The 54,370-nt window shown below is 66.0% G+C and carries 58 protein-coding genes and 1 tRNA gene (2 of these 59 only partly in view); 35 read left to right on the top strand and 24 right to left on the bottom strand.

The annotated features are described in order from the left end of the window. The 4 genes from AC07O3_RS05030 to AC07O3_RS05015 all read right to left on the bottom strand — a co-directional run. Positions 1 to 1,425, bottom strand: partial view of an ABC transporter ATP-binding protein gene (locus AC07O3_RS05030; protein WP_495338750.1) — the 5' portion only. The gene continues 105 nt to the left of window position 1, outside the view; only the first 1,425 of its 1,530 coding nucleotides appear in the window; its start codon is at positions 1,423 to 1,425; the stop codon falls past the left edge of the window. Positions 1,426 to 1,429: 4 nt separating this feature from the next. Then, complete coding sequence (locus AC07O3_RS05025) at positions 1,430 to 2,536, bottom strand: BMP family ABC transporter substrate-binding protein (RefSeq protein ID WP_093057712.1); 1,107 nt, start codon at positions 2,534 to 2,536, stop codon at positions 1,430 to 1,432. Between the two features lie 68 nt (positions 2,537 to 2,604). Next, positions 2,605 to 2,991, bottom strand: a complete 387-nt coding sequence (locus AC07O3_RS05020) for a VOC family protein (protein WP_097197820.1) — start codon at positions 2,989 to 2,991, stop codon at positions 2,605 to 2,607. Between the two features lie 95 nt (positions 2,992 to 3,086). Beyond that, on the bottom strand, positions 3,087 to 4,088 hold the full coding sequence (locus AC07O3_RS05015; RefSeq protein ID WP_495338749.1) for an isopenicillin N synthase family dioxygenase: 1,002 nt from the start codon (positions 4,086 to 4,088) through the stop codon (positions 3,087 to 3,089). A gap of 206 nt (positions 4,089 to 4,294) precedes the next feature. Between AC07O3_RS05015 and rutR the strand changes: the two genes are divergently transcribed. Continuing rightward, positions 4,295 to 5,002 carry an HTH-type transcriptional regulator RutR gene (gene rutR / locus AC07O3_RS05010; RefSeq protein WP_495338748.1) on the top strand — a complete coding sequence of 236 codons (708 nt, stop codon included), beginning with the start codon at positions 4,295 to 4,297 and terminating at the stop codon, positions 5,000 to 5,002. 12 nt (positions 5,003 to 5,014) lie between these two features. Here the strand turns inward: rutR and rutF are convergent, their stop codons facing one another. Genes rutF through AC07O3_RS04975 form a run of 7 tightly spaced genes read right to left on the bottom strand, consistent with a single transcriptional unit; the run spans position 5,015 to position 9,540 of the window. Beyond that, positions 5,015 to 5,569: an NADH-dependent FMN reductase RutF gene (rutF, locus tag AC07O3_RS05005; RefSeq protein ID WP_495338747.1), complete on the bottom strand. Its 555-nt coding sequence runs from the start codon at positions 5,567 to 5,569 to the stop codon at positions 5,015 to 5,017. A gap of 12 nt (positions 5,570 to 5,581) precedes the next feature. Then, entirely contained in the window at positions 5,582 to 6,181 is a 600-nt protein-coding gene (locus AC07O3_RS05000) for a malonic semialdehyde reductase (protein WP_495338746.1), read from the bottom strand. Further along, complete coding sequence (gene rutD / locus AC07O3_RS04995; RefSeq protein WP_495338745.1) at positions 6,178 to 6,984, bottom strand: pyrimidine utilization protein D; 807 nt, start codon at positions 6,982 to 6,984, stop codon at positions 6,178 to 6,180. Before rutD ends, AC07O3_RS05000 begins: the two co-directional genes overlap by 4 nt. Before the next feature lie 5 nt (positions 6,985 to 6,989). Further along, the gene (gene rutC, locus AC07O3_RS04990; protein ID WP_495338744.1) at positions 6,990 to 7,382 is read right to left on the bottom strand and encodes a pyrimidine utilization protein C; all 393 of its coding nucleotides are present in this window, start codon (positions 7,380 to 7,382) and stop codon (positions 6,990 to 6,992) included. A 22-nt stretch (positions 7,383 to 7,404) separates the two neighbouring features. Then, positions 7,405 to 8,196, bottom strand: a complete 792-nt coding sequence (rutB, locus tag AC07O3_RS04985) for a pyrimidine utilization protein B (RefSeq protein ID WP_495338743.1) — start codon at positions 8,194 to 8,196, stop codon at positions 7,405 to 7,407. Positions 8,197 to 8,209: 13 nt separating this feature from the next. Continuing rightward, positions 8,210 to 9,322 (bottom strand): pyrimidine utilization protein A, encoded by a 1,113-nt coding sequence (gene rutA, locus AC07O3_RS04980; protein ID WP_489018920.1) that lies wholly within the window; start codon positions 9,320 to 9,322, stop codon positions 8,210 to 8,212. Further along, a complete protein-coding gene (locus tag AC07O3_RS04975) occupies positions 9,319 to 9,540 on the bottom strand; it encodes a hypothetical protein (RefSeq protein WP_495338742.1) in 222 nt (73 codons plus the stop codon). The genes rutA and AC07O3_RS04975 overlap by 4 nt, the downstream gene beginning before the upstream one ends. On the opposite strand from AC07O3_RS04975, the gene AC07O3_RS04970 reads away from it, so the two are divergent. The 3 genes from AC07O3_RS04970 to AC07O3_RS04960 are packed head-to-tail and all read left to right on the top strand — an operon-like array spanning position 9,540 to position 11,642. After that, the gene (locus AC07O3_RS04970; RefSeq protein ID WP_093057704.1) at positions 9,540 to 9,992 is read left to right on the top strand and encodes a YybH family protein; all 453 of its coding nucleotides are present in this window, start codon (positions 9,540 to 9,542) and stop codon (positions 9,990 to 9,992) included. The genes AC07O3_RS04975 and AC07O3_RS04970 overlap by 1 nt on opposite strands. A 53-nt stretch (positions 9,993 to 10,045) precedes the next feature. Next, on the top strand, positions 10,046 to 11,068 hold the full coding sequence (locus tag AC07O3_RS04965) for a YheT family hydrolase (protein WP_093178489.1): 1,023 nt from the start codon (positions 10,046 to 10,048) through the stop codon (positions 11,066 to 11,068). Positions 11,069 to 11,072: 4 nt separating this feature from the next. Continuing rightward, positions 11,073 to 11,642, top strand: coding sequence for a DUF2946 family protein (locus AC07O3_RS04960; RefSeq protein WP_495338741.1), 570 nt, complete (start codon positions 11,073 to 11,075; stop codon positions 11,640 to 11,642). A gap of 48 nt (positions 11,643 to 11,690) precedes the next feature. Here the strand turns inward: AC07O3_RS04960 and AC07O3_RS04955 are convergent, their stop codons facing one another. From AC07O3_RS04955 to AC07O3_RS04940, 4 genes are all read right to left on the bottom strand, one after another. Next, entirely contained in the window at positions 11,691 to 12,305 is a 615-nt protein-coding gene (locus tag AC07O3_RS04955) for a c-type cytochrome (protein ID WP_495338740.1), read from the bottom strand. Positions 12,306 to 12,421: 116 nt separating this feature from the next. Further along, positions 12,422 to 13,843, bottom strand: coding sequence for an efflux transporter outer membrane subunit (locus AC07O3_RS04950; RefSeq protein WP_093057700.1), 1,422 nt, complete (start codon positions 13,841 to 13,843; stop codon positions 12,422 to 12,424). Next, a complete protein-coding gene (locus AC07O3_RS04945; RefSeq protein WP_093079004.1) occupies positions 13,836 to 16,997 on the bottom strand; it encodes an efflux RND transporter permease subunit in 3,162 nt (1,053 codons plus the stop codon). The genes AC07O3_RS04950 and AC07O3_RS04945 overlap by 8 nt, the downstream gene beginning before the upstream one ends. A gap of 18 nt (positions 16,998 to 17,015) precedes the next feature. Continuing rightward, positions 17,016 to 18,299: an efflux RND transporter periplasmic adaptor subunit gene (locus AC07O3_RS04940; protein WP_495338739.1), complete on the bottom strand. Its 1,284-nt coding sequence runs from the start codon at positions 18,297 to 18,299 to the stop codon at positions 17,016 to 17,018. 177 nt (positions 18,300 to 18,476) lie between these two features. Here AC07O3_RS04940 and AC07O3_RS04935 point away from each other — a divergent pair, with 177 nt between their 5' ends. The 8 genes from AC07O3_RS04935 (at position 18,477) to AC07O3_RS04900 (ending at position 27,344) form a co-directional block, all read left to right on the top strand. Next, the gene (locus tag AC07O3_RS04935; RefSeq protein WP_307617305.1) at positions 18,477 to 19,148 is read left to right on the top strand and encodes a TetR family transcriptional regulator; all 672 of its coding nucleotides are present in this window, start codon (positions 18,477 to 18,479) and stop codon (positions 19,146 to 19,148) included. Between the two features lie 43 nt (positions 19,149 to 19,191). Continuing rightward, positions 19,192 to 19,266 (top strand) — tRNA-Arg (locus tag AC07O3_RS04930). A 67-nt stretch (positions 19,267 to 19,333) separates the two neighbouring features. Then, positions 19,334 to 20,191 (top strand): inositol monophosphatase family protein, encoded by an 858-nt coding sequence (locus tag AC07O3_RS04925; RefSeq protein WP_495338738.1) that lies wholly within the window; start codon positions 19,334 to 19,336, stop codon positions 20,189 to 20,191. 239 nt (positions 20,192 to 20,430) lie between these two features. Next, positions 20,431 to 23,205 (top strand): type VI secretion system Vgr family protein, encoded by a 2,775-nt coding sequence (locus AC07O3_RS04920; protein ID WP_495338737.1) that lies wholly within the window; start codon positions 20,431 to 20,433, stop codon positions 23,203 to 23,205. Positions 23,206 to 23,220: 15 nt separating this feature from the next. After that, positions 23,221 to 25,080, top strand: coding sequence for a LysM peptidoglycan-binding domain-containing protein (locus AC07O3_RS04915; RefSeq protein ID WP_495338736.1), 1,860 nt, complete (start codon positions 23,221 to 23,223; stop codon positions 25,078 to 25,080). 10 nt (positions 25,081 to 25,090) lie between these two features. Then, the gene (locus AC07O3_RS04910; protein WP_495338735.1) at positions 25,091 to 25,636 is read left to right on the top strand and encodes a hypothetical protein; all 546 of its coding nucleotides are present in this window, start codon (positions 25,091 to 25,093) and stop codon (positions 25,634 to 25,636) included. Between the two features lie 399 nt (positions 25,637 to 26,035). Further along, the gene (locus tag AC07O3_RS04905; RefSeq protein WP_495338734.1) at positions 26,036 to 26,539 is read left to right on the top strand and encodes a pentapeptide repeat-containing protein; all 504 of its coding nucleotides are present in this window, start codon (positions 26,036 to 26,038) and stop codon (positions 26,537 to 26,539) included. Positions 26,540 to 26,615: 76 nt separating this feature from the next. Continuing rightward, the gene (locus AC07O3_RS04900; RefSeq protein ID WP_495338733.1) at positions 26,616 to 27,344 is read left to right on the top strand and encodes a glutathione S-transferase; all 729 of its coding nucleotides are present in this window, start codon (positions 26,616 to 26,618) and stop codon (positions 27,342 to 27,344) included. A gap of 10 nt (positions 27,345 to 27,354) precedes the next feature. Here AC07O3_RS04900 and AC07O3_RS04895 read toward each other — a convergent pair whose 3' ends face one another. Continuing rightward, a complete protein-coding gene (locus AC07O3_RS04895; protein WP_495338732.1) occupies positions 27,355 to 27,906 on the bottom strand; it encodes a hypothetical protein in 552 nt (183 codons plus the stop codon). A gap of 43 nt (positions 27,907 to 27,949) precedes the next feature. On the opposite strand from AC07O3_RS04895, the gene AC07O3_RS04890 reads away from it, so the two are divergent. Together AC07O3_RS04890 and AC07O3_RS04885 are read left to right on the top strand one after the other, a co-directional pair. Further along, a complete protein-coding gene (locus AC07O3_RS04890) occupies positions 27,950 to 28,843 on the top strand; it encodes a LysR family transcriptional regulator (protein WP_495338731.1) in 894 nt (297 codons plus the stop codon). Further along, positions 28,840 to 29,376: an RNA 2'-phosphotransferase gene (locus AC07O3_RS04885; protein ID WP_495338730.1), complete on the top strand. Its 537-nt coding sequence runs from the start codon at positions 28,840 to 28,842 to the stop codon at positions 29,374 to 29,376. Before AC07O3_RS04890 ends, AC07O3_RS04885 begins: the two co-directional genes overlap by 4 nt. On the opposite strand, the gene rsmI is transcribed toward AC07O3_RS04885, so the two are convergent. Then, entirely contained in the window at positions 29,373 to 30,326 is a 954-nt protein-coding gene (gene rsmI / locus AC07O3_RS04880) for a 16S rRNA (cytidine(1402)-2'-O)-methyltransferase (protein ID WP_495338729.1), read from the bottom strand. The genes AC07O3_RS04885 and rsmI overlap by 4 nt on opposite strands. Positions 30,327 to 30,378: 52 nt before the next feature. On the opposite strand from rsmI, the gene AC07O3_RS04875 reads away from it, so the two are divergent. The 3 genes from AC07O3_RS04875 to AC07O3_RS04865 all read left to right on the top strand — a co-directional run bounded on the left by AC07O3_RS04875 (position 30,379) and on the right by AC07O3_RS04865 (position 32,300). Continuing rightward, on the top strand, positions 30,379 to 30,753 hold the full coding sequence (locus AC07O3_RS04875; RefSeq protein WP_093178462.1) for a YraN family protein: 375 nt from the start codon (positions 30,379 to 30,381) through the stop codon (positions 30,751 to 30,753). A gap of 87 nt (positions 30,754 to 30,840) precedes the next feature. Continuing rightward, positions 30,841 to 31,485: an SIS domain-containing protein gene (locus AC07O3_RS04870; RefSeq protein WP_093057690.1), complete on the top strand. Its 645-nt coding sequence runs from the start codon at positions 30,841 to 30,843 to the stop codon at positions 31,483 to 31,485. Further along, complete coding sequence (locus AC07O3_RS04865) at positions 31,482 to 32,300, top strand: BON domain-containing protein (RefSeq protein ID WP_495338728.1); 819 nt, start codon at positions 31,482 to 31,484, stop codon at positions 32,298 to 32,300. The genes AC07O3_RS04870 and AC07O3_RS04865 overlap by 4 nt, the downstream gene beginning before the upstream one ends. 51 nt (positions 32,301 to 32,351) lie before the next feature. On the opposite strand, the gene AC07O3_RS04860 is transcribed toward AC07O3_RS04865, so the two are convergent. After that, a complete protein-coding gene (locus tag AC07O3_RS04860) occupies positions 32,352 to 33,260 on the bottom strand; it encodes an NAD(P)-dependent oxidoreductase (RefSeq protein WP_495338727.1) in 909 nt (302 codons plus the stop codon). Between the two features lie 87 nt (positions 33,261 to 33,347). Between AC07O3_RS04860 and AC07O3_RS04855 the strand changes: the two genes are divergently transcribed. Continuing rightward, on the top strand, positions 33,348 to 33,830 hold the full coding sequence (locus tag AC07O3_RS04855) for a MerR family transcriptional regulator (protein WP_495338726.1): 483 nt from the start codon (positions 33,348 to 33,350) through the stop codon (positions 33,828 to 33,830). Continuing rightward, positions 33,827 to 35,377 (top strand): MFS transporter, encoded by a 1,551-nt coding sequence (locus AC07O3_RS04850; protein WP_495338725.1) that lies wholly within the window; start codon positions 33,827 to 33,829, stop codon positions 35,375 to 35,377. Before AC07O3_RS04855 ends, AC07O3_RS04850 begins: the two co-directional genes overlap by 4 nt. A gap of 11 nt (positions 35,378 to 35,388) precedes the next feature. On the opposite strand, the gene AC07O3_RS04845 is transcribed toward AC07O3_RS04850, so the two are convergent. Further along, positions 35,389 to 36,525 (bottom strand): PilT/PilU family type 4a pilus ATPase, encoded by a 1,137-nt coding sequence (locus tag AC07O3_RS04845; protein WP_093057686.1) that lies wholly within the window; start codon positions 36,523 to 36,525, stop codon positions 35,389 to 35,391. 34 nt (positions 36,526 to 36,559) lie between these two features. Then, a complete protein-coding gene (locus tag AC07O3_RS04840) occupies positions 36,560 to 37,603 on the bottom strand; it encodes a type IV pilus twitching motility protein PilT (RefSeq protein WP_007833310.1) in 1,044 nt (347 codons plus the stop codon). A gap of 51 nt (positions 37,604 to 37,654) precedes the next feature. Here AC07O3_RS04840 and AC07O3_RS04835 point away from each other — a divergent pair, with 51 nt between their 5' ends. After that, entirely contained in the window at positions 37,655 to 38,356 is a 702-nt protein-coding gene (locus tag AC07O3_RS04835; RefSeq protein WP_093178457.1) for a YggS family pyridoxal phosphate-dependent enzyme, read from the top strand. A gap of 15 nt (positions 38,357 to 38,371) precedes the next feature. On the opposite strand, the gene AC07O3_RS04830 is transcribed toward AC07O3_RS04835, so the two are convergent. Both AC07O3_RS04830 and AC07O3_RS04825 read right to left on the bottom strand, forming a co-directional pair. After that, positions 38,372 to 38,839, bottom strand: a complete 468-nt coding sequence (locus AC07O3_RS04830) for an Lrp/AsnC ligand binding domain-containing protein (protein WP_093057684.1) — start codon at positions 38,837 to 38,839, stop codon at positions 38,372 to 38,374. A 148-nt stretch (positions 38,840 to 38,987) separates the two neighbouring features. Beyond that, the gene (locus tag AC07O3_RS04825; RefSeq protein WP_307617623.1) at positions 38,988 to 39,446 is read right to left on the bottom strand and encodes a hypothetical protein; all 459 of its coding nucleotides are present in this window, start codon (positions 39,444 to 39,446) and stop codon (positions 38,988 to 38,990) included. Positions 39,447 to 39,687: 241 nt separating this feature from the next. On the opposite strand from AC07O3_RS04825, the gene AC07O3_RS04820 reads away from it, so the two are divergent. From AC07O3_RS04820 to AC07O3_RS04750, 15 genes are all read left to right on the top strand, one after another. Then, entirely contained in the window at positions 39,688 to 40,962 is a 1,275-nt protein-coding gene (locus tag AC07O3_RS04820) for a Glu/Leu/Phe/Val family dehydrogenase (RefSeq protein ID WP_426390595.1), read from the top strand. A gap of 34 nt (positions 40,963 to 40,996) precedes the next feature. Then, positions 40,997 to 41,518 carry an alpha-ketoglutarate-dependent dioxygenase AlkB family protein gene (locus AC07O3_RS04815; RefSeq protein ID WP_495338724.1) on the top strand — a complete coding sequence of 174 codons (522 nt, stop codon included), beginning with the start codon at positions 40,997 to 40,999 and terminating at the stop codon, positions 41,516 to 41,518. Between the two features lie 199 nt (positions 41,519 to 41,717). Then, complete coding sequence (locus AC07O3_RS04810) at positions 41,718 to 42,344, top strand: nucleoside/nucleotide kinase family protein (protein ID WP_495338723.1); 627 nt, start codon at positions 41,718 to 41,720, stop codon at positions 42,342 to 42,344. A 190-nt stretch (positions 42,345 to 42,534) separates the two neighbouring features. After that, positions 42,535 to 43,113 (top strand): DUF2242 domain-containing protein, encoded by a 579-nt coding sequence (locus AC07O3_RS04805; RefSeq protein ID WP_495338722.1) that lies wholly within the window; start codon positions 42,535 to 42,537, stop codon positions 43,111 to 43,113. A 42-nt stretch (positions 43,114 to 43,155) separates the two neighbouring features. Then, the gene (locus AC07O3_RS04800) at positions 43,156 to 43,629 is read left to right on the top strand and encodes a MarR family winged helix-turn-helix transcriptional regulator (RefSeq protein ID WP_495338721.1); all 474 of its coding nucleotides are present in this window, start codon (positions 43,156 to 43,158) and stop codon (positions 43,627 to 43,629) included. Continuing rightward, on the top strand, positions 43,626 to 44,651 hold the full coding sequence (locus tag AC07O3_RS04795; protein ID WP_495338720.1) for an FUSC family protein: 1,026 nt from the start codon (positions 43,626 to 43,628) through the stop codon (positions 44,649 to 44,651). The genes AC07O3_RS04800 and AC07O3_RS04795 overlap by 4 nt, the downstream gene beginning before the upstream one ends. A gap of 37 nt (positions 44,652 to 44,688) precedes the next feature. Continuing rightward, positions 44,689 to 45,207, top strand: coding sequence for an RDD family protein (locus AC07O3_RS04790; protein ID WP_093057677.1), 519 nt, complete (start codon positions 44,689 to 44,691; stop codon positions 45,205 to 45,207). Between the two features lie 15 nt (positions 45,208 to 45,222). Then, positions 45,223 to 45,942 carry an RDD family protein gene (locus tag AC07O3_RS04785; protein ID WP_093057676.1) on the top strand — a complete coding sequence of 240 codons (720 nt, stop codon included), beginning with the start codon at positions 45,223 to 45,225 and terminating at the stop codon, positions 45,940 to 45,942. After that, a complete protein-coding gene (locus AC07O3_RS04780) occupies positions 45,939 to 46,931 on the top strand; it encodes a stage II sporulation protein M (protein WP_354339373.1) in 993 nt (330 codons plus the stop codon). Before AC07O3_RS04785 ends, AC07O3_RS04780 begins: the two co-directional genes overlap by 4 nt. Next, entirely contained in the window at positions 46,921 to 47,652 is a 732-nt protein-coding gene (locus tag AC07O3_RS04775) for a hypothetical protein (protein ID WP_093057674.1), read from the top strand. Before AC07O3_RS04780 ends, AC07O3_RS04775 begins: the two co-directional genes overlap by 11 nt. Next, positions 47,639 to 48,427: a DUF4129 domain-containing protein gene (locus tag AC07O3_RS04770; protein ID WP_495338719.1), complete on the top strand. Its 789-nt coding sequence runs from the start codon at positions 47,639 to 47,641 to the stop codon at positions 48,425 to 48,427. Before AC07O3_RS04775 ends, AC07O3_RS04770 begins: the two co-directional genes overlap by 14 nt. Further along, positions 48,424 to 49,665: a DUF4350 domain-containing protein gene (locus AC07O3_RS04765; RefSeq protein ID WP_495338718.1), complete on the top strand. Its 1,242-nt coding sequence runs from the start codon at positions 48,424 to 48,426 to the stop codon at positions 49,663 to 49,665. The genes AC07O3_RS04770 and AC07O3_RS04765 overlap by 4 nt, the downstream gene beginning before the upstream one ends. A gap of 14 nt (positions 49,666 to 49,679) precedes the next feature. Next, positions 49,680 to 50,675, top strand: coding sequence for an AAA family ATPase (locus AC07O3_RS04760; RefSeq protein WP_093078969.1), 996 nt, complete (start codon positions 49,680 to 49,682; stop codon positions 50,673 to 50,675). A gap of 8 nt (positions 50,676 to 50,683) precedes the next feature. Further along, on the top strand, positions 50,684 to 52,048 hold the full coding sequence (locus AC07O3_RS04755) for a DUF58 domain-containing protein (protein ID WP_495338717.1): 1,365 nt from the start codon (positions 50,684 to 50,686) through the stop codon (positions 52,046 to 52,048). 46 nt (positions 52,049 to 52,094) lie between these two features. Then, the gene (locus AC07O3_RS04750) at positions 52,095 to 52,646 is read left to right on the top strand and encodes a DUF805 domain-containing protein (RefSeq protein WP_093057670.1); all 552 of its coding nucleotides are present in this window, start codon (positions 52,095 to 52,097) and stop codon (positions 52,644 to 52,646) included. A 12-nt stretch (positions 52,647 to 52,658) separates the two neighbouring features. Here AC07O3_RS04750 and rocF read toward each other — a convergent pair whose 3' ends face one another. Together rocF and AC07O3_RS04740 are read right to left on the bottom strand one after the other, a co-directional pair. Then, positions 52,659 to 53,588, bottom strand: a complete 930-nt coding sequence (rocF, locus tag AC07O3_RS04745; RefSeq protein WP_093057669.1) for an arginase — start codon at positions 53,586 to 53,588, stop codon at positions 52,659 to 52,661. Further along, a protein-coding gene (locus tag AC07O3_RS04740) for a prolyl oligopeptidase family serine peptidase (RefSeq protein WP_495338716.1) crosses the window boundary here: on the bottom strand, positions 53,588 to 54,370 show its 3' portion. 1,281 nt of this gene lie beyond the right edge of the window; only the last 783 of its 2,064 coding nucleotides appear in the window; its start codon lies off the right edge, out of view; its stop codon occupies positions 53,588 to 53,590. The genes rocF and AC07O3_RS04740 overlap by 1 nt, the downstream gene beginning before the upstream one ends.

Genomic DNA, 54,370 nt, shown 5'->3' with positions numbered 1-54,370 from the left:
CTGCAGTACTTCGTCGAGGTCTTCGCTGATCAGCAGTACTGCCGCGCCGCTGTCGCGTGCGGCGCGCAGCCGCGCATGCACCTCGGCACTGGCGCGCACGTCGAGCCCGCGGCTCGGGCTGTGCGCAAGCACCAGCGTGGGCGACTTGCCGAATTCGCGCGCGAGCACCAGCTTCTGTGCATTGCCGCCCGAGAGCAGCGCGGCCTTCTGCGCGACCGAGCGCACGCCCTGCACGTCGAAGGCGCGCACCGCTTCCTGCGTGTCGCTCTGGATGCGGCCGCGGCGCAGGCGCCACACGGGGCCGTAGCGGCCGGTGTGCACGCGGCCGATGGCGTAGTTCTCGGCCACCGAGAGGCCACCCGCGAGCGCGAGCCCGTATCGGTCGGCCGGAATGGCTGCAATGCCGATGCCGCGGCGTGCCGATGCGGCCTTGGTCTTCAGGTCGCCGTGGCCTTCGAGTCGTATCTCGCCTTCGGTGGCTTCACCCGGCAGGCCCATGATCGCGCCCGCCAGCTCGCCCTGGCCGTTGCCGCCTACACCGGCCAGGCCGTAGATTTCGCCCGCGTGCAGTTCGAGATCCACGCCGTCGAGCACGCGCCGGCCTTCGGGCGAGGCGGGTGTGCGCAACCCGCGCACCGAAAGGCGCACGGGGCCGCGCGATGCGGTCGAAGCCTGGAATCCTTGCGTGGCAATCGATTCACCCACCGTGAGCTTCACCAGCTCGGCGACCGATGCTTCGCCCGGCTTCAGCGTGGCCACCGTGCGCCCGCCGCGCATCACCGTCACGCGGTCGGCATACGTCTTCACATCGGCCATCTTGTGCGTGACCAGCACCACGGCGGAACCGGCGCGCGCCAGGCCCTGCACCGTCTGCAGCAGGCGCGCGGCCTCCTGGTCGGTCAGCACGGCCGTGGGCTCGTCGAGGATCAGGATGCGCGCACCCGCGAGCAGCACCTTGAGGATCTCGACGCGCTGCTGTTCGGCAATCGACAGTGCATCGATGCGCTTGGACGGATCGATGTCGAAGCCCAGCTCCGAGGCCTTGTTGCGAATGTCGCGCTCGATCTCGCGCAGCCGCTCGCCATGGCTTTGGAACTCGGCCGGCGGCGGCGCGGTGAGCAAGATGTTCTGCGCCACCGTGAAAGGCCGCACCAGCTTGAAATGCTGGTGGACCATGCCGATGCGGTGTTTTGCCGCGTCACGCGGACCGGCGAAGCGCACCGCGTTGTCGTCCACCAGCAGCTGCCCGGCCTCGGGCGCATAGAGCCCGGCCGCGATGTTCATCAGCGAAGACTTGCCCGCGCCGTTCTCGCCCAGCAACGCATGCACCTCGCCCCAGCGCGCGGCAAAGTGAGCGTCGGTCAGCGCCGCGAAGCCGTCGAAGGACTTGCGGATGCCAGTGAGTTCTAGCGCGTTGTTGGGCATGAAATTACTTCTGCGTGACCACGCCCTTGACGAACCAGTCCATCTTCCACAGGTCGGCATCGGACAGCACCGCGCCCTTGGCAACGCGCTCCTTGCCGTCGCGGTCGGCGAGCGGGCCGGCGTAGACCTGCTTGCCCTTCATGATCGCGTCGCGCTCGGCGGTGATGACCGCGGCCTTGTCCTTGGGCACGGCGGGGCCGAAGCCCGCGATGTCGGTGCCGCCGTCCTTCATCTCGATGAAGGCGCCGTACTGCGCGGGCTTCCAGTTGCCGGCCATCACCTTCTTCAGCTCCGGCGTCAGGAAGCGGTCCCACACCCACACCGAGGAGCACAGCGTGGCCTTGGGTGCGAACTGGCGCAGGTCGCGGTGGTGGCCGGTGCCGTACACGCCGCGCTCCTGCGCGACGATCTGCGGCGTGGGGCTGTCGACGTGCTGGCCGATCACGTCGGCGCCCTGGTCGATGAGTGCGGCGGCGGCGGCGCGTTCCTTCACCGGGTCGTTCCAGGCGCCGGTGTAGATCACGTTGACCGTGGCGTTCGGGTTCATCTTCTGCGCGCCGAGCGCGAAGGCGTTGATGGTCCAGTTCACAACGCCGAAGGGGTTGGCCGCGACGAAGCCGAGCTTGCCCGTCTTCGATGCAGCGCCGGCGGCCATGCCGCAGAGGTACTGGCTTTCGTAGGTGCGGCCGTAGAACGATTCGAGGTTGCTGCCGTTGGTGGTACCTGAGCCGTTGAGGAAGGCGACATCGGGGTACTTGGCGGCCAGGTCCTTGAAGCTGTCGGAATAACCGAAGGCCGTGCCAATCACGATGTTGGCGCCGCGCTGGATGAACTTCTCCGCCGCGGGCTTGATGGCCGATGCGTCTTCGGGCACGTTCTCGACGAACTGGATCTTCTGGCCGATTTCCTTTTCGATCTTCACGCGGGCCTCGTCAAAGGCCTGCGTCCAGCCGCCATCGTTCTTCGGGCCGAAGTAGAGCATCGCGATCTTCGGCTTGTCCTTCAGCGTGAAGCCGTCGGCGGCTGCAGCGGGCAGGGTGGTGAAGAAGGCGCCGCTGGCCGCGATGGTCATCGCGAGGCCCAGGCCGGGAGTGAGGGTGCGCAACTGCATGGGACTACCTTTGGTGAGAGGCTTTGAAGAAAGGGAGGACGGAAAAAAGAGAACGAGCGCAGCGCACGTCACATCATGAAGTTGATGCGGAACACATTGCCCTCGGGATCGAGCAGCACCGACTGGTACCAGTTGTAGTAAGTGACGTATGGCGGCTTGATGAGCGTGGCGCCGGCTTCGAGCGCGACCGGCACCATGCGGTCGACGTCGGCCTGGCTGTCGACGTCGATGTTCAGCAGGAACTTGACGCCGCGTGTGTCTGAAAACTCGCTCAGGTGCAGCAGTTCGTAGGCATCGAGTGCGTTGAAGCCAAGGCTCGATTTGCCGGTGTCCAGGCCTCGGAAGATGGGTGAGCGGATCGCTTCGATCTCTTTGAAACCGAATACTCGCTGGTAGAAGCCGCTGAGTGCGACCACGTCTTTTGCGAAGACGTTGACGTAGGAGAGGTGGGCCATGTTCAGTTGCTCATTGGGCGTTTGCTGTTGTTCTTGTTCGGGGTGCGAGCGCGCCGTCGGCGTGATCGAGCCCCGAAGAACAGCAGGCAGTCATCTCAAACCATCGCCTTCGTGCCACCAAAGGTCGTCTGCTTGACGAACTTCGACGTCAGGTGGTCCCCAGAAGAAATCGGCGCGTATTTCGCCGACTCCCCTGGCGCGAGGCAGCTAGGCAGGCACTCGACCATCGCGTCGTAGTTCGGCTGATGGAAGAACACCAGCGATTGCCGGCGGTTGGTGCTCGCGATCTCGAAAGGCGGGTTGATCACGCGGTGCAGCGTGGACACCCACTGGTCGTTGGTCCACTGCATCATGAGGTCGGCGATGTTGACCACCAGGCCACCCTCGACCTGCGGCACGTCCACCCACTGGCCGGCTTTGTTGAACACCTGCAGGCCCTTGTCGTCGGGCAGCACGATGGTGAGGCTGCCGTAGTCGCTGTGCGCGCCCGCACGCAGCTGGCCGGGCAGCGGCTGCTCGCGCTGCGGCGGATAGCTCAGCACGCGGAACATGCTGATGTGCTTGTCGATCTTGTCGTCGAAGAAGGTCTCGGGCAGCGACAGACCGAGCGCGAAGACACGCATCAGCGAGCGCGAGAGATCGCTCATCGCCTCGAAGTAGCCTTCGTAGGCTTCGCGGAAACCCTCGATGGGCGGCCAGCTGTTGGGCTCGAAGTGCGGGCCGGCGGCGGGGCCGCGGTGGTAGTCGTCTTGCGGCACGTTCGACGGGCCGATAGAGAAAGATTCCTTCAGGTCGCCGGGAGCCGCTTCTTCGAGGCTGTACGAGAGACCTTCCTCGCCCACCGCGCTGTAGCCGCGCACCGCGTCTTCGCGCGGGCGGTCGACCTTGCGCTTTTCGCCCAGCGGCATGTCGAAGAACTTTCGCGAGAGCGACGACACGCGCGAGATCAGCCCGGGCGCAATGCCGTGGTTCGTGATGACGAGAAAGCCGATGCTGCGGCAGGCCTCGTCGACCTTCTTCGCGACCTCGGCCTTGCCTTCGGCGGTGCCCGCGAAGTAGGGCGCTAGATCGATGATGGGTACGGACAGCAGGGTCATGGCAGGTTCCTCATGCTTGGCATGCCTTTCGCCATGCAACGTCTGTGCCAGTTGGACCAAATGGACAAAACGCATCCGTCGCGTCAGCATGGTGCGCAACGACGCGCTGCGAAGGCTGCTGCGGCGCAAGGCGATGCACCACGGCCTTACAGTGGTGCGCTGTGTTGCCTGCCGATTCACCAACGAACGAACAAGAGCGAGGGAAGATGCCGAAGACCAAAGCGCTGGCCGCCAGTGCCAGCAAAGAGAAGAGCCCGGCGCGCAAGCGTGCAAAACCCGCGGTGCGCAGCGCGTCCGCGGTGAGCCGCCGGCTGCGCCAGATCGAGGACAAGCGCAGCGCGATCCTCGGTGCGGCGCTGGGGCTGTTCTCCCGCTTCGGCCTGCACGGCACGTCGATCGACCAGGTGGCGGCACGTGCCGATGTATCGAAGAGCAACCTGCTCTATTACTTCGCGAACAAGGAAGAGCTCTACGTCAACGTGCTGCGCGATCTGCTCGCGCTGTGGCTCGAGCCACTGCGCGGCTTCAGTGCCGAGCAGGACCCGGGCGAGGCCATCGGCGACTACATCCGCCGCAAGCTGGTGGTCTCGCGCGACCGGCCCGATGCATCACGGCTCTTCTGCCTGGAAATGATCCAGGGCGCGCCGCTGCTGCGCGACGAGCTCGACCGCGAACTGCGTACGCTGGTGGAGAAAAAATCTGAGGTGATTCGCGCGTGGGTCGAAGCGGGAAGGCTGGCGCCCGTCGATCCGCATCACCTGATCTTCGCGCTGTGGGCGGTGACGCAGCACTACGCGGACTTCGGCGTGCAGGTGCAGGCGCTGTCGGGGCATACGCTGGACGATGAGGCGTTCTTCGAGAAGACCGTGGAGAACGTGCAGCGCATCTTTCTTCAAGGCATCACGCCGCGCTGAGTCAGGTGGATTTCAGTGCGGCGGCGCCGCGATCTCGTGATAGCGCCGGTCGAAGTAGATCAAGCCCTGCGTCGCGCCACCTATGGCAATGGCTACCGCTTCGCAGAACAGCACGTCGTGCGTGCCCGCGCTCGTCGCATGCACCACGCGGCAGTCGAAGGAAACGGCCGCGTCGTCGAGCATCGGCGAGCCGGTGGTCTTGCGGCTCCAGTTGCCGGCGGCGAAGCGCTCGTCCATCGGCGTCTTGCCGCCGAACAATGCGGACAGCGACTGGTGCCCCGCGGCCAGCACGTTCACGCACAGCACGCCATTGGTCTTGAACGCCGGGTACACCGAGGCCGAACGGTTCAGGCACACCAGCAGCGTCGGGGGCTCGTCTGTCACGCTGCACACGGCCGATGCCGTAAAGCCGGCGCGGCCCGCGGGGCCGTCGGTGGTGATGATGTTCACCGCCGCGCCCAGCCGCGCCATCGCGTCGCGGTAGTCGGCCTTCTCCAGGCTCGGCAGCAGGCCGGCGGGGTTCGATGACGATGAAGCAGCGTGGGAGGCCATGGCATTCAGCAGCATGTGGTGAGTCCTTCAGGCCAGCACGCAGGCCTCGTCGAAGGGCAGCCGCGGCAGGCGGCCGAACACCTTCGACGCATCGCCGTGGCCCAGGTTGATGAGGAAGTTGACGGTCCAGTCGGTGCCTTCGAAGAAGGCCGCGTCGACTTTCGCCTTGTCGAAGCCCGACATCGGGCCTGCATCGAGGCCGACCGCGCGCGCTGCGAGCAGCAGGTAGCCCGCCTGCAGGCTGGCATTGCGAAAGGCGGTTTCGTGCGTGGCCTCGGGGCTGCCGGTGAACCAGCTGCGCGCATCGGCATGCGGGAACAGCGTGGGCAGCTTGTCGTAGAACTTGCGGTCCCACGCGGCGATGACCGTGACCGGTGCGGCCATGGTCTTGTCGAGGTTGCCCTTGGAGAGAGCCGGTGCGAGGCGCTGCTTGCCTTCGGGCGTGCGCACGAAGACGAAGCGCGCGGGCGAGCAGTTGGCCGATGTGGGGCCGAGGCTCGCCAGCGCATAGATCTGCTGCAGCTGTGCGTCGGTGACGGGTTCGTCGGTCCAGCCGTTGTGGGTGCGTGCGCCGGTGAAGAGCAGCGACAGCGCGGCGTCGTCGAGTGTGGATGCAAGAGTGGTCATGCTGGAACGGCGGATGCGCTGACCCGCGAGAGAAAGTCGAGCAGGCTGCGGTTGAAGGCTTCGGCCTCGGTCACGCTGTGGGCATGGCCGCCGTGCGGCATGAAGTCGAGCGTGACGTCGCTCAGGCCATCGGCCAGGCTCTGCGAGCAGGTCCAGGGCACGAGCGTGTCGTCTTTCGCAGCGGCGATGAGTGTGGGCGCGGTGATGTCGGCGAGGCGGGTGTCGACATCGAAGGCGCGCAGGGCGGCGATGCGTGCGCGCATGTTGGCCTCGCCCGGGAAGTGCGCGAAGGCGTGATCGACTTCGTCGGCCACGCGCTGTGCGTGTTCGGCGGCCCAGGCTGCGGGGTACAGGAAGATCGGCTGCGCTTCCACGTACGCGCGCGGGCCGCATGCGCCGAGCAGTGCGAGCCGCGCATCGAAGCAGCGCGCCGAATGCGGGTTGGGCTTCGACCACGCGTTGATGAGCACGAGGCTCGCAATGCGCGAAGGCGCGTCGATCGCTAGCTGCAGACCCACGAGGCCGCCGAGTGCATGGCCCGCGAAGTGGCATTGCGAAGTGCTCGTGGCGTCGAGGATTTCGAGCACGTCCTTCGCCATGTCTTCGATGGCATACGTCTCTGGCAATGCGGCAGGGCTGCGACCGGTGCCGCGCTGGTCGTACGCAATGACGCGGTGCCCGGCGGCAACCAGCGCGCCGAGCTGCGGCTGCCAGAACCCGGCCGAGCCACCGAGGCCCGACGACAGCAGCACGGTGGCTGCGGCATCGGACGGCCCGTGCACTTCGTAGTGCAGCGACGGCATGTGCTTCAGCCCTTCTCGCCGACGTGCGCGATCGAGGCGATCTCGACCAGGGCATCGGGCTTCACCAGGCCGCACTGGATGCAGTAGCGCGCGGGCTTGGTGCCGGGAAAGAACTCGGCATACACCGTGTTGATCTTCCCGTAGTCGGCCCAGTCCTTGATCATGATCTGGTTGAAGGTCACGTCGTCCATGGTGCCGCCCGCTGCCTCGACCACGCCCTGGATGATGGTGAGCACGTGACGAGCCTGCGCGGCCGCGTCGCCCACGTGGACCACGTTGTTGTCCTTGTCGAAGGGCAGCGTGCCCGACACGTAGAGCACGCCGTCGGCGAGCGTGCCGGGAACATAGGGGGCGAGTGGCACGCCGGTGCCGGGCGGGATGATGGCTTGCTTGGGCATGAAGAGAGCTCCTTGAAAAGAATCAGACAGTGGCCGCTTCGGCCGGTGCGGGTTGGGTGATGGATGCGGGTGCGAAGGTGCTGCAGAAGTGCTCCACCGTGGAGACCCATCCGAAGAAGGTCTCGACGTTGTAGACAGATGCCTTCTGGATCGCGGGCCCGCCGAGTTCGTGCGTCGCGTCTTCGAGCATCACGGCGAAGTATTCGAGGTGAAAGGCGTCGCGCAGCGTCGATTCGACGCACACGTTGGTGGCGATGCCGGTGAACACCAGGTGGCGGATGCCGCGCGAGCGCAGCGTGCTGTCGAGCGTGCTGTTGAAGAAGCCGCTGTAGCGCGTCTTCGGCACGACGATGTCGCCGGGCTGCGGCTTCATCTCTTCGATGAGTTCGTAGTCCCAGCCGCCCTTGGCGAGGAACTTGCCCTGCAGCTCAGGCTTGGCACGCATGGTCTTGAGTGCGTTCGACTTGTGCCAGTTCGGCGAGCCGGGGCCGCCGGCCTCCACGTATGCCGCGTCCCAGCCGTTCTGCAGGAACACGACCAGCATGCCGGCCGCGCGCGCCGCCGCTATGGTGCGCGCGATGTTGGCGATGGTGCCTTGCGCGCCGGAGATGTCGAAGCCGGCCGAGTCGACGTATCCGCCGATGGATGCATAGGCGTTCTGCATGTCGACGACGATCAGCGCGGAGTCGCTCGCGTGCAGTTCCAGCGGCTCGGGGCGCGCGGGCAGTACCAGCGGTGCCGGGGCGCCCGGCAGGCGCGGTGCGCCAACGGGGGTGTTCGATGTGAGGGTGATGTTGCGTGCGGGAGTGCTCACGTGACGCTCCTGCTCAGGCCGCGAGGCGTTCGGGTTCGACCCGCGACGGCACGGGGCTCTGCACGTGCGCGCGGCTCTTCATGTGCGGCTGGATGCGTTCGCCGAAAGCCTCGACGCCCTGCAGGAAATCGTCGAAGGTCAGCAGCACGCCTTCGGTGCCGGGCACCTCGGCCATTTCGTCGAGCATGCGCGCGACGTTTTCATACGAGCCCACGAGCGTGCCCATGTTGATGTTCACGGCCGAGGTCGGGTCGGCCATCTGGCGCACGTTGGTGTCGGTGCCCGACTTGGTGTCGGCCGCGCCCTGCTGGCCCAGCCATGCGATCGCTTCGTGATCGGCGCCGGCCTTGTAGTGCTCCCACTTGGCGCGCGCGGCCTCGTCGGTCTCGTCGGCGATCACCATCATCAGCACGTAGGTGGTGACGTGGCGGCCGGTCTTCGTGGTGGCTTCGATGAGCTTCTCGGCCGCGGGCGCGAAGGCCTTGGGCGTGTTCACGCCCTTGCCGAAGCAGAAGTTGTAGTCGGCGTACTTGGCCGAGAACTCCATGCCCGCGTCGCTTTGGCCGGCGCAGATCACCTTCATGTCGGCCTGCGGCTGCGGGCTCAGGCGGCAGTCGTCCATCTTGAAATGGTCGCCCTTGAAGTCGGACTGGCCGGTGCCCCAGAGGTCGCGCAGCACCTGGATGTATTCGCTCAGGTACTGGTAGCGCGTGCCGAAGAACTGGTCGCCGGGCCACATGCCCATCTGCGAATACTCGGGTCGCTGCCAGCCGGTGACGAGGTTCAGGCCGAAGCGGCCGTTGGAGATCGAATCGATGGTGGACGTCATGCGCGCCACGATGGCCGGCGGCATGACCAGCGAGGCAGCGGTGGCAAAGAGCTTGATCTTGCTGGTGACAGCCGCGAGGCCCGCCATGAGCGTGAAGGACTCGAGGTTGTGGTCCCAGAACTCCGTCTTGCCGCCGAAGCCGCGCAGCTTGATCATGGACAGCGCGAAGTCGACGCCGTAGCGCTCGGCCTTCAGCGTGATCTGCTTGTTGAGTTCGAAGCTGGGCTTGTACTGCGGTGCGTTTTCGGAAAGCAGCCAGCCGTTGTTGCCGATGGGAATGAAGATGCCGACGTTCATGGAAGGGCTCCTGTTGCGAGGTCGCGAAGCTCCTTGCATGCGCCGTGCCAGTTGGATAAGTCATTTGAAATCAATGACTTATGGAAAATTGACATCTGCGTTTTGACCATTTGGTCCAAAACGGAGCAGATGTTCTGGCCGGATTGCGGCAGCACGGTGCAGCCCGGACCAAAGCGGTGCAGTGCCGCCGTCACGGACAGCGCGGCAAAATCGCGCAATGCCCAAGACCCCACTCCGCGCCGCCGCGGCCATCGGCGGCACTGCCGACGACGTCGAAGCGGCCTTCTATGAAGCGCTGCAACGCGGCGACATCGATGCGCTGATGGCCTGCTGGGCCGACGAGGACGAAGTGTTCTGCGTGCACCCCGGCGGCCCCCGGCTGGTGGGGACCGTGGCGATCCGCGCGGCCTTCGAGCAGATGTTCGGCAACGGCGCGATCCACGCCATGCCGGCGCGGGTGCGCAAGATCGAGTCGCTCGGCAGCGCCGTGCACAACGTGCTCGAGCGCATCGAGGTGCTCACGGCCGAAGGCCCGCGCCATGCCTTCGTGCTTGCCACCAACGTCTATCACAAGACTGCCCAGGGCTGGCGCATGGTGGCGCACCATGCGAGCCCGGGCAGTGCGCGCGAGCCCGACGACGCGAACGATCCGCCCCAGACCCTGCATTGATGCCTTCCTTCGCTGCTTCTTCTTCCGCTGCTTCTCCCACTGTTCTCCAGTCGATGGACTACGCGGCACCGCGCTGGCTGCCCGGCGGCAACCTGCAGACCATCTGGGCCGCGCTCTACGCCCGGCGCTTCGACGGACCGGCTCCGGTCTACCGGCGCGAACGCTGGCCTACGCCAGACGGCGACTTCATCGACGTTGACTTCGTCGATGCGCCAGCGCCAGGCCCGAAGCCGCTGCTGGTGCTGTTCCATGGGCTCGAAGGCTCGTCGCGCAGTCATTACGCCGAAGCCTTTGCTGCCTTTGCAGCGTCTCGCGGCATGGCCTTCGCAGTGCCGCATTTCCGCGGCTGCAGCGGCGAGCTGAACCTGGCGCCGCGTGCCTACCACTCGGGCGACTTCGAGGAGATCGGCTGGATCCTGGCGCGCATGCGCGACCAGCATGCGCAAAAGGGCGGCGGGCCGGTGCTGGCGGCGGGCGTGTCGCTCGGCGGTAATGCGCTGATGCGATGGGCCTCGGAAGCGGGCGAGACCGCTTCGGGCGTGGTGGGCGCGGTGGCCTCGGTCTGCGCCCCGCTCGACCTTGCGGCGGGCGGCGAGGCCATTGGCCAGGGCTTCAACAAGCTGGTCTACACGCGCATGTTCCTCGCGACCATGAAGCCCAAGGCGCTGGCCAAGCTGGCGCAGTTTCCGGGCCTGTTCGACCGCGAGCGGCTGATGTCGTCGCGCAACCTCTACGACTTCGACAACGTCTTCACCGCGCCGCTGCACGGCTTTCGCGATGTCGACGACTACTGGTCGCGGGGCTCGGCCAAGCCGCACCTGGCTTCGATCCGCGTGCCTGCGCTGGTGGTGAATGCGCGCAACGATCCGTTCATTCCGGCGCGCAGCCTTCCGAAGCCCGGCGAGGTGGGGGCGCACGTCACGCTGTGGCAGCCCGCGCACGGTGGGCATGTCGGCTTTCCGATGGGGCTGCCGCCGGGGCATGTGCGCGGCATGCCGGAGCAGGTGGGCGGCTGGCTGCAGCTGCATGGCGGCGCTTCGGCTGACGGTAGGGGCTTGTCGCCAGGACGAGAATGACGCGATGGACGACATCGTCAAACAAGCATTGGCCAAGTGGCCCAACGTGCCGCACTGCTACGGCTGGCTCGGCCTCGACGCGCGCGGCAACTGGTACATGCGCGACGACCGCACCCAGGCCATGGGCCCGTTCCGCGCGGCCAAGGGCTCGATGCTGCGGCACGACAAGCTGATCGACTTCATCCATCGCAACTACGAGCACGACGACGAGGGCCAGTGGTTCTTCCAGAACGGGCCGCAGCGCGTGTATGTGGAGCTGGAGGCTTCGCCGCTGGTATGGCGGGTCGCCGAAGACGAGGGTGGTGGTTTCACCGTCACGGCCCATACGGGCAAGGCGACCGAGGTATCGGACTGCCTGCTCGATGAGGACGGCCGGCTCTATCTGGTTTCGCCTTTCGGGCTCGGGCTGGTGCACACGCAGGACGTGGGAATCGCAGCCGAGGCCGTCGAACGCGGCCTGTGGATACCGGAGGCGGTGCAGGCCAGCGAACTGCCCGGTCGCTTCGGACACGTGCTGAGCCCGGCTGAGCGCCACGCCGAAGCAGCCGCACCAGCCCCGGCCGCACACCCATGAAAAAAGCCGGCGCTGAGGCCGGCTTTCTTTCGTGACTAGGGAAAACGCTTACTTGGCAGCAGCGCTGGCCGCAGGGGCCGCACCCGAGGCACCTTCAGCGGGTGCAGCAGCAGCAGCCGGACGGTCCGGCACCGGGAACTTGGCGCCGCCGGCATTGGCCATGTAGACCACTGCACGACCCACTTCGAGGTCTTCGAAGTCGCCGCCGCCCTGCGGGGGCATGGCGCCCTTGCCCTTCAGGGCATGCTCGAGGAGCGTTGCATAGCCTTGGCCGATGCGGGGACCCCAAGCGGCTGCGTCCTGGAAGTGCGGGGCGCCGGGAATGCCGGGCGCTCCGTGGCAGGCGACGCACTGGGCCTTGAACACGACCTCGCCTGCAGCGAGCGGGCGGTTGGCGTCGCGGATCTCGATGGCTCCGACCTTCTTGAGGCGTTCGGCCACTTCGCGGTCGCGCGCTTCCTTGGTCACGCCATAGAGCGACATGCTGTCGCCCTCCGCGATGCCTGCGGGCTTGGTGCCCGAGACCACGTAGGAGACAAGACCCACGATGATCAGGATCGGGGCTATGAAGGAGAAAAATACCGCGAGCAGCAGTTGCTTCGGGTTCTTGATCGGCCCGGTGTGGGCTTCTTCTGTGGCCTGGTAATGCGGGTCTGCGCTCATTGGCGTCCTCAATTATCGGGGGCTCGTCGGGGGGCTTGTCCTAACCAACCGGCGATTATAGAGAGGCCCCTTGCCCGAACGGACAAGGGACCACCCTTATCGGACGCCTTGGCGTCTCAGCCCTTGTCGCGTGTGGCCCAGCCGCCACCCAGCGTCCGGTACAGCGTGACCTGGTTCTGCAGCTGCAGCAGGCGCGTGGTCACTGCAGATTGCTGCGCCGTGAACAGCGAGCGTTGTGCGTCGAGCAGGTCGAGCGCGCTGGCGATTCCGTTGCGATAGCGCAGGTCGGAGAGCTTGAAGCGCACCGCCTCCGCATCGGCCTGCGCACGCTGTGCGCGCACCTGCTCGCCCAGCGTGGCGCGGCCCGCGAGCGCATCGGCCACTTCGCGGAACGCGGTCTGGATCGACTTCTCGTACTGCGCCACCGCGATTTCGCGCCCGGCCTTGGCCGAGTCGAGCGTGGCGATGTTGCTGCCGGCGTCGAAGATCGGCAGCGTCACCGTCGGCGCGAAGGACCAGGCCTTCGAACCGCGATCGAACAGGCCCGAGAACTCGCTGCTCGCGGTGCCGATGGAACTCGTCAGCGACACACGCGGGAAGAAGTTCGCGCGCGCCGCGCCGATGTTGGCGTTGGCCGCAATCAGCTGCTGCTCGGCCGAGCGGATGTCGGGCCGTTCGGCCAGCAGGTCGGAAGGCAGGCCGGCCGGCACGTCGGGCATCGGCTTGATGCCGTCCAGGCCCTTGATGCCGCCCGCCGTGGCGTCGGGCGGTACCGGCGCGCCCAGCAACAGGGCGAGGGCGTTCTCGTCCTGCATGCGCGCGCGCTGCTGCTCCGCATAGGATGCGCGCGCCGTTTCCAGCAGCGAGTTGGCGGCCTGGAAGTCGAGCTCCGACGACACGCCGTTGTCGAAGCGCATCTTCGTGAGGCGCACCGACTCTTCGCGCGTGACCATCGTCTGGCGTGTGATCTCGAGCAGCTCATCGTCGGCCAGCAGCGTGAGCCAGCCGTTGGCGACCGACGCGATCAGGCTGATCTGCACTGCCTTGCGCGTCTCGTCCGTGGCGAGGTACTGCGCCAGCGCCTGGTCCTTCAGCGCGCGGATGCGGCCGAAGAAGTCCAGCTCCCAGGCGTTGAAGCCCAGGTTGACGCTGTACGACGACGACACGCTGCCCACGCTGGAGTCGAAGGCCTGGTAGGGGTTCGGGCTCGAGCGCGAGCCCGAACCCGTGAGGCCCACGGCCGGGAACAGCGCCGAGCGCTGGATCTGGAACTGCGCGCGCGCCTGCTCGATGTTGAGCACCGACACCCGCAGGTCGCGGTTGTTCACGAGCGCGGTCTGGATCAGGCCCGCGAGCCGCGCGTCGGTGAAGAAGTCCTGCCAGGGCAGGTTGGCTGCGGCCTGGCCGGGCGGCTGCGCCGGGTCGCCCGGGTAGGTGGTGGGCACAGGCGCCGCCGGGCGCTCGTAGGTCGGAATCAGCGAGCAGCCGGCCAGCAGCATCGCGGCAGCCAGGGCTGTGGGAATCAGTTTCTTAGTCATGTTTTTCCTCCGCGATGCCGGCGGCTTCGGCGTGTCGCTTGTCGGCTTCATGCTGGCGCGCGCTGCCCTTGAACAGGGTGCGCACCACCACGAAGAACACCGGCACGAAGATCACGGCCAGTGCAGTGCCCGTCACCATGCCGCCGAGCACGCCGGTGCCGATGGCGCGCTGGCTGGCAGAGCCGGCGCCCGAGGCGATTGCGAGCGGCACCACCCCGAGGCCGAAGGCCAGCGAGGTCATGATGATCGGTCGGAACCGCAGGTGGGCGGCGGCCAGCGCCGATTCGATGACGCCCTTGCCCTGCGCCTGCAGGTCCTTGGCGAACTCGATGATCAGAATCGCGTTCTTCGCGGATAGGCCGATGATGGTGATCAGCCCCACCTGGAAGTACACGTCGTTCGAATAGGCGCGCAGCATCGTCGCCACCAGCACGCCCAGCACGCCCAGCGGCACCACCAGAATCACCGACAGCGGGATCGACCAGCTTTCGTACAGCGCGGCCAGGCAGAGGAACACCGCCAGGATCGCGAAGCCGTACAGCACGATGGCCTGCGAGCCCGCGAGCTTTTCTTCGCGCGACTGGCCGGTCCACTCGAAGCCGAAGCCTTGCGGCAGCTGCGCGGCGAGCTTTTCCATCTCGGCCATTGCGGCGCCCGTGCTATAGCCGGCGGCGGCGTCGCCGCTGATGCGGATCGCCGGGTAGCCGTTGTAGCGCACCGTCTGCGTGGCGCCCGTGACCCACTTGGTGGTCGCGAAGGCCGACAGCGGCACCGGCTGGCCCTGCGTGTTGCTGGCGTTCAGCTTGAGCAGGTCGTCGGGCTGCATCCGCGCCGGAGCGTCGGCTTGCACCACCACGCGCTGCAGGCGGCCGCGGTTCGGGAAGTCGTTGATGTAGCTCGAACCCAGGCCGGTCGACAGCGTCGCGTTGATCGCGTCGAAGCTCACGCCAAGCGCATTCGCCTTGTCGCGGTCGATGTCGATCTGCAGCTGCGGCGCGTCTTCCAGGCCGTCGGGGCGAACCTGCGCCAGGACCTTGCTCTGCGAGGCCATGCCCAGCAGCTGGTTGCGTGCGTTGATCAGCGCCTCGTGGCCCGCGCCCGAGCGGTCCTGCAGACGGAAGCTGAAGCCGCTGGCATTGCCCAGTTCAGGAATGGGCGGCGGGCTCAGCGGGTAGATGAAGGCGTCGCGGATGCCCGACAGCGCACCGAAGGCACGGCCGGCCAGCGCGCTGGCCGAGTGGGCTGGGTCCTTGCGCTCGTCCCAGTCCTTCAGCGTCACGAAGGCGAGGCCCGCGTTCTGGCCCTGGCCCGAGAAGCTGAAGCCCATCACGCCCACCATGCTCTGCACTTCGGGCTGCTTCAGGATGAAGCCCTCGACCTGCTGCATGACCGACAGCGCGCGCTCCTGTGTCGCGCCAGGCGGCAACTGCACGTTCACGATGATGTTGCCCTGGTCTTCCTGCGGCAGGAACGAGCTCGGCAGGCGGGTGTAGGTGAACACCACCGCGCCGATGATGGCGAGGTAGATCACGAGGTAGCGGGCAGCGCGGCGCAGGATGCGAGCGACCACGCTCTCATAGCCCTTGGCCGTGCGCGCGAAACCGCGATTGAACCAGCCGAAGAAGCCGGTCTTCTCGTGATGGTGGCCGGCTTCCACCGGCTTGAGCAGCGTGGCGCACAGCGCCGGCGTGAGCGACAGAGCCATGAATGCCGAGAAGGCGATCGAAGCCACCATCACCGCCGAGAACTGGCGGTAGATGTTGCCGGTCGAACCCGCGAAGAACGCGAGCGGAACGAACACCGAGATCAGCACCACCGTCACGCCGATGATGGCGCCGGAGATCTGCTTCATGGCCTTGCGCGTGGCTTCGAGAGGCGGCAGCCCCTCCTCGCTCATGATGCGCTCGACGTTCTCCACCACCACGATGGCGTCGTCCACCACGATACCGATCACCAGCACCATGCCGAACATGGTCAGCACGTTGATCGAGAAGCCGAGCGCCAGCAGCGAGGCAAAGGTGCCCAGCAGCGCGATCGGCACCACGATGGTCGGGATGATCGTGTAGCGCCAGTTCTGCAGGAACAGGAACATCACCACGAACACCAGCGCCACGGCTTCCAGCAGCGTCTTGACCACTTCGGTGATCGAGATCTGCACGAAGCGCGAGCTGTCGTACGGAATGTTCCACTTCACGCCCTGCGGGAAGTAGCGCTCGAGTTCGGCCATCTTGGCGCGGACCGCCTTGGCCGATTGCAGCGCGTTGCCGTTGGGCGTGGGCTGGACGCCGATACCGACCGCGGGCACGCCGTTCAGGCGGGCCGAGGTGGCATACGACTGGCCGCCGAGTTCGACGCGTGCCACGTCCTTCAGCCGCACGGTCGAGCCATCGGTGTTGGCGCGCAGCACGATGTTCTTGAACTGCTCAACGTTGACGAGCTGGCCGTTCACGGTCACTGTGGCCGCGATGGCCTGGCCGGGGATGTTGGGCAGGTCGCCGAGCGTGCCCGAAGACACCTGGGCGTTCTGTGCACGGATGGCGTTGTTGACGTCGGTCGCCGACAGGTTGAAGCCCTGCAGCTTGGCCGGATCGATCCACACGCGCATCGCGTTCTCGGAGCCGAACAGCTGGGCCTGGCCCACGCCGACCACGCGCTGCAGCTCGGGCACGACGTTGCGCGCGGTGTAGTCGCCGAGCGCCACCGGGTCGATGTTCGGGTTGTCCGAGGACAGCATCACGAACATCAGGAAGTTGTTGCGCGACTTGTCCACGCGCACGCCCTGCTGCGTCACGGCAGCCGGCAGGCGCGGCGTTGCGCGCGACAGCCGGTTCTGCACGTCCACCTGTGCGAGGTCGTCGTTGGTGCCGGCCTCGAAGCTGATCGTGATGGAGCCGGTGCCGTCGGCCTGGGCCACCGATTCCATGTAGATCAGGCCTGGCGAGCCGTTCATTTCACGCTCGATGACGGACAGCACGCTGTCCTCGAGCGTCTGGGCCGAGGCGCCGGGGTAGGCGACGTTGATGACGATGGCGGGGGGCGCCACCGGCGGGTACTGCGAGATCGGCAGCTGGGTGATTGACACGCCGCCCACCACCAGGATGAACAGTGCGATCACCCAGGCGAAGATCGGTCGGTCGATAAAAAATTTGGCCATTTGCGGGCGCGCTCCTGATTACTTCTTCTCGGCCGAGGTCTTCTCGGCCGCGGCAGGCGCCGCCGGTGCGGACCCCGCTGCGGCCGGCGTGGCCGCGGCGTTCGGGTTCGGCTTGGTCCAGGGGACAGCCTTCACCGGCGTGCCGGGCGGCATCATCTGCAGCTTCTGGAAGCCGTCGACCATCACCTGCTCGCCGGCCTTCAGGCCATCGAGCACCACCCACTGGTTGTCCTTGGCGGCGCTGATCTTCACGGTGCGCTTGCTGATCTTGCCGTCCTTGTCGACCACCGACACGGTGTCACCCTGCTGGGTGCGCGTGACGGCCTGCTGCGGCAGCGTGATCGCGTTGGTGGCCTGTGCCTGTTCGAGCTTCACGCGAACGTACAGGCCGGGCAGCAGCTCGCCCTTGGGGTTGGGCACTTCGGCGCGCAGCGTGACTTGGCCGGTGGTGGAGTCGACCGTGAGGTCGGAGAACAGCAGCTTGCCTTCCAGCGGGTAGTCGGTGCCGTCTTCCAGCACCACGCGGATGGTTGCGGCTTCCTCGCCGCTCGCGCGCTTGTACTGGCCGGCGGCCACTGCGCGGCGCAGCTTCATCGCGTCGGAGGCCGACTGCGTGAAGTTCACGTACAGCGGGTTGATCTGCTGCACCACGGCGAGCTCGGTGGCGTCGCCTTGGCCCACCAGTGCACCTTCGGTGACGAGGGCGCGGCCGATGCGGCCCGCGATGGGCGAGGTCACGTCGGCGTAGCCCTGGTTGATCTTGGCGGTCTGCAGCGCCGCGCGGCCCGAGGCCACATCGGCTTCGGCCTGCTTGGCAGAGGCCACGGCGGTCGCGTATTCCTGCTTGCTGACCGCATTGGCTTCGACCAGCGGCTTGTAGCGGTCGGCGAGGGCCTTGGCCTGCACGGCATTGGCTTCGGCGCGGGCCAGCGTGGCCTGGGCGTTCTGCGTGGCGGCCACCAGCGGGGCGGGGTCGATGCGGAACAGCAGCTGGCCGGCCTTCACGTCGCTGCCTTCGCGGAATTCGCGCTTCAGCAGGATGCCCGAGGCACGGGCGCGGACCTGGGCGACGCGGGAGGCCTCGAGGCGGCCGGGCAGTTCGGTGACGAGGCCGACATCGGTCGGCGCAGCCACCACCACGCCCACCTCGGGTGCAGGGGGATGACCACCACCGCCGGCGCTGCCCGGACCGGCGGGCGCATCGCTCTTGCCACAGCCCGCAAGGACCAGCAGGACGACGGCGGCCACGGTCGCGAGACGCGGCGAAAAGGACGAATGACGCGAAACATGCAGGAGAGGCATGCGATTCCTTTGAAGCGAAGACGGGAGATGGCGCGTTCGCGGAACAAACCGGAAACCTGTGTAGCCAGGTGGGCCATCGAGGAAACCGGCGAGTTTACATACATTCATGGATGTATAGTGACAACCGCGAATGGCCCCACGATACATAGAGGGCGTTGTCTTTACAAATCAGGAGACTTGGTGGCACGTCGGACGAAAGAAGAAGCATTGGCCACGCGGCATCGGTTGCTCGATGCCGCGGAGCTGCTGTTTCAGGCGCAGGGCGTTTCGCAGACCACGCTGCAGCAGATCGCGCAGCAGGCCGGCGCGACGCGCGGCGCCATCTATTGGCATTTCAAGGACAAGGCCGACCTCTTCAACGCGATGATGGAGCGGGTCATCCTGCCGCTGGAAGCCGCGCCGAAGCCCGCCACCGCAGGCGTCACCGACGACCCCCTGGCCGAGATCGAGGAAGGCATGATCCACGCGCTCACCCTCATGGCCACCGACCCCCAGGTGCGCCGCGTATTCGATGTGGCGACCCACAAGGTCGAATACACCCACGACATGGCCTCGGTGCAGCAGCGCCACCTCGACGCCCGCAACGCCTGCGTGGGCGACTTCGAGAAGGCCCTGCGCCTGGCCGCGCGCCGCGGCCATATCAAGCTGCCGCTGCCGGGCAACGCGGCGGCGCAGGGGTTGCACGCACTCATCAGCGGGCTCATCCAGAACTGGCTGCTCGACCCCGAGGCCTTCGACCTGGTGCACACCGGAAGGCGCACTTTCCGGGTCTATCTGGCGGGGCTCGGGTTCGCCCGGCCGCTGCCGGGCACCGCTGTTGCGGCTGAGGCCGAAACGGTCGCCGCCTGATAGGCGATAATGCGTGGCTCCGGTGCATGCCGGACCCCAATTCCTCGCTGTATTTCAACGGATAGAATTCGGCCCTCCGAAGGCTGAGATCCAGGTTCGATTCCTGGCGGCGGGACCAGATACAAGGCCGGAAGCTTTCAGAAGCTTCCGGCCTTTTTCATTTTTCCTCGGAGAAATGCCTCTGCATGAAAACATTCACTCGCCATGACGCGGTGATCGCGGGGAAGATCCTGGCCGAAGTCGCGCGCGCCGAGATCATGCCGCGCTTCAATGGCTCGCTGGCCAGCAGCACGAGAGAAAAATCCTCTACCTTCGACGTGGTCACGGATGCAGACGAAGCTGCGGAACGCGAGATTGCGCAGCGGCTGCTTCAGCTCTATCCAGGCGCGCTCGTCATTGGCGAGGAGGCGGCTGGTCGCGACCCCGGCGTGCTGTCGCGGATCGCAACGGCCGACCTCGCGTTCATCATCGACCCTATCGACGGAACGAAGAACTTCTCTTCCGGCGTTCCTCTCTTTGGCGTCATGCTCGCGGCCACGGTGCGAGGCGAGGTTGTCATGGGCGTCATCCATGACCCTGTCTGCGACGACACGTCATTCGCAGTGCGCGGGGGTGGTGCCTGGCGGCAAGGGGCCGACATGATCGACAAGGAGATAAAGGTCGCTCTCCCTGTGCCGGTCAACCAGATGCACGTGGTGGCTGGCACCAACTTCCTTCCGCAGCCTATGCGCTCGACGGTGATCCGGAATTTGCCGAAGGTCGCCATGAACTTCTGGATGCGCTGTGCTGCGCATGAATACAGGATGGCGGCTGCGGGCCATTGCCACGCGCTGCTCTATTACAAGCTGATGCCCTGGGACCACGCTGCGGGCTGGCTCATTCATGAAGAGGCAGGCGGCTACAGCGCTCATTTCGACGGGTCGCCGTACAAGCTGGACCATCTCACTGGCGGGTTGATCTGCGCGCCTGATCAGAGCTCTTGGGGTTTGTTGAGAGACGCTCTTTTTTCGGATGCGCCCGAGGGCGATCCGACTACCGACTAGTAAACACTCGAAACCAACGTTCTCGCCGAGGCACGCAAGCCACTTTTGGCGCGTGTATTCGTTCACGGATTCGCAGGCACTTCTCATTGCTGCCTGCTGGAAAGCTCCAGGCACTTACATACTCTGACAAAGCTTACCGCCGTTAGAGCGGAGCGATTTCAGGGAGGATCCATGTCCATCTTCGATGGCACGCGCTGGCATGTTCGCCCGGCGTGCGTCTTTGCGTCTTCGGCGGTGCAATGACCCGCCGCGTCACCATTCAAACGCCGCTGGGAGCGGCGCTGCAATTCCATCGGCTTGCCGGTCGTGAGGCGCTGAGCCGGCTCTACGATTTCGAAGTCGACCTGCTGGGCAGCAGCAACGGCATCGATCCGAAACTGCTGCTCGGAAAGCCCGCCACCGTGGCGGTGCAAACGGAAAGCGGCGGCACGCGCTACCTGGGCGGCGTCGCCGCAGGCTTCGGGCTTCAGCAGGAAGACGCCCGGCATTCTTTCTATCGCCTTCAGTTGCGGCCTTGGCTGTGGCTCGCGACGAGGCGCAGTGATTTCCGCGTATTCCAATCAAGGAGTGTTCCCGAAATCGTGATGGAAGTGCTGGAGCGCTACGGCTTTCCCTCCGAACAGAAGCTCAGCCGCAGCTACCGCACGTGGGATTACTGCACTCAATACGACGAGACCGATTTCGCCTTCATCTCGCGCCTGTGCGAGCACGAAGGTATCTATTACTACTTCAGGCACGAGGCCTCGCAGCAGGTGCTCGTGTTCGCGGACGACATTGCCACATCGCACGATCCGCTGCCCGGTGGCGAGACGGTGCGCTTCCATCCCCTGGAGAAGGCGGGCATGACCGGCGGAGGCCCGAGGCCGAACGAGCGCATCTACGAATGGAAGAGCGGCGAAGAAGTCCGCTCCGGCTTTCACTTCACCAATGAATACGACCTCCTCAAACCCAGGGCGGACCTCTCGAGTCAACTGCAAATGCACTCGGGTCATGCATTCGACGACTTCGAGTTGTACGCATGGCCCGGTGGCTACAAGCAGCACGACGACGGAGAGACCTACACGCGCATTCGAACCGAAGAGCAGTTGAGCGCACGTTGTGTTGCGAGCGGGCGCTCCAACCGGCGCGAGCTTGCACCGGGCCATACCTTCGAGCTCGCCAGCCACCCAAGGGACGACCAGAACCAGAAGTACCTTCTGACCAGCGTCGAATACGAGCTGCAAGAAAACCTCCAGGCCAGCGAAGGTGCCAATGCCGGTGAGGGCTCCGTCCAGCGCTTTGCGTTCGAAGCGCAGCCAGTCAGCTACGCATGGCGACCGGTGCGCACCACGCCAAAGCCTCGCACGCGTGGTCCGCAGACGGCTATCGTGGTCGGCCCGAAGAATGAAGAAATTTGGGCCGACCAGTACGGCCGCGTCAAAGTCCAGTTCTACTGGGATCGCCTCGGCCAGCGCAACGAGAACTCCAGCTGCTGGGTGCGCGTGTCCACGTCCTGGGCCGGCGACACCTTCGGCACAGCGGCCTTGCCACGCATCGGCCATGAAGTCATCGTCGATTTTCTGGGTGGCGATCCGGACTACCCCATCATCACCGGACGCGTGTTCAACGCAGAGAACATGCCGGCGTGGCGTTTGCCCGAACAGACGAATCTCTCAGGCATTCGCAGCCGCGAGCTGAGCGCAAACGATGGTTCGGGCGGTACGGGCGGAGCACGCGGCAATCATCTGGCGCTGGACGACCACCCCGGAAAGATCCAGGCGCAACTCAAGAGCGACCACCTCAGCAGCAGCCTGAGCCTTGGCCACATCGGTCGCATCGATGACACGGCAGGCCGCAAGGACGACCGCGGCGAGGGCGCCGAACTGCGTACCGATGGCCATGCCGCAGTGCGCGCCGCCAGGGGCCTGTTGCTTTCCACCGAGACACGACCCAATGCGCAGGCGCACATCACAGACCTGGGGGAGACCGTGGCGCGCCTGACGGCCGCACGCGATTTGCACGAACGCCAGAGCCAAACCGCCCAAGAGGCCAAGGCGCACGAAGCGGGCGACCAGGACGCAGTCACGACGGTTCTCAAGGAGCAGAACGACGCCATCAAGGGCAAGGGTGGCGATGGTGGCTCGCAGCAAGGCGCGTTTCCGGAACTCAGCGAACCTCACCTCGTGCTCGCCAGCGCGGCCGGCATCCAGAGCACCGCGGCGGGCACCACCCACATCGCCAGCATCACCCACAACGCGTTGAGCAGCGGTGGCCATACCAGCATCAGCGCAGGCAAGGGCTTCCTGGTCAGCGTGAAGGAGGCCGCACGCCTCTTCGCCTACAAGGCCATCCGCCTGACAGCCGCTACCGCCGGCATAGACATCGTCGCCCTGCAGAACAGCATCAATCTCCTAGCCAAGCTCGACATCAAGCTGGAGGCCAACAAGATCAGCATCACCGCCAAGGAAGAGATCCTGATCAATGGAGGCAGCAGCTTCACCAAGTGGAGCGCCTCGGGGATCGTGCATGGGACGAAAGGCCTTTGGCGTGAGCACGCGAGCACCCATAGCTACGCGGGGCCGATGGACATGGAAAAGCTCCTGCGAATGGAGGGTGTCGGCCACGACGATAAGTACAGCGTTCGCTTCGCACCTCTTGGCAGCGACGAAGTCTTCAAGCACATGGAAATGGCGGGGCTGCCCTACAAGATTCTGGACGAGCGAAAGCAGATCAAGGCTGAGGGAGTCATTCCCGACGATGGGCGGCTACCGCGAATCAGCTTCGAGACGCCAGACGAGGCAACGCTGATCGTGGGTGAAGAAGTCTGGGGCTGGAGCCCTATTCCGACGATTCGTACGGCACGGAGCAATGCAGATGCTTTCGAGCCTGAAAACGACGAAGGCGAAAGCGATGGTTCGGACGATAGCTCGTCAGATATCGAAAACTCAAAATTCGCCAAATCGACGGGCAATTTCGGCCTCAATCATTTTCTTTCTGAGTCTGCGGTGGAGGCCCATTTGAAAGGGCAGGCGTAAGCGCTAAATCTGATCATGCCAAAGCTGATATCTGCAACTTACCACCCCAATATCGAAGTCGCCGAATTCATCTGTGAAGACGGCCGCCATTTGCTGCGCTCTGGCGGAACCTTGCCATGGCGAATCAACAATCCTGGAGATTTGACAGCCCGAATGGTAAATGGTGTGCCAGCCCCAAAGAAGGCAAAGGGCTACATCGGGTTTGCCACAACCCGATCGAACAGAACATTTCTGATCTTCCCCGACGAAGACTCAGGGCGAGAGGAGTTGAAAGCAAACCTGAAGCGGCTGCACGGCGAGCGGACCATCTCAGAGGCTATCCCCATCTATGCCCCAAAAAATGAAAACAATACAGAAAAATATACGAGCGATTTACTCAAGACGAGCGGCATTCCAGCCCACAGAAAAATAGGCGAATGCACCGATGCAGAGCTAGAAAAAATAATGAACGGCATTTCGGAGATCGAGGGATATCACGCCAATATCGAGACTCGAAAAGAAACCTGGGTTGTCGTAAGCAGAATCAACGCTACCAATGGCAGTCAACCTCTGCCCGGTACGGAAATAATTTTGCAAAAAGGAGGCAAGGAAGAAAAGGCTAAATCTGATGAAACAGGGCGCTTCCCGCCCGTGATTCATCCTGCAGACAACTCAGCCGTGCATGTCAAGGTCATGGACCCGAAGACCAAGGAGCCAGTGACAGTTGGATCGATTCAAGGAAGCGCCGGCAAGGATTTCAATCTTTTGGCGAAATTCAGAAAGTGGAAGGGTGTTGCGGGTTCGGAGAAGATCAACAGCTCCACGGCAGGGAAGAAGAAGCCGATGAGCTATGTGGTTCAGCCTGGAGACAGCCTCTGGAAAATTGCAAAGCTATATCGCACCAGCGTTGACGTAATCAAGGATGGTAATGGCTTGAGCAGCGACAGGATTTACCCTGGCGAGGTGTTGCTGATCAATGGAAGTGGCAAGGTAAAACCAAGCGATAAGTTGGCGACTCCACCAGTAACAACGGCGGAGACGCCAATAGCCTCGGTAACTCCAATAAAGCGCCCACGTCTTCCTCCACCACCAGCACCTCCAATTCCATCTGGCATAGAGCCATCGAATTCAGAGCGATCCAAGGAAGGAACGGGAAAGGTCTTGGCATTGATCAACCCGGCGCCAGGGTGTGCTCCCTGGATGCCCATTGCTATTGCCGAAGCAAAGCTTAGACGTGGAGAAACTGAGCTCACGCTGCAGGACAAGATCAACTATCACATAGAAATTGATGATGGCGTTAAATCGATGGCTGGAAGGAATAATGCTTGGTGTGCGGCTTTTGTGAATTGGTGCCTGTTGCAGGCAAAGTATCCGATAGAAAACATAGGCTTTCCAAATCGAAAAATACCTAAAGCTCGCGCGCACGGTTTTTATGAAGTGGACGGGCCGAAAGAGAAATCTGAAAAACTGGCGCCTGTAGTCAGAAATCCTTTATTTGTTGAGCTGAATGAACCGATATATGGGGCCATTGGAATGGTTACGTCTAAATCCGGTCGCGGGCATCATGTTGGATTTGTCTACGCCAAGAAGGGTCGTGAGGATTTGATCCTTCTTGGAGGAAATCAGAGTAGTCGAATAAGATTTACTCCTTTCCCGATGAAAATCAAGGCTCCAGTAAGAGTCAGGGGAAAAGATGGAAAGATGGAGGTTAAAAGCGAGGGCAGTTCAAATTATTTGAAATACTTCGTTCCTGTTTCTTATTATGAGCAGGCAAAAAGAGATCTGATCTCTTCAGGGTTGGAGGAAATGGACGTTACGTCGCTGAATTTGATGTTGGGAATACCTCCAGATAAGCCCGGAAAACGCGGAGCTCAATTAAATAATGATATCTTGTGAGGGGTGGTGGATGATTTATTTGGCTTTAAAAAAAGTATTCATTATTTTTGTTGTGATTTTTTCTTTTTTTTGGTGTCCTGTGAGTTCATTTGCAGGGTACAGAAGTGATCGGCTGGTGGTTTGGATTAACCTGGAAAAGGATCATGATGCCTTTGATGTCGATGGAGTGATTGTAAATTTCATAAGATCTGGGCGAATTGATTTGGAGTGTGGCGTTGATTGGAAAGACGGGGGATCAATGTTGTACATGAAAAAACGACCCGTTGGAATTACCAATGATCTGGCTTGGAAGGTTTTCTTAAAAAAAGACAAGGTGGCGCTTCGGCATTTGAATTATCTCTTGAAATCTTTCAGAGATGCTGAGAACGGAGTCGACGAAGGGCTGGATGGAGTAGTCATCTACTCCAATAAAAATGGACCACACATGATGAATTTGGTTGCGGGCAAAAAGAAGATAAAAAGCTATCCATTAACGTCTAATAATGCTTCTCTGACGGCTCAGGATGTTGAAGAGGCATTTTGCATACTTTTGCCTCCCGTTACGCGCGCACCGTAGGTATGTCAATGAAATGCCCGGCTTTTACAAGTTGGGCCAACTCACTAAAAAACGGAGTGCAATTTGATCGGAGTGAGTGGGGCAACCTTGGTCAGTTGTTGTTTAGCAAAGAAAACATGAAATATCCGGAGGAACCACAGCAATCCAAGACGGAGCTAGATCCGCCTACCCAAAAGCCGCACCACGCCAAATCCGCCCACCTGCGGGCACGCTCGGTGCTCCAAAAATCCCGATGGTGTCGGGCAGGCTGTGGCGAGTTGATTGCGGACGGGCCGCTCGGCTGGTGGCCGTGCTGCAGCGAGGCTTGCCTGGAAGCCTGGAATGCTCGCCCTCCCACAGTTCAGCTCTCGCGCATCGAGTGGCCTCCTCGCCAGCAAAGCCACGAATGAACAGACCGTAATGAGTTCGCAAGAAATCATCCTCAACCACGACCTCTGGCGCAAAGGCGCGGGTGGCGCTCCGGCCGGCTTGGCTGGGCAAACGGACGCCTCCGCCTATGTCGGTCTTGACCTCGATCTGGCCCGGTTCACCGATTCCGTGTTCGCTGGCAGCAGGTTCGCAGCCACGACTTTTCGCCAAGCGCAATGGACGGCCTGCCGGTTCACCGACTGTGTCTTCGATGCCTGCGATTTCAGCGGCATCTCCATCACCGGCTGCACTTTCGTCAACTGTGTCTTCGATCGCGCCGAATTCAGGCGAAGCACACTCAGCGGTAGTTGCTTGATGCAGTGCCGGTTGAACGGAGTCAACTTCGATCAGGGCCGGTGGTCCGAAGTCAAGCTGCTCGAATGCACCGGCACGCAGGTCAAGGCCCTTGGATTGCGAGGCGAGGGCATCGACTTCACGGGCAGCAACTTCGAGCACTTGCAGTTCGAGGACACGATCCTCAACAGCGCGGTGTGACGGGGCGTTCTTCGCATGATGCTGCGCAGCGCACGCACGGTTGCCATGGTCCCCGCACTCGTGACACCATGGCCGCATGCCCTACCAACTCCATTACTGGCCCACCATTCAGGGCCGCGGCGAATTCGTGCGGCTCGCGCTCAAGGCGGCTGGCGCCGACTATGTCGACGTGGCGCGGCTACCTGAAGCCAAGGGCGGAGGCGAGTCCGCACTCGGCGAGCGTTTGGACGACCCCAACAGCGCGCGCCCCGCGTTCGCGCCGCCCTTTCTCGTCGATGGCGACATCGTGGTCGGGCAGACCGCCGCGATCCTGCTGTACCTGGGGCCTCGGCTCGGCCTGTCTGGCGTGGGCGAGTCCGACGGGCTGTGGACGCACCAGCTGCAGCTCACCATCGCCGACGTGGTGGCCGAGGCGCACGACACGCACCATCCGATCTCGGTCGCCGCCTACTACGAAGACCAGCGCGACGCGGCCGTGCAGCGCGCACGGGCCTTTCGCGACGAGCGCATCCCGAAGTTCCTGAACTGGTTCGAGCGGGTGCTGCAGCGCAATCCCGCGGGCAACCTGCACCTGGTGGGCGACATGCTGACCTATGCGGACCTGTCGCTGTTCCAGCTGGTGGACGGCCTGCACTACGCATTTCCGAAGGCCACGGCCCGGGCGCTGGCCGCAACGCCCGCGGTCGAGAAGCTGCACGCCAACGTCAGGCGCCGCCAGCGCGTGCATGACTACCTGCAGAGCCAGCGCCGTATCGCGTTCAACGAAGACGGCATCTTCAGGCGCTACGCCGAGCTCGACAGCTAGCCTCGGGGCATCAGTTAATGAGCGTTGCCGCATCTTTCCACGACGGCAGCAGCACCAACCCCGCTATCGTCACCGGCTTGCGCTGCGGGCCGAACAGGTACCGGTTCGGCACGATGCCTTCCAGGTGACGCAGCACATCGGTGCGGTCGTCGATGAAGTGCGTGATGCACAACTCGCGGCAGTGATCGGCCTTCTGTGGCCTTTCGAGGCAGAAGCGCAGGTTTGTCGGCGCAATGCCGGTACGCTCGAAGAAGCGGTGGTGCCGCAGCCACGCGCGGCTCTTGGCCTGCACGCTCGGCCCGCATTTCGACACCAGCCACACGCGGCCTTCGAATTTGTCGACCAGCGGCGCGACGGCATTGAACATGCCTTCGTAGGGCGGCGTGCTCAGTGCATCTTCCAGTGAACCGCCAATGAAGGAGGTGTCTGCGCCGTTGGCGCCTTCGGCCGCGATCAACACGCGGCCGATGTCGATGCCGAGCCGGGGGAGATGAGATGTGTTTTTCATTTCTTGTTCCTTTTGTTTTTGAAGCAGCCGGATCGTAGAAATGAAGCCAATCATCAGGAACTACTGATATTTGATTTGCTATCCATAAAATGGATAGATGGACATTCCCCGCACCAACCTGGATGCGTTGCAGTCGTTTGCCGTGTTCGCCGATACGGTGAACTTCAGCGAGTCGGCGCGTCTGCTGCACATCAGCCAGCCGGCACTGCACGCCAAGGTGCGCAAGCTGTCCGAGCAGCTAGACGCAAAGCTCTATGTCCGGGTGGGCAGCGCGCTCGAGCTCACGGGTGCGGGTGAGCAGGTCGCGCGGCATGCGCGGGAGCTGCTTGCGTTCAACCAGCGCTTCGTGAAGGGGCTGGTCGCTGGGCAAGACACGCCGGTCGTCACGCTGGCGGCCGGCGAGGGCGCGTACCTCTATCTGCTGGGCAGGGCGCTGTCGCAGTTCTCGGGGCCGGGTGCGTCGCCGCACCTGCAACTGCTTACGCGCAACCGCGATGAATCGATCCAGGCGGTGCGGGCGGGCCAGGCACAACTGGGCATCGCGCCGCTCGGCACGACGCCTTCTGACCTGGCTGCAGTGCGGCTGACCGCCGTAGGGCAGGTGCTGGTCGTGCCGCGCGCACACGCGCTGGCCTCGCGCAAGTCGGTGCGCTTGCGGGACTTGAAGGACGCGCAATTGATCGTGCCGCCGGCGGGGCGACCGCACCGCGAGTTGCTCGGGCGGCTACTGCAGGCCGAGTCGGTGCCGTGGCAACCTTCGCTCGAAGCCAATGGCTGGGAGCTGATGCTGCGCTTCGCTCAGTTGGGCTTCGGGCTGACGGTAGTGAACGCATGCTGCCGCATTCCGAAGGGACTGGTGGCAATCCCGCTGCATGGCTATCCACCGCTCGAATACCACGTGTTCCGCGCGGCCGACCGGCCACCGACGTCACATGAGCGGCGGCTGATGGACGCGCTGCTTGCGCACGGCGATCATTGGAAAACGCCATGACGCCCGAAGACGCCAGCAAGTTCATCGCCTATGTGCTGCGGCATGCGCCGGAGTCCATCGGCCTGCGGCTCGATGTGCAGGGCTGGGCCAGCATCGATGCGCTGGTGGCGGGGGCCGTGGACGGGGGACGCGACCTGACGGTGGCGGACGTGGTGCGCGCAGCCGACTCAGGCGTGAAGAAGCGTTACGAGCTTTCGATCGACGGGCAGCGCATCCGCGCGCTGCAAGGCCATTCCACGCTGCAGGTCAGCCGCAGCTTCGAGGTGGTGGCGCCGCCAGTGCTGCTTTTTCATGGGACGGCCACGCGCTTTCTCGATGCCATTCGCGAGCAGGGCTTGCTGCCAGGCTCGCGGCAGCATGTGCACCTGTCTGCCGACGAAGCCACGGCGGTGCAAGTGGGGCAGCGCCACGGCAGGGCGCATGTGCTCAAGGTCGATGCGGGCCGCATGCATGCGCTGGGCCATGCTTTTCATCGCGCCGAGAACGGGGTCTGGCTGACGGGCGCCGTGCCGCCGGAGTTTCTGTCGGGCTAGGCTTCTTCCGCGCCATTGCGAATGCGTAGCGCGGTTTCATACAGCGTGTTGCGCGCCGCGCCGCTGATCTCGGCAGCCAGCTTCACCGCAGTCTTCACGGGCAGCTCGGCCAGCAACAGGCGCAACACGCGTTCACCTTCCGCGCCGCCGTCGCCGCTCACCGCCACGGGGTGCAGCACCAGCGCGAACTCGCCGCGCGTGCGGTCGCGGTCGGCGCTGAACCACTCGGGCAGAGCGCTGGCCGCGACGGTGGCGATTTCCTCGAACTGCTTGGTGAGCTCGCGGCCGACGGTGATGCGGCGCTCGCCCAGCGTGGCCAGTGCACGCGCCAGGCTCTCGATACGGTGGGGCGCTTCGAGCAGCACCACGGCGCGCGGCTCTTGCAACAGCGCCTGCACGGCGGTGTCGCGCTCGCCAGCCTTGCTCGGCAGGAAGCCGGCGAAGACGAAGGCGCTGCTGCTGGCATTGCCGTCGCTGCCGCCATCGGCCACGAGGCCCGCCGCACCGATCAGCGTGGTCACGCTGCTGGCGCCCGGCAGCGGCAGCACGCGCTGCCCGGCCGCGCGCACGGCTGCGGCCAGCCGCGCGCCGGGGTCGCTCACGCCGGGCGTGCCGGCGTCGCTGACATACGCGATGCGCTCGCCCTGCGCGAGCCGCGCGACCACGGTCTGCGCGGCCTCGGCTTCGTTGTGCTGGTGCACCGCCAGCAGCCGCGCGCCGGGGCGGTCGATGCCGTAGGCGCGCAGCATGCTCTGGGTGTGGCGCGTATCCTCGCAGGCGATGGCGTCCACCAGCTGGAGCACGTGCAGCGCGCGCAGCGTGATGTCGGCCAGGTTGCCGATGGGCGTGGCGACCACGTAGAGCGTGCCCTGCGGATAATGCTGCGCACCCGCGGCGTCGTGCGCGGCCGCGAGGGCGGCGCCGAAAGAAGCAGGGGCGAGTGAAGCCAAGAGGTTTCTCCGTCGGAACGAACGAACAAAAAAAGATTGCAGGCAGGGAGCCATGAAGACCACCACAACGAAGCATCGGGGCGATGCGGCGGAAGACGCCGCGCTCGACTACCTGCGGGACGCCGGCCTGTTGCTGCTCGCGCGCAATTATCGGACGCCCGGGCGCGGCGGCGGCGAGATCGACCTGATCATGCGCGATCCGCGCGGCTCCTCAGGCGGCACGCTGGTGTTCGTCGAGGTCCGTCAGCGCAGCGCCGGCACGCACGGCGGCGCGGGCGGCAGCATCACAGGGATGAAGCAGCGGCGCATCGTGTTCGCCGCGCAGCACTACCTGAGCCGGCTGCGCGTGGTGCCGCCATGCCGTTTCGACGTGGTGCTGGTCGAGGAGAAAATCACCTGGCTTCAAGGCGCCTTCGATGCCGGCTGAAGTGCCCCGCATGGGGAACTGAAGCCCTGCCGAGGGCTCCACAACTCACACGTCTTGTTTCACAACCCCCAGTTATCATCCCGCCTCATGCTTGAGCAACGTATTCAGCAGCACTTCATCGATAGTGCCGACCTCAAATACCAGACCGGACCGGTCCTCAGCAAACCCATCTCTCAAGCGATGCAGGCCATCCTGGCCTGCGTGACCAGCGGCGGCAAGGTGTTGGCTTGCGGCGCCGGCGTGTCTGGCCTGCTTGCGGCCCAGTTCGCCGCGCAGTTCGTGGGCCGCTTCGAACGCGAGCGGCCCGAGCTCGGCGCCATCGCGCTGCCAGGCGACACCACCGACCCCGAGGCCGACAGCGCCAGTGCTGCGGACTCCGATCGCTTTGCCCGCCAGGTGCGTGCGCTCGGCCAGGCCGGCGACGTGCTGCTCGCACTGAGCGCCAGCGGGCAGTCTGCGTCGGTGCTGGCTGCGGTGGCGGCCGCGCACGAGCGCGACATGACCGTGGTCGCGTTGCTGGGCAACGCCGTTTCGGGCGTGCCTTCGGCTCCGGGCGCGGGCAGCAGCGGCTCGGGCGGCGCCATTGGCCGCGCGCTGCGCGAAACCGACGTCCAGATCAGCGTGCCGCACGAGCGTGCGGCGCGCATCCACGAAATCCACCAGATCGCGCTGCATTGCCTGTGCGACGGCGTGGATGCCCAGTTACTCGGAGAACAGGAAGCTTCCTCATGACCATGACGACCATGAAGACGACATCGACCCAGCGTTTCGCCCTTGCCCTCACCTTGGGCGCCGCATTGGTTGCAGGCCTGTCCGCCTGCGTGCCGCTCGTCGTGGGCGGCGCGGCCGTGGTGGGCGTGGGCATGGTGGCTACCGACCGCCGCAGCTCGGGTGCGCAACTGGACGACCAGGGCATCGAACTGCGTGCCGCGGCCCGCGTGCGCGACATCGCCAACGACCAGATGTACGTGAGCGTCACCAGCTTCAACCGCCAGGTGCTGCTGACCGGCGCCGTGGGCAGCGATGCCGACCGCCGCCGCGTCGAGGACGAGGTGAGCCGCATCGTGAACGTGCGCTCGGTGGTGAACGAACTGACCATCGGCGCCTCGAGCACCTTCCAGGACCGCTCGAACGACCTCTACATCACCGGCAAGGTGAAGGCCTCGCTGCTCAATGCCAAGGACATCTTCGCCAATTCCTTCAAGGTGGTGACCGAGCGCGGCACGGTCTACCTGATGGGTATCGCCACGCGGCGCGAAACCGATCGTGCCACCGAAATCACGCGCGGCATCTCGGGCGTGGTGAAGGTGGTGCGGGTGGTCGAGATCGTGAGCGAGGCAGACCTGGCAGCCAGCCAGGCGGCGAACCAGGCTGCGGCGCAGCGCGGCGGTACGGGCCCGGCGCCGGTGACGTCGGCCTCGCCATCCACGCCTTCGTCGTCGTCTTCCACCTCGCGCGTGCCGCTGCCGCCGATGGATCCGCTGCCTGGGTCGGGCTCCACGTCGACGCAGCCTTCGGGCAACGCGACGACCTCGCCGGTGCGCTGACAAACAGGCAGCAGCGTCGCAATGAAAAGAGCCCGCATCAGCGGGCTTTTTTCATTTGAGTCGAATGATGAGGCTCGACGTGTCCCAGCGTCGCCCGCCGGCCTGCTGAACGTCGGCATAGAACTGGTCGACCAGCGCTGTCACCGGCACGCGCGCGCCGTTGCGCTTGGCCTCGTCGAGCACCAGGCCCAGGTCCTTGCGCATCCAGTCGACCGCGAAGCCGTAGTCGAACTTGCCTTCGATCATGGTCTTGCCGCGGTTTTCCATCTGCCAGCTCTGGGCCGCGCCCTTGCTGATGACGCCCAGCACAGCCTCCATGTCGAGCCCGGCGCGCTGGCCGAAGGCGATGGCTTCAGACAGGCCCTGCACCAGGCCCGCGATGGCGATCTGGTTCACCATCTTCGCGAGCTGGCCGGCACCGCTTTCGCCCAGCAGCGTGACTGCGCGCGAGAACGCCATGGCCACGGGCTTGATGCGCTCGAACGCCGCGGCGTCGCCGCCGCACATCACGGTGAGCGCACCGTTCTGCGCGCCGGCCTGGCCGCCCGAGACGGGCGCGTCGATGAAATGCAGGCCCAGTGCCTGCGCGGCCTTGGAGAGTTCGCGCGCCACGTCGGCCGAGGCGGTCGTGTGGTCGACCAGCACGGCGCCTTTCTTCATGCCGGCGAAAGCGCCGTCGTCGCCCAGTACCACTGAGCGCAGGTCGTCGTCGTTGCCGACGCAGCAGAACACGATGTCGGCGCCGGCGGCTGCTTCGCGCGGGGTGGCGGCATGGCGCCCGGGCGGGCCGAACTCGGCGGCCCAGGCCTGTGCCTTGGAGGGGGTGCGGTTGTAGACCGTGACGCTGTGGCCGGCCTTGGCCAGGTGGCCTGCCATGGGGCCGCCCATGACGCCGAGGCCGAGGAAAGCCACTGTCTGCGCGGGGACGGATTCGTAGGTGCGGGTGTTGATGCTGCTCATGGGGCGACAGCTTAAAGCCATTCCGCGACAGGTGCGATGGACTCAACCTGTACGTGAACGTACAGGTTTGAGTAGAATGCCTCCACCATGACCGAAGCGAGCCCCGCCAAGACCATCACCGTGCGCGATGCCGCGGCCCGGCTCGACGTGACGCCGCGCACGCTCAAGTACTACGAGGAGCTGGGCATCGTGGTGCCGGTGCGCAGCGAGGGCGGCTACCGCCTCTACGAGCAGGCCGACCTCGACAAGCTGGCGCGTGTGCTGCGCATGCGCTCGCTGGGTTTTTCGCTGACAGCCATCACCACGATGCTGCAGCAGCCGATGGAGGCGCCGGCCGAAGGCGGGCGCCCGCGGCTGTCGAACGCCTCGCTCAAGACGCTGCGCGAAACGCTCACCGGGCAGTTGGGCACGCTCGATGCGCGCGTGGCGCAGGTCCGCAGGGAGCTCAAGGAGGCGGCTTCGCTACAGGCTCAATTGCGGCGCGACCTCGACTATGTGGAGCGTCGCCTGGCCGGCGAGCCGGTGGAAGAGGCGCTCGAACAGCGCCGCAAGGAACGGCCGGCGTCATGAACACTTCGGCTCTGGCGCGGCCTTCGCGCGGCAATGCCGCGGCCGCGCTGCTGCCCTGGGCCATCGGCCTCGTCACGGCCATCGACTATTTCGACAACGCGCTGTTCGCCTTCTTCGCCAGCTACATCGCCGGCGGCGTCAACGCCTCGCCCGACGAACTGGTGTGGGCTTCGAGCGCCTATGCGCTGGGCGCGGTGCTCGGCATCCTGCATCAGCATGCGTGGATCGAGCGGCTGGGTTACCGGCGCTACCTGGCCGTCTGCATGTTCGCCTTTGCCCTGGGCGGCGTGGGCGCGGCGCTGTGCGACAACTCGATGCAGCTCACGCTCGCGCGCGCCGTGCAGGGCTACTTCGTCGGCCCGATGCTCGGCGCCTGCCGCATCCTGATCCAGATCGGCATTCCGCCCGCACGCCGCGCCAAGGCGCTGAAGGCGTTCATGGTGCTGATCGTCTTCGGCGGCGCTCTGGCGCCCATCGCGGGCGCCTTTCTCGTGACCAACTTCGATTGGCGCTGGCTGTTCGCGAGCACCGCGCCGGTTGCGGCGCTGATCGGGCTGCTCGTGCTCTGGACGCTGCCCGACATCGGCGACGTCGAGCCGCACGAGCGCACCGAGCCGCACTACGTCGCCTACGTGGTGTTCGCACTCGCGCAGGCTGCGCTGCAGGTGGTGCTGACGCGCTCGCACTTCGAGCTGTTCACCGGATCGCCAGCGCTGATCGGCCTCACCATCGCCGGCGTGGCGGGGCTCGCGTGGTTCGGCTGGCAGCAATGGCAACACCCCGCGCCGCTGGTGCGGCTGCATGCGCTGCGCAACGCGTCGTTTCGCGTGGGGCTGGCGCTGTACGTCGTCTACTACTACCTCTCGACGGGCTTCAGCTACCTGCTGCCGCGGATGATGGAAGGCGGGCTCGGCTTCACCGTGGGAAACACCGGCTATTTCACGGGCGCGGCCTCGCTCGCGACCGGGCTGCTGGTGTTCGTCTACCTGAAGTACTCGGCGCGGCTGGCGCGCAAGAAATGGCTCATCGTCACGGGCTTCGGTATTGCGGCGCTGGCGGCGTGGTGGCTGTCGCGGGTCACGCCGCAGGCGGGGCGCGAGGCCTTGCTGGTGCCGCTGCTGTTGCGCGGGCTGCTGATGCTGTTCGTCGTGCTGCCGGTGGCGAACCTCACTTTCAAGCCATTCGCGGCAGAGGAGTTCGCGCACGGCTACCGGCTGAAGAACCTCGTGCGCCAGCTGGCGATTTCATTCGCGACCTCGAGCGTGATCGCGCTGCAGCAGCACCGGCTGGCGCTGCATGAGGTGCGGCTCGGCGAATCGGCCAATCCCGCGAACGCGAGCTTCATGCAGGCGCTGGATTCGTTGACCCGTGGGTTCGCGGCGGCGGGCCACGCTGCCGGCGAGGCACATGCCATGGCGCTGGGCACGCTGTACCGCACGCTGGAACAGCAGGCCACGTTCATGGCCTCGCTGGACGGGTTCACCGCGATGGCGGTGGTTGCGCTGGCGGCAGGAATCTTCGCTGCGTGGCAGCGAACGATCGACTGAGCGATTGCAGCTTAAACGATCGCGAAGTGCTCCGTGCCTGCAGCCAGGTCGGTACTGCGCGCACGCTGGCTGTTCAGCTTGATCTGCAGCCGCAGGTCGTTCGCCGAGTCCGCGTTGCGGATGGCATCTTCGAAGGTGATCGAGTGGCTTTCGAACAGGTCGAACAGCGCCTGGTCGAAGGTCTGCATGCCCAGGTTGCGGCTCTTGCGCATGATTTCCTTGATCTCGCCGACCTCGCCCTTGAAGATCAGGTCGGAAATCAGCGGCGTGTTCAGTAGCACTTCAACCGCGGCCACCCGGCCCTGGCCGTCTTCGGTTGGCACCAGCCGCTGCGAGACCAGCGAACGCAGGTTCAGCGACAGGTCCATCAGCAGTTGCGCGCGGCGCTCTTCGGGGAAGAAGTTGATGATCCGGTCCAGCGCCTGGTTGGCGCTGTTGGCGTGCAGCGTGGCCATGCACAGGTGGCCGGTTTCGGCGAAGGCCACGGCATGCTCCATGGTCTCGCGGTCGCGGATTTCGCCCATCAGGATCACGTCTGGGGCCTGGCGCAGCGTGTTCTTGAGCGCGGCTTCCCAGCTGTCAGTGTCGATGCCCACTTCGCGCTGCGTCACCACGCAGTTCTTGTGCGGATGCACGAACTCGACCGGGTCTTCCACCGTCACGATGTGGCCGTACGAATTTTCGTTGCGCCAGTCGATCATCGCGGCCAGCGTGGTCGACTTGCCCGAGCCCGTGGCGCCCACCATGATGGTGAGGCCGCGCTTGGTCATCGACACGTCTTTCAGAATCTGCGGCATGCCCAGGCCGTCGATGGTCGGCAGCTTGGCGGGAATGGTCCGCAGCACCATGCCGACCTTGCCCTGCTGCACGAAGGCGTTCACGCGGAAGCGGCCGATGCCGGTCGGCGAGATCGCGAAGTTGCATTCCTTGGTGCGCTCGAACTCCGCCGTCTGGCGGTCGTTCATGATCGAGCGCGTGAGCGCCAGCGTGTGCGACGCGCCCAGTGCCTGCTGCGACACCTTGGTGACCTTGCCGTCGACCTTGATGGCCGGCGGAAAGTCGGCGGTGATGAACAAGTCGCTGCCGTTGCGGCTCACCATGAGCTTGAGCAGGTCGTTGATGAACTGGCTGGCTTGATCGCGTTCCATGATGTCTGTGCTCCTGGGGGCTGCTCTTCTTGAATCAGCCCGGGAAGTTTTCGGGGATCTTCGCCTTGCCGCGGGCTTCGGCTGCCGAGATGGTATTGCGGCGCACCAGCTCTGTCAGGTTCTGGTCAAGCGTCTGCATGCCCGAGCCCTGGCCGGTCTGGATGGTGGAGTACATCTGCGCAACCTTGGCCTCGCGGATCAGGTTGCGGATGGCGGGCGTGCCCAGCATGATCTCGTGCGCCGCCACGCGGCCCTGGCCGTCCTTGGTCTTGCACAGCGTCTGCGAGATCACGGCCTGCAATGACTCCGACAGCATCGCGCGGATCATTTCCTTTTCCTCGCCCGGGAACACGTCGATGATCCGGTCGATGGTCTTGGCGGCCGACGACGTGTGCAGCGTGCCGAACACCAGGTGGCCCGTTTCGGCCGCGGTCATGGCGAGGCGGATGGTTTCGAGGTCGCGCAGCTCACCCACCAGGATGGCGTCCGGGTCTTCGCGCAGTGCGGAGCGCAGCGCGTTCGAGAACGACAGCGTCATCGGGCCCACTTCGCGCTGGTTGATCAGGCACTTCTTCGACTCGTGCACGAACTCGATCGGGTCTTCCACCGTGAGGATGTGGCCGTACTCGTTTTCGTTGAGGTAGTTGACCATTGCCGCCAGCGTGGTCGACTTGCCCGAGCCCGTGGGGCCCGTCACCAGCACCAGTCCGCGCGGCTTGAGCGCGAGTTCGCCGAAAATCTTCGGCGCGTTCAGCTGCTCCAGCGTCAGGATCTTCGAGGGAATGGTCCGGAACACCGCGGCCGCGCCGCGCGCCTGGTTGAAGGCATTCACACGGAAGCGCGCAAGGCCGTCGATCTCGAACGAGAAGTCGACCTCCAGGAACTCTTCGTAGTGCTTGCGGTGCGTGTCGCTCATGATGTCGTACACCATGGCATGCACGCCCTTGTGATCGAGCGCGTCGACGTTGATGCGGCGCACGTCGCCGTTCACGCGGATCATGGGCGGCAGGCCTGCGGAAAGGTGCAGGTCGGAGGCTTTGTTCTTGACGCTGAACGCCAGCAATTGGGTGATGTCCACGGGGCTCCTCGGCTCGAGTTCGGTGACGTTTTGATACGATTTTGGACGATTATGACGATGATTGGCGACGACCTCCAGCAAGTAAACAGCCGGATCGCAAAGGCATGTGTAACGGCCGGCCGCGACCCGGGTGAGGTGCGGCTGCTGGCGGTGTCAAAGACCTTCGGGCCGGAGGCGGTGCGCGAGGCGCATGCGGCGGGCCAGTCGGCCTTCGGCGAGAACTACGTGCAGGAGGGTCTGGACAAGATCGAAGCCCTCGCCGATCTGCGCGCCACCCTCGAATGGCACTGCATCGGCCCTCTGCAAAGCAACAAGACGCGGCCCGTGGCCGAGCACTTCGACTGGGTCCACAGCATCGACCGGCTGAAGATTGCCGAGCGCCTGTCGGCCCAGCGGCCGACTCATCTGCCGCCGCTCAATGTATGCCTTCAGGTTAATGTGGACGGCGGCGCCAACAAGTCCGGGGTGCCGCCTGAAGAGGCACTGGCGCTGGCACGCGCTGTGGCGGCTTTGCCACAGCTGCGGCTGCGCGGGCTCATGGCGATCCCCGAACCGGCGGCGGACTTCGAGGCGCAGCGCGCGTTGTGCCTGCGCGCGCATGCGGTGTACCAGTCGATTCGCGACGCGGGCATCGAACTCGACACGCTGTCGCTCGGCATGAGCGCTGATCTTGAAGCGGCGATCAGCGCAGGCAGCACGATGGTGCGCGTCGGCACGGCGATCTTCGGTGGACGGGCACGCAAGCCCGCCTGAGGTCAGCTGGCGCGCTCACACCCCCAGCGGGAGGCGCGCGCTGCTCTTCACTTCTTCCATCACCGCATAAGTCCGCGTTTCGCGCACGCCGGGCAATTGCCACAGCACGGTGCCCGCGAACTCGCGGTAGGCGGCCATGTCGGCCATGCGGGTCTTGAGCAAATAGTCGAAGCCGCCCGCCACCATGTGGCATTCCATGATCTCGTCGCGCACCTGCACGGCGGCCTTGAACTGGTCGAACACATTGGGCGTGGTGCGGTCGAGCAGCACCTCGACGAAGACGGTGAAGCCGCGGCCCAGCTTGTGCGGATCGAGCCGCGCCTCGTAGCCCAGGATGAAGCCGTCGCGCGTGAGCCGCTGCACCCGCGCCAGCACCGCGGTGGGTGAGAGCGCCACTGCCTCGGCCAGCTTGAGGTTGGTGATGCGGCCGTCCTCCTGAAGGATTTTCAGCAGCCGGAGATCGATGCGGTCCAGGTCGAGCATCAGAAGATTATCCGGCCCGAACGCTGATTGCTGGCGGAAGATGCGGCCTATGACCGCTGACCATAGGAGATAGAACCAAGGCGCTGGCGGTGGTCTACCCTGGCCTACCCAGGGCGCCGCCGTGCGCCGCCAGCTCTTTCGCGCGCTCTCAGCGAACCTGGGTCTGCGACTGCGCCGCCGCCTGCTGGTCCTTGAGCTGGTCGACCAGTGCGCCGTAGGCGGGGCTCGCGCGCAGCTTGGTGTATTCGGCTGCCGCCTGGCGGTAGCCGGGCTTCGTCATATCGGCACCGGCTTCGCCGCTCTGCTGAGCCGCCAGACCCGACTGGATCCACAGCCGCGTGTCGGCCGCCACCGCGGCGCGGGTGTTGGCCGAGACTGCGACTGCTCCCTGCTGATAGCCGCTGGTGTAGCCCTGCGTGGGCGCGGTCTTCAGCCACTGCACTGCGTCGGCGGTCACCGCTGAGCGCGTCGTCGACGAGGTCAGCGGCACGGGACGCGGATCGCCCTCGGCGTAGTTGCCGGCGAAGCTCGGCGCTGCGATCACGCCCAGCAGGGCGGCGAGGGTGGCGGTGCCGAGCAGTCGGGTGGCGGAAGCTTGCTTGTTCATTCGGGACTCCTTGAGGGTGGTTGGGTTGCCTTGGTTGGTGAAGCCAACTCTACGAAGCGCATCCGCGGGGTCGATAACCCGTAGATGACGTTTCTGTCAGGTACATCGGTGCGATGTGCCGCCCGGGGTTGCGAAACCAAACCTCTCTTGCATAACCGCCAGCGCGGCGCGCATAAGCCATGGCGCGACGCGCGGGAGAGGTCTATCGTTGCGGCCACCCGTTTAAACCAAGGGATCTCTCATGAGCGAAAAACTCTCCTTCGTCAATCCGACCGCGAACAGCCCGTGGGGCACCTATCTCTCGCAGGTCGACCGCGTCGTGCCGTACCTCGGCCCGCTGGCCCGCTGGGTCGAAACCTTGAAGCGCCCCAAGCGAGCGCTGATCGTCGACGTGCCGATCGAGATGGACGACGGCACCATCGCCCACTTCGAGGGCTACCGCGTGCAGCACAACATGAGCCGCGGCCCGGGCAAGGGCGGCGTGCGCTTCCACCCCGACGTCACGCTCGAAGAAGTGATGGCGCTGTCGGCCTGGATGACCATCAAGACCGCGGCCGTCAACCTGCCGTACGGCGGCGCCAAGGGCGGCATCCGCGTCGACCCGAAGAAGCTGTCGCTGCAGGAGCTGGAAAAGATCACCCGCCGTTACACCAGCGAGATCGGCATCATCATCGGCCCGCACACCGACATCCCCGCGCCCGACGTCAACACCAACGGCCAGATCATGGCGTGGATGATGGACACCTACTCGATGAACGTCGGCGGCACCGCCACCGGCGTCGTCACCGGCAAGCCGCTGCACCTGGGCGGCTCGCTGGGCCGCGTCAAGGCCACGGGCCGCGGCGTGTTCGTCACCGGCCGTGAAGCCGCTCGCCGCCTGGGCATGGACCTGCGCGGTGCGCGCATCGCCGTGCAGGGCTTCGGCAACGTGGGCTCGGTCGCGGCTGAACTGTTCGCGGAAGCCGGCGCCAAGATCGTCGCGGTGCAGGACCACACCGGCACCATCGTCAACACCAACGGCCTCGACTTGGCCAAGCTGATCCCGGTGGCCAACAAGGACGGCGTAATCGCCTTCAAGGCCGGCGGCGACATCGTGCCGAACGAAGACTTCTGGAACGTCGCCTGCGACATCCTGATCCCGGCCGCACTCGAAGGCCAGATCACCGCCGAGCGCGCACAGAAGACCACCGCCAAGCTGGTGCTCGAAGGCGCCAACGGCCCCACGGTGCCGACCGCCGACGACATCCTCGCCGAGCGCGGCGTGCTGGTCGTGCCCGACGTGATCTGCAACGCCGGCGGCGTGACGGTGAGCTACTTCGAATGGGTGCAGGACTTCTCGTCCTTCTTCTGGGACGAAGACGAAATCAACGTGCGCCTCGACCGCATCATGATGAACGCGCTGAACCAGATCTGGGACACGGCGGACAAGCACAAGATCACGCTGCGTACGGCGACGTATGCGGTGGCTTGCGAGCGCATCCTGATGGCTCGTCAAGAGCGCGGCCTGTACCCCTGATCGCAGAGCGCCGCTCCTTGTATCCTGCGGACCCATGAGCGGTCCGCCTATTCACCTCGATCCCGCGTTCGTCGCGGCGCCCGATGCCCTTTTCGAATGGCTCTGCGCCGCGGTGGCGTGGGATGAGCGCATGCGGGCGCGCAAGACGGCTAGCTTCGGCGTGCCTTACAACTATTCGCAGATTGCTTATGAGGCGGTGCCGATGCCTGTCGAGCTGGAAGCCCTATGCGGCCAGATTGAAGCTCAACTCGGATTTCGCCCCAACAACTGCCTGCTGAACTTCTACGCCGACGGTGCGTCGTCGATGGGCTTCCACTCGGACTCCAGCGAGGCGTTGGCACCCGGCACGGGCGTTGCCATCGTGTCCGTCGGCAGCCCCCGGTCCATTGCATACCGGAGCAAGGCCGATAGCACTGTCCGGTTCGACTACCTCTTGCCCCATGGATCGCTGCTCTACATGTCGGATGCCGTCCAGCAGGGCTGGCTGCATGCAATTCCCAAGGCTGAAGGCGCTGGTGTGCGCATCAGCCTGACGTTCCGCGCGATTCTGAAATGACGTCGTCGGCACGGCTGCGGCCGTTGGAGAGTTTCCCGGATGCCCTGTGGCTGGCGGTCAGAGCAGGGGCGACCGAGACACTCTGTGCGCTATCGTCGGCGGATGGCGGCGTCTTTCGTCGGGGCCGAAGGCATCCTTTCGGACTGGCTCAGCCGCCGTGAAGTCCTGCCTGAATGGCATCTCTCCTGAGGTCGTATCGATGAACACTGTTGGCGAAGCAGAAAACGCCCGCATTCACAGCTTGCTCGCCGATGGGCGACGCAAGCTGCTCGGTCTGGTGGGCGCACCGGGCGCCGGCAAATCCACCGTGGCTGAGGCGCTGCGGCAGTCGCTGGGCGACCGCGCCCAGGTCGTCCCCATGGACGGCTTTCACCTCGCCAACGTCGAGCTGCAACGGCTCGGCCGCTCCGGCCGCAAGGGCGCGCCCGACACCTTCGACAGCGCCGGCTATGTCGCGCTGCTGCAGCGCCTGCGCGAGCAGCGGCCCGATGGCGACATCGTCTACGCTCCCGAATTCCGCCGCGAGATCGAGGAGCCGATTGCCGGCGCCATTGCGGTGCTGCCGACGACGCAGCTTGTCATCAGCGAAGGCAACTACCTGCTGCACGACGTCGGCCCTTGGGCTGGCGCGGCGGCGATGTTCGACGAGGTCTGGTACGTGGACATCGACGATGCGGTGCGTGAGGAGCGCCTGGTGCGGCGCCACCAGCAGTTCGGCCGCAGCGCCGAGGAGGCGCGCGCCTGGGTGGCGAGCACCGATGCGCCCAATGCGCGGCTGATCGCGGCGACGCGGGCGCGCGCGCATCACATGCTGCCCTGGTCCTGAAAATCTCGCGCGGCAGGGAACGCTGGCGCGCGGGCGCGCTCGAAGCCTTGCCGGCAAGGCGCCGGTTAGCATTTGCCGCTCCATGCCGTCCATGCACCTCACTTCTTTCCCAGTTGTTCGCGCCCGGGTTCTCGTACTCGGCCTGCTGTCCGCCCTTGTACTTGCCGGCTGCGGCAGCACATCGCGCCGCGTGAACTACGAGCCCGAAGCCTTCGGCTCGACCACCACCCACACCCGAGATTACGAGGCCACCGAGGCCCAGACCTGCGAGGCCGCGCGCCGCGCGCTGCTGAGCCAGGGCTACATGATCACGGCGGCCAACGCCGATCTCGTGACCGGGCGCAAGAGCTTCCAGCCGGCGGCCGAGGTGCATGTCGAGGTCGAGTTCCGGGTGGTCTGCGCGCGCGAGAGCACAAGAAGCGGCAAGGCCAGCAAGAGCACCGTGGCTTTTGCGACCGCGCTGCAGGACCGCTACGGCATCAAGAAGGTGAACAACTCGGCCAGCCTGGGCGTGGGCGCGATCGGCTCGCTCTCGCTGCCGTTCTCGGGCAGCGACGACGCGATGGTGAAGGTCGCGAGCGAAACGCTGACCGACGAGCGCTTCTACGACCGCTTCTTCGCGCTGCTCGACCGTTTCCTCGAAGGCCCGGAAGCGGAGGAAGAAGTCGGGGCGCCCGCGGAAACAACGCCGGTCGCCTCGCCACCCGCTCCCGCCGCTGCCCAGCCCGCCGTCACCTATCCGGTGAACTCGTCGCCGAACCGGGGCTGACGCCGGACTCCAAAGTACCAAGATACGTCTTACAATCTGGGCATGGCTTCCACCATCCCGGATCCGGCGCAATGCGCCTCGCGCCTTCGCACCTCGGTGTCGCAGTTGACGCGCCAGTTGCGCAGCGGCAGCGCCGCGCCCGACGGCCCCAGCGTGGCCAAGCTCAGCGTGCTCGGCCAGTTGCATCGGCATGGGCCGTGCACGCCCACCACGCTGGCAGGGCTCGAACGCGTCAAGCTCCAGTCGCTGACCCGGCTACTGGCCGAGCTGGAAGCCGAAGGCTGGATCGGCCGCACGCCGCACCCGACCGATGGGCGCCAATGGCTGCTGTCTCTCACGGCCGAGGGCATACGCCGTCTGAAGGCGCTCATGCGTTCGCGCGAGGCGGCACTGGCCGAGGTGATCAGCGCCACGCTCGATGCCGATCAGCGCGCCTTGCTGCTGCAGGCCTGCGGGCTGATCGACGGCATCGCCGCCGCGCTGGAAGGCGGCGATCCACCGGGGCCAGGGGCATGAACGGCGCCCCGGCACTGCAACGCCTGACTGGCCCCTGGCGCCACGGCCGCTGGCGTCCCGGCGTACAACTGGCAGCGGCGGTGGCCATCGCCTGGGGCGTCGCCACCGCGTTGCACCTGCCCGAAAGTTTCTGGGCGGTGATGAGCGTGCTGATCGTCATGCGCCCGAGCGCCGGCTCCACGCTCGATGCCGGATGGAACCGCGTGAGCGGCACGGCCGCCGGCGCGCTGTGCGGCCTGGCCGGCGTCTATCTGCAGCACCACGGCGCGCCGATGCTGGCGACCACGCTGGCCGTCGTCATGTTGCTGGCGTTTGCCAGCGCGGCCGCGCCGGGCTTGCGCAGCGCACCGGTGGCCGCGTTGATCATCCTGTCGGCCGGCGGTATTCCCGGCCATTCGGCGCTGCAGGTTGCGCTGCTGCGCATGGCGCAGATCGGCATCGGCGTGGGAGTGGCGCTGGCGGTTTCGACGCTCGTGTCCGAGTACCACGCGGGCGCGCGTTTCGACGAGGGCTGCGCCGCGTTGCTGCACGGCATCGCGAAACGCATGGCCGCTGCGCGAAGGCCTGCCGGTGCCGAGGCGGAGCGCATTCACGCGGGCACGCGCGCGTCGCTGGGCCGGCTGGCCGTGCTGGCCGGCGGCGCTGACCTGGAGGCGCGGTGGTGGCGCCGCGGCACCGCCGGGGGGCGCAGCGCCTATCGCGACAAGGCCCGGCTGGCGGCGCGCATCTTCCAGGACGCCGTGGTGCTGGATCGCGTGTTCCGGCAGATGCAGGGCGCGCAGGCCGACGCCGCATGGCGCGAAGCGGCGCAGGCTGCCGGTGCCGCAGTCGCCGGCATGGCCGATGCGCTCGCGGGCAAGGGCGCGCCACCGGACCTCGACGGGCTCGACCGCTGCGCGCAGGCGTCGCAAGGCCCCCTGTCGAATGCACTCCTGGCCGCACCCCTGAGCCTGCTGCTGGACGACCTGCGCAACCTGCAGAGTGCCCTTGTTCGCCCACTGCCGGAGCAGCCCACCCACTAGAATCTTCCGAAAATCAATCGTTTCGGAGAGGGACGGCATGGAAGATCAGTCGCAGGACGCGCGCTACGCGCCTCCGCAATCCCATGTGGAGGACGTGCTGCAGCCGGGCCAGACGCAGCCCGGCGAACTCGCAACGCGCGGCACGCGCTTCCTCGCCGCGATGCTCGACGCCGGCATCTCCATCGCCGTGATATGGCTCCTGGCGAAGTTCACGCCCATCAACCTCTGGGAGGACGACGGCCTCGGACTCTGGGAGCCACGCATCTCCAGCGCGGCCTCCGGCATCGTTCTCTACCTCGTTCTGCACGGCTATCTGCTGGCCACTCGCGGCCAGACCATCGGCAAGGCGCTGTTCAAGATCCGCATTGCCCGGCCCGACGGCTCGCGGGCGCAGATCGGACGCATCCTGGCCCTGCGCGACGGCCCGGCGTTCTTCACGACCATCTGGCCGTTGCTCGGGCCGATCTACGTGCTGATCGACAGCCTCTTCATCTTCCGTGCGTCGCGCCGCTGCCTGCACGACCAGATCGCCGACACCGTCGTGTTGCAGGCCTGAGCGAGCGCTTCGCCAGTGCGCCTCGACACGCTCTACACCGCCGAGACCCCGGAAGGCATCGCGCTCTCGCTGCGCCCGGCCGGCCTGGTCGCGCGCGGGCTGGCGTATCTCATCGACTTCGCGATCCGGCTCGGCATCTTCACCGTGATCTCCATCGCCGTCGGCATGATGGGCAAGATGGGCTTCGGCATCCTGCTCATCAGCTACTTCTGCCTCGAGTGGCTCTACCCCGTGATCTTCGAACTCACGCGCGCGGCTGCCACGCCCGGCAAGCGCGTGATGGGGCTGCGCGTGGTGATGGACTCGGGCCTGCCCGTGACGCCTGCCGCCGCGCTCACCCGCAACTTGCTGCGCGCGGCCGACTTCGTGCCGGCCTTCTATGGCGCGGGCATCGTGTCGATGCTGTGGCGGCGCGACAGCAAGCGGCTGGGTGACCTGGCCGCCGGCACGCTGGTGGTGTTCAGCGACCACGTGAGCCTGCACGGCGAGGTGCCCGCGGCCGAACCGCAGGCCCCCGCGCGGCCGCTGTCGGCGCGCGAGCAGATGGCCATCGTCTCGTGGGCCGGTCGCGCGACGCGCCTGACCCCCGAGCGCTTCGACGAACTCGCCCGCGTCGCCGAACCAGTGCTGGGCCCCGACACTTCCGGCGCCTCCGCCTCGCAACGCCTGCTGGGCGTTGCGCAGTGGGTGCTGGGCCGCCGCGCCGGCGCCGATGCGCGAGGAGGCGGGCGATGACGCCGCTCGATTTCGAAGCAGCCTACGCGCCGCTGTGGACCGAACTCGAAGCCGTCATCCGCGTGGCCGAGACCAAGCGCAAGTTCGACGGCGCGCGGCTCGCCACGCTGTACCGCCGCGTGTGCGAGCACCTGGCGCTGGCGCAGGCGCGCGCCTACCCCATTCACCTCACGCAGCGGCTCGAAAGCCTGACCCAGAGCGCGCACCGGCTGATCTACCGGCAGCACGACTACGGTCTGGCGCGCTTCGCCCGGCTGGCGCTGGTCGATTTTCCCGAGGCGGTGCGGGCGCACCGCGTCTACCTGCTGGTGTCCGCGCTGATGTTTGTGCTGCCCCTGTTGGCGGCGGGCTGGGCGGCCTACCGCGACCCGGGCTTCATCCTGCACCTGCTCGACGCCAGCGCCGTGCAGCAGTTCGATTCCATGTACAGCGACAGTGCCGAGTCGCTGGGCCGCACGCGCAGCGCGGGCGACGACTGGCAGATGTTCGGCTTCTACATCATGCACAACATCGGCATCGGCTTTCGCTGCTTCGCGGCCGGCATCTTCGCCGGCGTGGGCAGTGCCGCGGTGGTGGTGTTCAACGGCGTGCAGATCGGCGCGGTCGGCGGTTACCTGATCGCGGCGGGGCATGCGGAGAACTTCTGTTCCTTCGTCATCACGCACTCGGCATTCGAGCTCACGGCCATCGTGCTGGCGGGCGCGGCCGGCCTGCGGCTCGGCTACGCGTGGGTTGCGCCCGGCCGCTACACGCGGCTCGAGTCGCTGCGGCTGGCCGCACGGCATGCCGTGGTGATCGTCTACGGCGTCATCGGGCTGCTGCTGATCGCCGCCGCGATCGAGGCCTTCTGGTCGTCGGCGCGCTGGATCGCGCCGGCCGTGAAGTACGGCGTGGGCGGCGCCTGCTGGGTGCTGGTGCTGGCGTACCTGGGCTGGCAGGGCCGGCCGCGCGCCGCTGCTGCTGCAAAGGCTGAAGACCGTGCAGGTTGACGGCCTCGCCATCGCGCTGCGGCCACGGCCCATGGCCGAGGCTGCGGACCTGGGCGCCCAACTGGTGCGCAGCCATGCGCGCTCGGTGTGGCGCACCTTCCTGCCGGTGTACATCGTGACCGTGCTGCTGGCGCTCTGCACGGTCGAGATCGCCGGCTGGCTGCCCAGCCTGCTGATCTTCTGGCTCAAGCCCTGGTTCGACCGCAGCCTGCTGTTCGTTCATTCGCGCGCGGTGTTCGGGCAGGAGACGCGCTGGGCCGACCTCTGGCAAAACCGTCGCGCGGTGTGGGGCGGGCAACTGCTGCGCACGCTGCTGTGGCGGCGGTTTTCGCCCTGGCGTTCATTCACCCAGGCAATCGACCAGCTCGAAGGCCAGCGCGGCAGCGCACGGCGCAAGCGGCGCACGCAGTTGCTGCGCGGACGGCGCGGCGCGGCTACGGGCATGCAGATGGTGTTCGCCAACGTGGAGATGGCGCTTGATATCTGCCTGCTGTCGTTGCTGTTCTGGTTCGCGCCGGAGGGCAGCGCGAAGGATCTGTTCGGTTGGCTCACGCAGTCGGACGTTCCGCTGCAGAGCCTGCTGACGGCGGGGGCCTATGCGCTCGTTGTCGGCGTGCTGGAGCCGTTCTACGTGGCGGCCGGTTTTGCGATGTACCTCAACCGCCGGGTAGAGCTCGAAGCGTGGGACATCGAGCAGGAGTTCCGCCGTGGGTTCCGCTGACACCTCCAGGCTTCGCGCACTTCGTATCGCGGCGGCTGTGTTGGCTGTGTGCGCCATCGTCGCGATGACGCCGCCGGCAGTCGCTGCCGAGGCCCCGACCCGCGAACAGGTGAAGACCGCAGTCGACAAGGTCCGCGCCGATCCGAACATGCCCGGCACCAAGACCGAAAGAAAGCTGCGCTTCAAGGAACGCGACGACGAAGAGGAAGACGAACCCGAGAAGAAGACCGACAGCCTCGACTGGCTGCGCGATTTCATCAGGTCGGTGGCCGAGGGCGCGCGCTGGCTCATCTGGGGGCTGGGCGCGCTGGCGCTGGCCTGGCTGGTGGTTCGCCTGCGCCGCTGGATGCAGGTGCGTGCCGGCGGTGCGCGGCCCGGCAAGGAACTGCTGCCCAGCCATGTCGGCAGCCTCGACATCCGGCCCGAAAGCCTGCCCGACGACATCGGCAACGCCGCGGCCGCACTCTGGCAGCGCGGCCAGCACCGGCCCGCACTGTCGCTGCTGTACCGCGGCGCGCTGTCGCGCCTCGTGCACGCGCACGGGGTGCCGGTGCGAGCCGCGAGCACCGAGGGCGAATGCATGCTGCTCTCCGCGACCCGGCTGACGCCCGATGCGCAGGCCTTCTTCGTGCGGCTGGTCGGGGTCTGGCAGCTGGGGGCGTACGGCGGTCGGCTGCCTTCCACCGCGCAGGTGCTGGCGGTCTGCGGCGAGTTCGATCGGCATCTTTCCGCCGCCGTGCCGGCCGTCGCCGATCTGAAGGGTGCCGTCGCATGAATGCCTGGCTGATTCGCATCGGCTCGGTGCTCGTGCTGGCGGCAATCGGCTTCTGGCTGGTCTCCGCCACCGAATGGGCCGACACCGAAATACCGACGCCCGCGAGCGGCGAGGCCAAGAAGAATTCGTTCTACGGCGCGCAGGTGATGCTGCGCGAGCTCGGCGTCCAGGTGGTCAAGCACGACAGCCTCGACACCATGCCCCCCGCGCAGGCACGGCTGGTGCTCGCCTCCAGCCACTGGGACATGTTCCCCGAGCGCGAACAGCGCCTGCGCCAGTGGGTCGAGCAGGGCGGGCACCTCGTTATGCCCAGCCACCTCGTCAACAGCGACCTGCTTGAAGGCTGGATCCCGCTGGTCCGCGAAAAGCCGCCCGCCGGGGACGAGAAGAAAGAGTCGAAAGAGCCGTCCGGACCCAGGAAGCGACTGCCCAAGTCGCAATTTGCCGAACCCGCCAAGGACGCGGATTGCCATGCGGTGACCGAGCCCGAAACCGTGCCCGCGAGCTTCGCCGGTGGCCGCAGCTTCCGCATCTGCACCTGGTGGTCGCCAGCGCGCTACCGGCCCGCCGACAAGCAGCCGCCGCCCCTGTGGACCGTGCTCGGCGCGAAAGGCACCGAAGCGATCCGCGTGCAGGTCGGCCGCGGCACCGTCACCGTGATGCCCTGGGGCCTGTGGCACAACGCGAGCCTGACGCGCGGCGACAACGCGCTGTTCGCCGTTGCCGCGGTGCAGGCGCGCAGCGGCGCCGAAGTCTGGTTCGTTGCCGAGGAAACGCGCGAGCCCTTCCTGCGCTGGATCTGGAATAAGGGCTGGGCGGCCCTGCTCGTGGGCCTGCTGGCGCTGGCTGTTGCGCTTTGGCGAGCGGCCGTGCGCTTCGGGCCGCTGGCGCCCTCGGCCGGCACGCATCGGCGTTCCATGGCCGAGCAGGTGCGCGGCACCGCCGGCTTCCTGCACATGCACGGCGCCGACGCGCTGCACGCCGCGCAGCTGCGCGCGCTGAACGAATCCGCCGGCCGCCAGCTGCGCGGCTATGCGCGCCGCGATGCCGCCGCGCGCGCCGCCGCCATCGCGCAGGCCACCGGGCTGGAGGCGGCCATGCTCGTTCGGGCGATGGGCGAGCGGGCTCGCCATGCCGGCGCCATGTCGGTCGACCTGGAGGTGCTGGAAACCGCGCGCCGGCGGCTCGACGCCCACGGGCCGTTCATGCCTTCACCTTCTTCTTCATCCACATCCTGAACCGAGAGACGCTCATGCAAGCCATCCAACCCGAAGAACTGACGCGTGCGGCCCAGTGGCTGCAGACGCTGCGCGCCGAGGTCGGCCAGGCCGTGGTCGGCCAGCTCGAGGCGGTCGACCAGACGCTGATTGCGCTGGTTGCTTCGGGCCACGTGCTGATCGAAGGCGTGCCGGGGCTCGGCAAGACCCTGCTTGCCCGGGCGCTGGCGCAGGCCATGACGCTGCGCTATGCGCGCGTGCAGTTCACCCCCGACCTGATGCCCTCGGACATCACAGGCCACGCGGTGCTCGACCTCGCCGCGCGCGGCGAGAGCAGCCTCGGCACGCTGCGCGTGCACCAGGGCCCGGTGTTCACCAACCTCCTGTTGGCCGACGAAATCAACCGCGCGCCGGCCAAGACCCAGAGCGCGCTGCTCGAAGTCATGCAGGAGTACCAGGTCACGCTCGAAGGCACGGCCATGCCGCTGCCGCGCCCGTTCATGGTGATGGCCACGCAGAACCCGATCGACACCGAAGGCACCTACCCGCTTCCGGAGGCACAGCTCGACCGCTTCCTGCTGAAGATCGACATCGGCTTTCCGAGCCACAGCGAAGAGAACGCCATCGTGCAGCTGACCACGCGCCAGCGTGCCGGCAACCAGTTTCCGCTGGAGGCCGTGCGCCCCTGCCTCGACGAGGCGCAGGTGCTCGAACTGCAGCGGCTGGCCTGCCTGGTGCAGGCCGACGAACGCGTGATCGACTACGCGGTGCGCATCGCGCGCGCCACGCGCGACTGGCCGGGCCTCTCGTCCGGCGCCGGGCCGCGCGGCACCATGGCCCTGGTGCGCGCCGCCCGCGCCGCCGCGCTGATGGCCGGGCGCGACTTCATCACGCCCGACGACGTGGCGCGCCAGGCGCTGCCCGCACTGCGGCACCGCGTGATGATCTCGCCCGACGCGCAGCTCGAAGGCCTGGGCGTCGACACCCTGCTGCGCGCCGCCCGCGACAGCGTAGAGGCACCAAGGCTCTAGGCCCGCGGATGCGCGCTGCTGTTCCGATCCCCGCGCGTGCGGCCGTGCTGGCGCTGGCCGGCCTGACCGTGGCCGCGTCCGTGGCCCTGCTGCTGGGCGTGCCGGTGGGCTACGTCGCCATCGCGGCCGGCGTGCTGCTGGCGCTGGGTCTTGTGCTGGCGGGCGTCGACCTCTGGCAGAGCCTGCGCTTGTGGCGCGCCGCGCCGCTGCGCATCGAGCGCAACCTGCCCGGCGCCTTCTCGCTCGGCGTGCCCACGGTGCTCACGCTCACGCTGGTGAACGAAGGCGCGCAGGCCTGGCAGGTGTCGGTGTTCGACGAGCTCGACGCCCACTTCACCTTCGAGGGCCTGCCGCAGACCGTCGCCGTGCCGGCGCTCTCGCAGGTTGCGCTGCGCTACACCGCTACCGCAACGCAGCGCGGCGTCGCGCAATTCGGCGCCACCCAGCTGCGCTGGCGCACCCGCTTCGGCTGCTTCGACATGCGGCAGACGCTGGGCGAACCGCGTCGGCTGCGCGTGTATCCCAACTTCGCCGCGCTGGCGCGCTACGCGTGGCTGTCGGGCGACCGGCGGCTGGCGCAGATCGGCATCAAGACCTATGCGCAGCGTGGGCTCGGCACCGACTTTCGTCAACTTTCTGACTACAAGACCGGCGACTCGCTGCGCCACATCGACTGGAAAGCCACGCAGCGCCAGCGCCGGCCCATCGTGCGCGAGTTCCAGGACGACCGCGACCAGTGCGTGCTGTTCCTGCTCGACTGCGGCCGCCGCATGCGCGCCGACGAAGGCGCGCTGGCGCTGAAGGCCAACAGCCACTTCGATGAGGCGCTCAATGCGCTGATGCTGCTGAGCTACGTGGCGCTGAAGGAAGGCGACGAGGTCGGCGCCATGACTTTCGGCTGCCCTGCCGAAGAGCGGCGCGACTTCGCCCCGCGCAAGGGCACCGCCACCCTCAACGCGCTGATGAACCGGCTGCACGACATCCAGCCCGGCGCCACCCATTCGGACTACCTGCTCGCCGCACAGGAAATGCTGCGCGTGCAGAAACGGCGCGCGCTGGTCATCGTGCTGACCAACTTCCGCGACGAGGACGCGGCCGAGCTGCGCCCCGCGATCAAGCTGCTGCGCCGCAAGCACCTCGTGCTGGTCGCGAGCCTGCGCGAGCGGGTGCTCGGCCGCATCGCCAGCCAGCCGCTGGTGCATGCGCGCGACGCCGTCGATGTTGCGGCGGCGCATCTGTTCGAGCAGTCGCGCCGCGATGCTTTTGCGCGGGTGGTCGGCAACGATCCGCTCTCGGTAGACGTGGAGCCGGCCGACCTCGCGGTGGCGTTGGTGAACCGCTATCACGCCGTCAAAAGGGCTGGTCTTTTGTAAAGGTCTTTGCCCAAAATGTGAACTTCACAACAGAGGAGAGAAGTACATGACAGAGATGACCAATCCCTACGCCGCGCCCCGCGCCACGGTGGCCGATGTGTACGAGGGCGATGCGGGCGTCCAGCCCGTGAAGCTGTGGTCCGCCAAGGGCCGCATCGGGCGGGCGCGCTTCCTGGCGTACACGATGTTTTCGTACATCATCTTCATCGTCGCGGCCACCTTGCTGGGTTTCATCCTCGGCATCGCCGGCCTCGGGCGTTCCGAGGGGCTGATCGTGGCGCTGACCTTCCTGCTCGCGATTCCGTATTTCGTTTTCTACGTGCTCACGGGCATCCAGCGCTCGCACGACATGGACTGGTCGGGCTGGATGCTGTTCCTGGCGCTGATCCCGCTGGTCGCGCTGATCTGGATCTTCAAGTCGGGCACCAAGGGCAGCAACCGCTTCGGCGCGCCGCCGCCGCCCAACACCACTGGCGTGCTGATCGGTGCCTGGCTGCTGCCCGTCATCGTGGGGCTCGGCATCGTCGCGGCCATCGCGCTGCCGGCCTACCAGGGCTACGTGACGCGGGCCAAGGCCGCGCAGGTCGAGCGTCCCTGACCTGAAGAACTCCTAGCGCACCAGCGTCGACTTGCCGAAGAGGCTCTCGATGAGCTCGACAGCCACTTCCGCCGTCTGGTTGCGCACATCGAGCGCCGGGTTCAGCTCCACCACGTCGAGCGAGCCCAGCCGCCCGGTGTCCGCGATCATTTCCATGCACAGCTGCATCTCGCGGTAGGTCGGCCCGCCGCGCACGCCGGTGCCCACGCCGGGCGCGTCCGCCGGGTCGAGGCAGTCGAGGTCGAAGCTCACGTGCAGGTGCGTGTCTTCGTCCACGTCCTGCAGTGCCTCCGTCATGGTCGTGCGCATGCCGTGCTCGTCGATGTGGCGCATGTCGAACACGCTCAGGCCCAGCGTGCGAATGGCTTCCTTCTCGTCGCCGTCCACGCTGCGGATGCCGATGAAGCGGATGGCGTCGTGCTGCAGCGCCGCGCGCTCGCCGCTCCAGCCCGTGAGCACGGCCGGCCCGTGGCCCAGCAGGCATGACACCGGCATGCCGTGCAGGTTGCCGCTGGGGCTCGTGGTTTCGGTGTTGACGTCGGAGTGCGCGTCCAGCCACAGCACGCGCAGCTTCTTGCCGCGCTTGCGCGCATGCCACGCCACCGCGCTGATCGAGCCGATGGCCAGACAGTGGTCGCCGCCCAGCATCACCGGCACGTTGCTGGCACCCAGCGCGGTGTCGACGGCCGCGTACACCGAGCGGTTCCAGGCGATCACTTCGTCGAGGTGGCGCAACCCGTTGGTCGGCGGCGCCCAGGGCGTGGCCGGGCCCGCGAGGTTGCCGCGGTCGATGACTGTGTAGCCCTGCCGTGCCAGTGCCTCGGGCAGGCCCGCAACGCGCAGCGCGTCGGGCCCCATGCCGGCGCCGCGCACGCTGGCGCCGATGTCGGTCGGCGCGCCGATCAGTTCGAGGGTGACGGGGGTGCTGCTGGCATTGCTCATCACGGCTTCTCCAGGTGTTGCCACAGGTACGCGTAGCCCAGTGCGTCCATGAAAGCGGATTCCTTGTTGTCCGTTGCAGCGCTGTGGCCGCCTTCCAGGTTCTCGTAGAAGCTGCTGTCGTACCCCAGCGCCACCATCTTCGCGTGCATCTTGCGCGCATGCACCGGGCCCACGCGGTCGTCGCGCGTGGAGGTGGTGAAGAGGGCGGGCGGGTATGCCTGGCCCGGCTTCGCGTTCTCGTAGGGCGAGAAGGTCTGGATGAATTCCCACTCGTCGGGCTGGTCGGGGTCGCCGTATTCCGCGATCCACGAGGCGCCCGCCGACAGGTGCGTGTAGCGCCGCATGTCGAGCAGCGCCACCTCGCTCACGACGGCGCCGTAGAGCTTCGGGTACAGCGTGAGCATGTTGCCCATCAGCAGGCCGCCGTTGCTGCCGCCCATCGCGCCCAGGTGCGCGGGCGATGTGATCTTTCGGGCGAACAGGTCTTCGGACACGGCCGCGAAGTCTTCGCAGGTACGCAGCCGGTTCTCCTGCAGTGCGGCCTGGTGCCAGCGCGGGCCGTACTCGCCGCCGCCGCGGATGTTGGCGATGACGTACACGCCGCCCTTGTCGAGCCAGGCGCGGCCGATGCTGCCGCTGTAGCTCGGCTGCAATGAGATCTCGAAGCCGCCGTACGCGTACTGCAGGGTGGGGTTCTTGCCGTTGGCCTGCAGGTCTTTGGCGGCGATCTCGAAGTAGGGCACGCGCGTGCCGTCTTTCGAGGTGGTGAAGTGCTGGCTCAC

It is taken from the genome of Variovorax sp. GW821-FHT09D05, from assembly GCF_059416325.1.
The sequence above is the reverse complement of the archived record's forward strand: the minus strand, read 5'-3'. Positions and strand labels throughout refer to the sequence as shown.

What these genes read in the sequence shown, in the direction of transcription:
- AC07O3_RS04940 (WP_495338739.1), bottom strand. Translation starts at nt 18,299, where the DNA reads ATGCCTCTCCTGCATGTTTCGCGTCATTCGTCCTTTTCGCCGCGTCTC.
- AC07O3_RS04885 (WP_495338730.1), top strand. Translation starts at nt 28,840, where the DNA reads ATGACGCCCGAAGACGCCAGCAAGTTCATCGCCTATGTGCTGCGGCAT.
- rutR (WP_495338748.1), top strand. Translation starts at nt 4,295, where the DNA reads ATGCCGAAGACCAAAGCGCTGGCCGCCAGTGCCAGCAAAGAGAAGAGC.
- AC07O3_RS04765 (WP_495338718.1), top strand. Translation starts at nt 48,424, where the DNA reads ATGAATGCCTGGCTGATTCGCATCGGCTCGGTGCTCGTGCTGGCGGCA.
- AC07O3_RS04760 (WP_093078969.1), top strand. Translation starts at nt 49,680, where the DNA reads ATGCAAGCCATCCAACCCGAAGAACTGACGCGTGCGGCCCAGTGGCTG.
- AC07O3_RS05015 (WP_495338749.1), bottom strand. Translation starts at nt 4,088, where the DNA reads ATGACCCTGCTGTCCGTACCCATCATCGATCTAGCGCCCTACTTCGCG.
- AC07O3_RS04855 (WP_495338726.1), top strand. Translation starts at nt 33,348, where the DNA reads ATGACCGAAGCGAGCCCCGCCAAGACCATCACCGTGCGCGATGCCGCG.
- rutA (WP_489018920.1), bottom strand. Translation starts at nt 9,322, where the DNA reads ATGAACGTCGGCATCTTCATTCCCATCGGCAACAACGGCTGGCTGCTT.
- AC07O3_RS04945 (WP_093079004.1), bottom strand. Translation starts at nt 16,997, where the DNA reads ATGGCCAAATTTTTTATCGACCGACCGATCTTCGCCTGGGTGATCGCA.
- AC07O3_RS04835 (WP_093178457.1), top strand. Translation starts at nt 37,655, where the DNA reads ATGACGATGATTGGCGACGACCTCCAGCAAGTAAACAGCCGGATCGCA.
- AC07O3_RS04750 (WP_093057670.1), top strand. Translation starts at nt 52,095, where the DNA reads ATGACAGAGATGACCAATCCCTACGCCGCGCCCCGCGCCACGGTGGCC.
- AC07O3_RS04965 (WP_093178489.1), top strand. Translation starts at nt 10,046, where the DNA reads ATGGACTACGCGGCACCGCGCTGGCTGCCCGGCGGCAACCTGCAGACC.
- AC07O3_RS04800 (WP_495338721.1), top strand. Translation starts at nt 43,156, where the DNA reads ATGGCTTCCACCATCCCGGATCCGGCGCAATGCGCCTCGCGCCTTCGC.
- AC07O3_RS04780 (WP_354339373.1), top strand. Translation starts at nt 45,939, where the DNA reads ATGACGCCGCTCGATTTCGAAGCAGCCTACGCGCCGCTGTGGACCGAA.
- AC07O3_RS05025 (WP_093057712.1), bottom strand. Translation starts at nt 2,536, where the DNA reads ATGCAGTTGCGCACCCTCACTCCCGGCCTGGGCCTCGCGATGACCATC.
- AC07O3_RS04815 (WP_495338724.1), top strand. Translation starts at nt 40,997, where the DNA reads ATGAGCGGTCCGCCTATTCACCTCGATCCCGCGTTCGTCGCGGCGCCC.
- AC07O3_RS04790 (WP_093057677.1), top strand. Translation starts at nt 44,689, where the DNA reads ATGGAAGATCAGTCGCAGGACGCGCGCTACGCGCCTCCGCAATCCCAT.
- rutD (WP_495338745.1), bottom strand. Translation starts at nt 6,984, where the DNA reads ATGCCGTCGCTGCACTACGAAGTGCACGGGCCGTCCGATGCCGCAGCC.
- AC07O3_RS04850 (WP_495338725.1), top strand. Translation starts at nt 33,827, where the DNA reads ATGAACACTTCGGCTCTGGCGCGGCCTTCGCGCGGCAATGCCGCGGCC.
- AC07O3_RS04895 (WP_495338732.1), bottom strand. Translation starts at nt 27,906, where the DNA reads ATGATTGGCTTCATTTCTACGATCCGGCTGCTTCAAAAACAAAAGGAA.
- AC07O3_RS04825 (WP_307617623.1), bottom strand. Translation starts at nt 39,446, where the DNA reads ATGAACAAGCAAGCTTCCGCCACCCGACTGCTCGGCACCGCCACCCTC.
- rutF (WP_495338747.1), bottom strand. Translation starts at nt 5,569, where the DNA reads ATGCTGCTGAATGCCATGGCCTCCCACGCTGCTTCATCGTCATCGAAC.
- AC07O3_RS04820 (WP_426390595.1), top strand. Translation starts at nt 39,688, where the DNA reads ATGAGCGAAAAACTCTCCTTCGTCAATCCGACCGCGAACAGCCCGTGG.
- AC07O3_RS04810 (WP_495338723.1), top strand. Translation starts at nt 41,718, where the DNA reads ATGAACACTGTTGGCGAAGCAGAAAACGCCCGCATTCACAGCTTGCTC.
- AC07O3_RS04860 (WP_495338727.1), bottom strand. Translation starts at nt 33,260, where the DNA reads ATGAGCAGCATCAACACCCGCACCTACGAATCCGTCCCCGCGCAGACA.
- AC07O3_RS04960 (WP_495338741.1), top strand. Translation starts at nt 11,073, where the DNA reads ATGGACGACATCGTCAAACAAGCATTGGCCAAGTGGCCCAACGTGCCG.
- AC07O3_RS04915 (WP_495338736.1), top strand. Translation starts at nt 23,221, where the DNA reads ATGCCAAAGCTGATATCTGCAACTTACCACCCCAATATCGAAGTCGCC.
- AC07O3_RS04920 (WP_495338737.1), top strand. Translation starts at nt 20,431, where the DNA reads ATGACCCGCCGCGTCACCATTCAAACGCCGCTGGGAGCGGCGCTGCAA.
- AC07O3_RS04890 (WP_495338731.1), top strand. Translation starts at nt 27,950, where the DNA reads ATGGACATTCCCCGCACCAACCTGGATGCGTTGCAGTCGTTTGCCGTG.
- AC07O3_RS05000 (WP_495338746.1), bottom strand. Translation starts at nt 6,181, where the DNA reads ATGACCACTCTTGCATCCACACTCGACGACGCCGCGCTGTCGCTGCTC.
- AC07O3_RS04970 (WP_093057704.1), top strand. Translation starts at nt 9,540, where the DNA reads ATGCCCAAGACCCCACTCCGCGCCGCCGCGGCCATCGGCGGCACTGCC.
- AC07O3_RS04905 (WP_495338734.1), top strand. Translation starts at nt 26,036, where the DNA reads ATGAGTTCGCAAGAAATCATCCTCAACCACGACCTCTGGCGCAAAGGC.
- AC07O3_RS04865 (WP_495338728.1), top strand. Translation starts at nt 31,482, where the DNA reads ATGACCATGACGACCATGAAGACGACATCGACCCAGCGTTTCGCCCTT.
- AC07O3_RS04955 (WP_495338740.1), bottom strand. Translation starts at nt 12,305, where the DNA reads ATGAGCGCAGACCCGCATTACCAGGCCACAGAAGAAGCCCACACCGGG.
- AC07O3_RS04950 (WP_093057700.1), bottom strand. Translation starts at nt 13,843, where the DNA reads ATGACTAAGAAACTGATTCCCACAGCCCTGGCTGCCGCGATGCTGCTG.
- AC07O3_RS04755 (WP_495338717.1), top strand. Translation starts at nt 50,684, where the DNA reads ATGCGCGCTGCTGTTCCGATCCCCGCGCGTGCGGCCGTGCTGGCGCTG.
- AC07O3_RS04875 (WP_093178462.1), top strand. Translation starts at nt 30,379, where the DNA reads ATGAAGACCACCACAACGAAGCATCGGGGCGATGCGGCGGAAGACGCC.
- AC07O3_RS04910 (WP_495338735.1), top strand. Translation starts at nt 25,091, where the DNA reads ATGATTTATTTGGCTTTAAAAAAAGTATTCATTATTTTTGTTGTGATT.
- AC07O3_RS04870 (WP_093057690.1), top strand. Translation starts at nt 30,841, where the DNA reads ATGCTTGAGCAACGTATTCAGCAGCACTTCATCGATAGTGCCGACCTC.
- AC07O3_RS05020 (WP_097197820.1), bottom strand. Translation starts at nt 2,991, where the DNA reads ATGGCCCACCTCTCCTACGTCAACGTCTTCGCAAAAGACGTGGTCGCA.
- AC07O3_RS04795 (WP_495338720.1), top strand. Translation starts at nt 43,626, where the DNA reads ATGAACGGCGCCCCGGCACTGCAACGCCTGACTGGCCCCTGGCGCCAC.
- AC07O3_RS04925 (WP_495338738.1), top strand. Translation starts at nt 19,334, where the DNA reads ATGAAAACATTCACTCGCCATGACGCGGTGATCGCGGGGAAGATCCTG.
- AC07O3_RS04830 (WP_093057684.1), bottom strand. Translation starts at nt 38,839, where the DNA reads ATGCTCGACCTGGACCGCATCGATCTCCGGCTGCTGAAAATCCTTCAG.
- rutC (WP_495338744.1), bottom strand. Translation starts at nt 7,382, where the DNA reads ATGCCCAAGCAAGCCATCATCCCGCCCGGCACCGGCGTGCCACTCGCC.
- AC07O3_RS04845 (WP_093057686.1), bottom strand. Translation starts at nt 36,525, where the DNA reads ATGGAACGCGATCAAGCCAGCCAGTTCATCAACGACCTGCTCAAGCTC.
- rocF (WP_093057669.1), bottom strand. Translation starts at nt 53,588, where the DNA reads ATGAGCAATGCCAGCAGCACCCCCGTCACCCTCGAACTGATCGGCGCG.
- AC07O3_RS04900 (WP_495338733.1), top strand. Translation starts at nt 26,616, where the DNA reads ATGCCCTACCAACTCCATTACTGGCCCACCATTCAGGGCCGCGGCGAA.